Here is a 56,724-nt window from a genome sequence, read left to right on the forward strand (position 1 = left end):
CGCCCGGAACGCGAGCATGGTCTCGGTGTCCGTGATCCCCTCGACCTTGGAGAGCTGATCGGCGATGACGTCCGCGAGGTCCTCGTAGCGCTTGAGCTTGACCATGGCGACGAGGTCCCACGCGCCGGTCACGGAGTAGACGGAGCTCACGCCGTCCAGGGCGGCGATCGCCTGGGCGGTCTCGGGGATGCGGGACTTGTCGGTGGTGATCATGACGATGGCGGTGACCATGGGGGCGTCCTTCCTTGGGGCGGACCGACGGGGCCGAGAGCGCGGGGTCGTGCCCCGATCCTACGGCTGAGCTGTGCCCGGGGGCCGTTTGGGCGCCCGGCTGCGGTTCAGGGGCGGCGGCGGGTGAGGACCCGCGCGAGCGCGCGGCGGCCGAGCAGGAACACCCCGAGGACGAGCAGGGTGACAATCACGAAGGACAGCGGGGCGCCACCGAGGCCCCACAGCACCCGCAGCGCCATGCCGATGCCGACCGTTCCCAGCCACACCAGCACGCCGTGCGGCCAGGTGCGGGCCCACGTGCGGTGGCCGCCGGTGAGGATCGTCATCACGATCAGGCCGACCAGGAACGGGCCGGCTGTCTGCAGGAGGCGGGGGAGTCCAGCCGCCGTGTCGTGCTGACCCTGACCCAGCGCGGCGAACACGCTCACCAGCAGGACATCCGCGGCCAGGGCGAGCACGGCGGGAAGCGGTCGGGCGGGGGCGGGGGCATGCCGGTCGGATCTCATGGACCCATTCTCGCGCGCGACGCTCGGCTCTGATGCCGTGCAACAAGGAGTCAGGATTGTCATAGGGATACTGTGGGGTCGTGATCCACGTTCTGCTCCGCACCGCAGACCCCGCGCGCGACCGCGGAGACGTGTCGCGCCTGTGTGCCGTCCTGGCCGCTGCCGACGATCTCGATCACGCGGGGGAGCGCGGCCCGGCGCGGTTCACCGTCCGGGACGACGTGCTGCCCTGCGTCGTCGAGGGCCTCCTTGAGGATCCCGTGGAGGCCGTCGGGCTCGTTCTCGCCGTGATCCGGACGGGCGCGTGGGTCGCCGGGCTCGTCGCCTCCACGGGAGTTCCCGACCCGGATCGCGGCGTGGGCGACGGGGAGGTGGAGGCGGCTGTCCTCGAGCGGGTCCTGCACCGCGCGGCGGCCTCGACGGGCCGGTGCGCGCTGGAGCTGGACGGGGCTGCCGGCGACGCCTCGGCGCGGCGCCGGCAGGACGCCGCCGAGGCCGCGCTCCAGCTGCTCGGCGTCCTGGAGCAGCGGCGATCCGAGCCCCAGCAGGAGGCCGGGCGTCTGGTCGAGTCCGGCGCGAGCCAGCGGGAGGCGGCCGCCGCACTGGAGGTCACCCAGCAGGCGGTGCACGCCCGGCTCAGGAACGGGCTCTGGCACGAGACGCGGACACTGGCCGCCGCCGTCGCCGCTCTCGTGGCCCCCTCCTCGAGGACCCCCGCCCCGTGATCCGGGGCGGACAACTCACACCGCGTCGGGACCCTGCCAGCGAGACGCCACAGGATCAGGGGCGGCGCCGAGCGGTGTCAGGAGGATGGCCGCCCTGCGTTCACTGGCTGACCGTGTCGTCCTCGTCCGTGGCGGGCAGGGGTGCGTGCTGCACCACGTCGTCGTCCGAGCCGCGCTCATCCTTGCGGTCGACCATGATGCGCGCGATCTCGTCGCGGATCTGCTCGCCGGGCACGCCCCAGCCGGGCTCGTAGGCGTAGACCTCCCGCAGGGACGCGTGGCGACGGGTCTGCTCCAGGAAGTCGACGTCGTCGGGGGAGAGGAGGCCCGGGTGGGGGACGCCGGCGGCCTCGGAGACCTTGAGCAGGTCGCGGCGCAGGGTCTGCACGTAGCGAGCCGGACGCTCGGACTTCTCCTCGGGCACCACGCCGCGGACGAGCCACGGGTTCTGCGTCGCGACGCCGGTGGGGCACGTGTCCGTGTGGCACTTCTGCGCCTGGATGCAGCCGACGGCGAGCATCGCCTGGTCACGCGGTCGGTCAGGCCGCGCTCGGCGAAGGTGCGGTAGACCTCCGTGAACCCGACACGCAACGGGAACGCCACGCTGTCGGAGAAGACCAGGGGAGCGGCACCGGTGCCGCCCTCGCCGCCGTCGATCGTGATGAAGTCGACGCCTCGCTGGCCGTCCTGCATGAGCGCGGCGAGCTCATGCCAGAACTCGAGCTCGCCCACGGCCGACTTGACGCCCACCGACAGACCGGTGCGCTCGGCGACCCGCTCGACGAAGTCCAGCAGCTCGTCGACGGAGGAGAACGCCGAGTGGCGGGAGGGGCTGATGACGTCCTTGCCCTCCTCGACACCGCGGATGCGGGCGATCTCCGCGCTGACCTTGGCGCCGGGCAGGTGCCCGCCCAGGCCGGGCTTGGCGCCCTGGCTCAGCTTGATCTCGATCGCCCGCACGGGTGCCGACTCGACGACGGCGGCCAGCCTCTCGAGGTCGAAGTCGCCGTTCTCGTCGCGGCATCCGAAGTAGCCGGTGCCGATCTGGAAGACGAGGTCCCCGCCCTGGCGGTGGTGGTCCGAGAGGCCGCCCTCGCCGGTGTTGTGCAGGAACCCGGCGGCCGCGGGGCCCGCCCGGCACCTTGGCGCCCGGCAGCGTCTCGCCGGGATCCAGGGCCAGAGCGGACACCGGGGCGACGGCGGAGAAGGTCCGGTGCCGGACGATCGGGTACGTGGTGCCCTCGACGTCGTTGTCCGTGCCGAAGCCGAAGTAGTTGTTCGCACCCTTGGAGGACGCGTAGACCCAGCGACGCTGGTCGCGGCTGAACGGACGCTCCTCGTTGTTGCCCGCCACGATGTACTGGCGCAGCTCCGGTCCGATGGTCTCCAGGGCGTAGCGGGCCCGTGCGAGCACGGGCAACGTGCGGAGCAGGGCGTGCTTCTTCTGGAAGACGTCGTTCAGGGCGACGCCGGCGAGTCCCGCGGCGGCGTCGGAGGCGACGGCGGTGAGGGGCTTCGGAGTCTTGCGACCACTCTGCGACACTCGGGCGGCCCCGGGCCAGGGATGGCGGGCAGGTGACAGGCGGCGATGGACGCCGGGGACCCCGCCAGGAGCGTTACATGACATAATGTCCATTATCGGCTCTTCGCGGCTCCGCCCGCGTGTGCCGTTCGTGGCGTCCGCCCGGCGTCGCCGCTCGCCAGGACGTGGAGCGTCCGTAGACTGCCCGCATGACTCTCGTGACCGATCAGCGTGACCGCCCGTTCGTCGCCACCGTGGCCATCGTGCTGGCCATCCTCACCGCCGGCTACCTGGCCCCGTGGGCCGTGGCCGCTGCTCGCGGACGTGCCAACCACTGGCTCGTGTTCTGGGTGAACCTGCTGCTGGGCTGGACCGTCATCGGCTGGGCCTGGGCCCTCTACCTCTCGCTCACGAGCCACCGGGTGAGCGTGTACCCAGGCATGCGCTGACGCCCGGGATCACCTCGCCTCGGCCCTGCGTCGGACTCCCGACCCGTGTGGTTGACATAACGCGCACGCCCATCATGCGGAGTCCGCCACGTATGCGGCCAAGTGCTCGCCCGTCGTCGTGCCCTCGCCGCTGTGCGCGGCCGCCACGAGGTCGTGCGGGCGCCCCTCGAACACCACCGTGCCGCCCTCGGCGCCGGCGCCCGGGCCGACGTCCAGGATCCAGTCGGCGTGTGCCATGACGGCCTGATGATGCTCGACGGCGATCACCGAGACCCCGGCGTCCACCAGCCCGTCCAGCATGGCCAGCATCCGCCCGACGTCCTGCAGGTGCAGGCCCGTGGTCGGCTCGTCCAGGACGACGACGGTCCGCGCGCCGTCCTTGGCCTTCGCCCGCTCTCCCAGGTGGGTGGCCAGCTTGAGACGCTGACGCTCGCCCCCGGACAGGGTGGTCAGCGGCTGGCCGAGGCGGACGTAGCCCAGGCCGACGTCCACGAGCCGCTCGAGGGCGGCGGCCGCCGCCGGCACGCGCGACTCGCCCGCGGAGAAGAACTCCCGCGCCTCGTCCACCGGCATCTGCAGCACCTCGGCGATGTCCCTGCCGCCGAGCGTGTACTCCAGCACCTCGTCCATGAATCGCCGCCCCTCGCACACGTCGCAGGTGGCCGCCGTGTCCGTCGCCGCCGCGGCGTCCGCGTAGATCACCCCGGCGCCCTTGCACTCGGGGCACGCGCCCGCGGAGTTCGGGCTGAACAGGGCCGGCTTGACGCCGCTGGCCTTGGCGAACGCCTTGCGCACCGGCTCGAGCAGGCCCGTGTAGGTCGCGGGGTTGGAGCGCCGCGACCCCTTGATCGGCGCCTGGTCGACGACCACGAGGTGGACGTCCTCGGCGGCGCTCCCCCGGCGCGTCTGGAGCATCGCCTCGCGCATCAGCGAGGACTTGCCGGAGCCGGCCACGCCGGTGACGGCCACGAGCATGCTCAGGGGCACGTCGACGTCGACGTCCCTCAGGTTGTTCTCCGCGGCCCCGCGCACCCGCAGCGCGCCGTTGCCCGCGCGCAGCTCGGCCTCCTCCTTGAGGCGGGCGCGGTCGTGGAGGTGGCGGCCCGTCGGGGTGTCGGACGCGGTCAGCTCGGCCACGGTCCCGGTGAACGTGACCTCGCCCCCGGCGGTGCCCGGGCCGGGTCCGAGGTCGACGACGTGGTCCGCGATCGCGATGGTCTCCGGCTTGTGCTCCACCACGAGCACGGTGTTGCCCTTGTCGCGCAGGCGCAGCAGCAGGGTGTTCATGTTGGCGATGTCGTGCGGGTGCAGGCCCGTGGTGGGCTCGTCGAACACGTAGGTGACGTCCGTGAGCGAGGACCCCAGATGGCGGATCATCTTGGTCCGCTGCGCCTCTCCCCCGGACAGCGAGCCGGCGGCGCGGTCGAGGGAGAGGTAGCCGAGCCCGATCATCACGAAGCCGTCCAGCAGCTGGCGGATCGACCCGACCAGGCCGCCCACCCGCGCGTCGTCGAGCTCGGCACACCACGCGGCGAGGTCGGTGATCTGCATCGCGCAGAGGTCGGCGATGGACGTGCCGCGGATCCGGGACGAGCGCGCCTGCTCGTTCAGGCGCGTGCCCGCACAGGCCGGGCAGGGAATGGTGGTCACCGCGCGGTCCACGAACGCGCGGACGTGCGGCTGCATGGCCTCGCGGTCCTTCTGCAGGAACGCGCTCTCGACGCTCGCGTAGAGGCCCGTGTAGGTCATGGAGATGCCGGACATGTCGATCTTCACCGGCTCCTTGTGCAGGAGGTCGTGCATCTCCCGCTCGGAGTAGTCCCTGATCGGCTTGTCCGGGTCGAAGAAGCCGGACTCGAGGAACTTCCTCACGGCCCAGCCGTCCGCCGTGTAGCCCGGGATGGTGAAGGGCCCCTCGTTCAGGGACTTGGCCTCGTCGAACAGCTCGGCCGGGTCCAGGTCCTGCTTCGCCCCGGTGCCCTCGCACTCGGGACACATGCCGCCCTGGACGTGGAACGAGCGCCGCTCCTTCTTCCCCTTGTCCTTGCCCGTGGTGAGGGTGACGGCGCCGGAGCCGCTGATCGAGGCCACGTTGAAGGAGTAGGCCTTGGGCGAGTCGAGCGCGGGCTCGGCGATCTTGGAGAACAGGATGCGCAGCAGGGCGTTCGCGTCCGTCACGGTGCCGACGGTCGAGCGCACGTTCCCGCCCAGGCGCTCCTGGTCCACGATGATCGCCGGGGTGAGGCCCTCCATGTGGTCCACGTCCGGGCGCGGCAGTGCAGGCATGAAGCCCTGCACGAACGCCGGGTAGGTCTCGTTGATCATGCGCTGGGACTCGGCCGCGATGGTCGCGAACACCAGGGAGGACTTCCCCGAGCCCGAGACGCCCGTGAACACGGTCAGGCGCCGCTTCGGGATCTCGACGTCGACGTCCTTCAGGTTGTTCTGCCGCGCGCCGACCACGCGGATCGTGCTGTGGACGTCGGCGGGATGGGTCTCGGCGGCGGGTGCGGGCGCGGTGGTCACAGGGGCATCGTAGGCGAGAGCCCCCGCCGCGGGCCCGTCACCTCAGTGCCGCGCGGCAGGCCAGGCCGGAGGGTCGAGGCGCGGGAGGCGCCGGCATCAGCCCTGCACGGCGCGCGTGGCGTGGTCCATCGCGCGGTAGGCGTCGATCTCCCGCGCGTCGTGGGCGCCGCCCACCACGCGCACCGCGGCCTCCGGGTAGCCGGCGGCGACGAGCTCGGCGGCCAGCTCGGCCACGGGCTCCTGCCCCGCGCACACCACGACGTCGGTCACGTCCAGGACGCGGGCCACGCGTCCCCCGACGCCCTCGGCCCCCGGGCCCGGCTCGGACGCCGGCAGCGTGACGTGCAGCCCCTCCGCGTCCACACGCTCGTAGGTCGCCCCGCTGACCGCCTCGACGCCGAGGCGGCGCAGCTCCGCGCGATGCACCCAGCCGGTGGTCGGCCGCAGCCGTGCACCCACGGGACCGGGGCTGCGCTGGAGCAGCACGACCTCCCGGGCGGGCGCCTCCGGCCGCGGGCGCACCAGCCCTCCGCGGACTCCCGGCGCGTCGGCCACGCCCCAGCGCGCGCGCCAGTGGTCCACGGACTCGGGCTCGCCGTCGGCCCGTTCTCCCCCGGCGGCGAGGAACTCGGCCACGTCCACGCCGACACCTCCCGCGCCGATCACCGCGACGCGCGGCCCGCAGACCACGCGCCCCGCGATGACCTCCTCGTAGCGGTGGACGAACGGGGCACCGGGCTGCCCCGCTCCCGGGAGACCGATCTCCCGGGGCCGCACGCCGGTGGTCACGAGGACCTCGTCGAAGGCCGGCGCCCCCTCCGGTGTCAGGAGCGTTGTCCCACTCACCCGTGTGCCGAGACGCATCTCGACTCCCGCCTGCTGCGCCCGTGCCGCGAGGTGCTCGAGCGCCGGGGCGAACTCCTCCTTGCCGGGGATCCGCCGCGCCAGGCGGAACTGGCCGCCCACGCCGTCATGGGCGTCGTAGAGGACGACCTCATGGCCGAACTGCGCCGCGCGGTGCGCGGCCGTCAGCCCCGCCGGCCCCGCGCCGACCACGGCGACGCGGCGGCGCCGCCCGATCTCCACCGGCACCGGCACGGCGTAGCGCGGGTCGGTCTCCCTGCCGGCCCGGGGGTTCATGAGGCAGCTGACGGGCTCCCCCGTGAACACGTGGTCCAGGCACGCCTGGTTGCACGCGATGCAGGGGGTGAGGTCGGCGGGGTCGTCCGAGCCGATGCTCCTCACCCATGCCGGGTCGGCCAGCAGCGGGCGGGCGAGGGCGACGAGGTCTGCGGCGCCGGAGGCGAGGATCTGCTCGGCATCGGCCGGCGTCGTGATCCGGTTCGCCGCGATCACCGGGATGGAGACGGCGTCCCTGACGGCCGCCGTCGTCGGGACGAACGCGGCGCGCGGCACGGAGGTGACGATCGTGGGCACGCGCGACTCGTGCCAGCCGATGCCCGTCATGAGCAGGTCCGCCCCGGCCGCCTCGAATGCGCGAGCGGTGTCCCGGACCTCCTCGAGGTCCTGGCCCTGTGCCACGAGGTCGATGAGCGAGGTCCGCACGGACAGCAGCCCGCGCTCCCCCAGACCGGCCCGCACCGCGGCGACGACCGCGGCCGGGAAGCGGCGCCGGTTGAGGGCGGATCCCCCGTACTCGTCCTCGCGCCGGTTCGTGGCGGGGGCGAGGAACTGGTTGAGGAGGTAGCCCTCGGAGGCCATGACCTCCACGCCGTCGTAGCCGGCCTCCAGCGCCAGGCGGGCGGAGCGCTCGAACGCGGCGACCGTCTCCGCGATGTCCTCCGCGGTCATCTCCCGCGCGGTCAGCCGGGAGATCGGGGCGCGCGTGGCGGAGGCCGAGACGAGCTCCGGGGTCGGGGCGTAGCGGCCCGCGTGCAGGAGCTGGACGAGGATCCGCCCGCCCGCGGCGTGCACGGCGTCCGTGACGACGCGGTGGGCGGCCGCGTCCGCGTCGGAGGCGAGGGCCCCGCCTCCGGACGTGACGGCGCCCTCCGGCACCGGCGCCACTCCTCCGGTGACGATGAGCCCGACGCCGCCGCGTGCCCGCTCCGCGTAGAACGCCGCGAGCCGCGGCAGGTCCTCGTGGCGGTCCTCGAGTCCCAGGTGCATCGAGCCCATCACCACGCGGTTCGGCAGCGCCGTTCCGCGGACCGTGAGCGGCTCGAGCAGGAGGGAGGGAGGGGGCGCGGGGGCGGCGACTGTCATGCGGGTCACAGTACCGGCCGGTCGGCCCGGGCTCCTCTCCCGCGCCCGGCCGTGCGACTCTCCCCCGGCCTCCGGCGGCGTCGGTGGGAATTCGGACCTCCATCGGGCAGGATGGAGCGCAGGGGACGCTGTGGCGCAGGCCACGCGCGACGGAGAGCGTCGGGCCGGCACGGCCCGATCACCCCCAGAGCACGGAGGTGTCGGATGGAGTGGATCGAGGCCAACGCCGGATGGCTGTGGCTCGTGCTCGCCCTCGTCCTGGCGGGCGTCGAGGTGCTCACCCTGGACCTGCTGTTCCTCATGCTGGCCGCCGGCGCCGCCGCGGGGGGCGTGGCCGCCCTCGCCGGCGCCGATCTCTGGGTCCAGATCGTGCTGTTCGCCGTCGTCTCCCTCCTGATGCTGACCGCCGTCCGCCCCGCGGCGCTGCGCCGCCTGCACGGCGACGACGCCGCCTCCGCCTCCTACCTCGACACGCTCCCCGGCCGGCGCCTCACCGCTGACGCCGCCATCACGCGCGAGTCCGGGCTGATCGGCGTGGACGGCGACACCTGGTCCGCGCGCGTGGACGCCGGCGCCCCGGACGCCGAGCCCGGCACGGACGTGCGGATCCTCCGCGTGGACGGAGCGACGCTCATCGTCGCCCCCGTCCCGCGCATCGACTGGGACGCCGCCCGAGACTGACCGCCACGGCTCCGCCCGGCCGGCCCTCCCGAACCACCCCCGACCACCCACCGCAGAGGAAGACCCCATGGAACTCCTGATCGTCCTGGTCGTGCTCGCGGCCGTCGTGGTGGTGATCCTGGCCAGCTCGGTCAAGATCATCCCCCAGGCCCGCACGGCCAACATCGAGCGGCTCGGCAAGTACCAACGCACCGCAGGCGCCGGGCTGACGCTCATCATCCCGTTCATCGACCGCATGCTCCCCCAGGTGGACATGCGCGAGCAGGTGGTCTCCTTCCCGCCGCAGCCCGTGATCACCGAGGACAACCTCGTGGTCTCGATCGACACGGTGGTCTACTTCCAGGTCACCGACGCGAAGGCCGCCACCTACGAGATCGCCAACTACATCCAGGCCGTCGAGCAGCTGACCACCACGACGCTGCGCAACGTGGTGGGCGGCATGAACCTCGAGGAGGCGCTCACCTCGCGCGACTCGATCAACTCGCAGCTGCGCCTCGTCCTCGACGACGCCACGACCCGCTGGGGCCTGCGTGTCTCCCGCGTGGAGCTCAAGGCGATCGATCCGCCCCTGTCCATCCAGGACTCCATGGAGAAGCAGATGCGCGCCGAACGGGATCGCCGCGCGGCCATCCTCACGGCCGAGGGCACCAAGCAGGCCCAGATCCTCACGGCCGAGGGCGAGCGCCAGGCGCAGATCCTCGCCGCCGAGGGCGACGCCCAGGCCCGCGTGCTCCGGGCCAACGCGGAGGCCGAGGCCATCGAGGTGGTCTTCGACGCCATCCACGGCGGTCAGGCGGACTCGGAGGTGCTCGCCTACCAGTACCTCCAGCAGCTGCCGAAGATCGCCGAGGGCCAGTCCAACACCATGTTCGTCGTCCCCGCCGAGCTGACCCGCGCCCTCGAGGGCCTCGGGGAGGCGTTCGGCCCCGGCGCGCGGCGCTCCGGCGGGCAGGACGGGGCCGGTGCAGACGAGGGCGGCTCTCCCGCGTCGGACTCCGCGGCGGGGCGCGACGACGCGGCGCCCGGCACCCGCCGCGCCCTGCGCGGCTCCCGCCCCACCACGGTGGAGGCACTGCGCTCGAGCGGCGTGCTCGAGGCCATGACCGGCGGCGCGGTCACGGCCGACGACATGCCCCAGACCTCCCTCGACGAGGCGCTGGCGACGCCGCAGGGACTCGACGAGCCGACCGAGCCCGGCCCCGTGCCCGGCACCGCCCCCGCCGGGACGACCCAGCCGCCGCGCTGAGCACCCACGGCATTCCCGGGCGGGCGGACCCCGTCCGCCCGCCCGGGAATGCCGTGGGAGACTGGGTGGTTGCACCATCGGAGAGACGACCGCCGCGCGCAGCCGCCTCCGCCCGCGAGACGGGCGGAGTCCGCGCGGCCTGACGAGGAGGAAACGTGAGCGATCGCAGCCTGCGCGGCATGCGCCTGGGGGCCCAGTCCCTGGAGTCGGAGGCCGGCGTCGAGCCCGCCGCCCGCCAGCGTGTGGAGTACCGCACCGAGGACGGCGAGCAGGTGTTCGTCACCTTCGCGGTGGAGGCCGACGTGCCTGCCACCTGGACGTCCAAGACGGGCAAGGAGGCCTTCCTGGTCAGCGGCGAGAAGCCGACGGAGCCCGAGGGCAAGCCGGTCCGCAGCCACTGGGACATGCTGCTCGAGCGCCGCTCCATCCCTGAGCTCGAGGAGACCCTCGAGATCCAGCTGAAGAAGCTGCGCGCCAGCCGCGGCGAGGCCGTCGACGCCTGAGCCGCTCCCCCGCACGCCATGAGGGCCCGACCACGTGGTCGGGCCCTCGTCGTCTGCGGGCGGTGCGCCGGTCAGCGGCCGAACAGCTTGCCCAGCTGCTCGGCGCGGGCGGCCAGGCCCCAGCGGGTCACGTTGACCACGGCCTCGCCGATGATGCCGCCGCTCATCTTGGACTCGCCGAGCTCGCGCTCGACGAAGGTGATGGGGACCTCCACGATCCGCTTGCCCAGGCGGGCGGTGCGGAACGTCATGTCCACCTGGAAGCCGTAGCCCTTGGACTGCACGTCGTCGAGGTCGATCTCGCGCAGCACGTCCGCGCGGTAGGCGCGGTAGCCGGCGGTGATGTCCGTGAGGTTGAGGCCGAGCATGATGCGGGGGTAGAGCGAGCCGCCGAAGGAGATGAGCTTGCGGGACATCGGCCAGTTGACCATCTTGCCGCCGGGCACGCGGCGGGAGCCGATCACGAGGTCCGCGGTGCGGACGGCCTCCAGGAGTCGGGGCAGCTGCTCTGGCTGGTGCGAGCCGTCGGCGTCCATCTCCACGAGCACGTCGTAGCCGCGCTCGAGCCCCCAGCGGAAGCCCGCGATGTACGCCCCGCCCAGGCCGTTCTTCTCGGCGCGGTGCAGCACGTGGACGCCCGCGTCCTCGGCGGCGCGGCGGTCGGCCCACTCGCCGGTGCCGTCCGGGGAGGAGTCGTCCACCACGAGCACGTCCACCTCGGGGACGGCCTCGCGGAGTCGACCGAGGGTCAGCGGCAGCGACTCGATCTCGTTGTAGGTGGGGATGATGGTCAGCACGCGCATGCGTCTCTCACGCCTTCCTCGGGCCGTTCGGTTCGGCCGTGCGCCGGTCGGCGGGCCGTGGTCATCCGTTCGAGTATAGGAACCGCTCGGGCGCGCGCCGTCCAGCGGCGCGCGCGGCGGGTCTCACGCCTGGGCGACCACCGCGCCGTCCAGCCACGTGGCGCGCCAGCGCGGCAGCGCGGTCTCGGCGTCCAGGGCGGGCAGCAGGGGCGTGCCGGCGCGGGTGTCGGTGCTCCACGCGGCCACGCGGCCGTCCGGGGACTGCACCGTCACGGCGTCGGCGTCCCACACGGCGAAGGTGGCCGCGGCGGAGACCACGAGGCGCGGGGTGGCCTCCACACGGGCGGCCGGCACGTCCGGCAGGACGCGCAGGCCGGTGCGGGTGGCGGCGGTGAACGCGGAGCGTGCGGAGATCCGCTCGTCCTCCTCCGGGTGCGTCAGCGCGGCGCGGACGGCCGCCCACGGGTCGCCGTCGGGGCCCGCCGCGAGGGCGAGCGGCACGGCGTCCGCCAGGAGGGAGGCCACGGGGGCGCGCAGGACGCCCTCGGCGTCCGGGGCGACCGTCACGGACACGCCGATTCCGGCCAGGAAACCGCGGTCCGCGGCGTCCAGGGGCCCGGTCACCGCCAGCCGGTGGCGGACGCGCCCCAGCGCCGGGGCGCCGAGCTCCCCCGCGACGGAGCGCAGGGCGGCGACGGCGGCGGACTGGGCGCGGGCGGCGGCGTCGGGATCCCCGGTGTGGTCCCGGTGGGCCGGCACGAGGTAGGCCTGCTCCCCCGCCTGCGTCGACGCGGCCACCAGCCCCGCGAGGGAGGACGCGTCGAGCCCGTCGTCCGTGGGCAGCCACACGCCCGCGGCCGCGGCGTCCACGGTCTCGGGGGCCCGGTAGACCACGGTCCGGGCGGCCGGTCGGGAGGACGGCGCGGGCGGAGCGGCGTCGGCCTGGCCCTGCGACCGCGCGTCCCAGCCCTCGAGCACGGTGACCACGGCGGTGCCGCGGCGCAGGGCGTCCCGCGCGTCGGCGGCCGTGCCCCACGGGGCCACGAAGGCGGGGGCCACGACCGCCCCGTCCAGGTCCTGGCGCGGCACCTCCGGGCCGGCCACGAGCGCGGCGGAGTCGTCGGACCCCAGCCACGCCACCACGCCGTCGGCCACGAGGGCCGCGGTGGCGTAGGGATCCGAGGCGGAGTGGATGATGCCGTTCGTCAACAGGTGCGCTCTCACGCGGCTCACCCTAGCGCCCCGGGCTGGGCGGCGCCGGGAAGGGAGGTGGCCACCACTCCGCGGGCCACCAGGCCCGCCGCGCGTCGGCACGCCCGGGAGCGGTGCGCGTCGCCGGGCACCTGGGCCAGCTGGTCGAGCACGTCGATCACCTGGCGGGCCCAGCGCACGAAGTCGCCCGCCGCGAGGTCCGCGCCCTGCAGGGTGTCCCGCAGGGACTTGCCGCGCACCCAGCGGTGCACCGGCCCCACGAGCCCGGGATCGGTGGGCGGGGTCGGGTCCAGGCGGGCGGCCTGTTCGGCGGCGGCGAGGTCCGCCTCGATCGCCTCCGCGGCCTCCGCCACGCGGGCCAGCCGCGCCGTGGGCATCGGCACCACGCCGCGGGTCTCGCCCTTGCCCTGGTACACGAGCAGCGCCGCCACGCATGCCCACTCCTCGGGCGTCAGCGAGGCCGTCGCCGGGTCGTGCAGCACGAGCGAGGCGAAGAGGTCGCGCTCGCCGTAGATGCGCCGCAGGGTCTGGCCCTTGTCCGTGAGGGCGTCGGCCGGGTCGGCGACGTCGTCGCGGACGTAGCCGTAGGAGTTCAGCAGGCCCACCACGCGATCGAACGTGCGGGCGATCGTGTTGGTGCGACCCGCGATCCGCTCGCGCAGCACCGAGAGCTCACGCTTCATCCCCCACCAGCGCTCGCCCCAGCGCAGGTGCTCCTCCCGGTCCTGGCACCCGTGGCACGGGTGGCGCTCGAGGGCGCGGCGCAGCTCCTCGGCGCGGGGGGACACGGTGTCCTCCTGCAGGCGGAAGCCCGTGGAGCGGCGTCGTCCCCCCGTGGGCGGGCGGTGGGTCCGCACGGCCTCCCGCATCGCGGCCGCGATGTCCTTGCGCTGCGCGGGGGTCTTCACCTGCAGCAGCTGCGGCAGGACGGCTCCCGCGATCGGGTCCACGGGGCCCGTGACGTCGTCGACCGTGATGCGGCGCAGCTGCGCCTTGTCCGTCACGACGCCCACGCGCGGGTTCTGCGGGTTGCCCGCGGGGAGGACCACGACGGCGCGGCCGAGCTGGCGCCCGTCGTCGAGCTGGATGACGTCGCCCGGCGCGAGGTCCGACAGCGACTCCTTCACGGCCGCGATCTGGGCGCGCCGGCGCCCCTGCGAGCCGGACTTCTGCACGGAGGCGAGCTCCTTGCGCAGCCCGAGGTACTCGCCGACGTCCCCCAGGTGGCACTCCATGGCCGCGGCGTACTTCTCGAGGCTGCTCTCCTTGGACCGGACCTCGCGCGCGAGGCCCACCACGGAGCGGTCCGCCTGGAACTGTGCGAACGAGGACTCGAGGATGCCGCGGGCACGGTCCGCGCCCACCTGGGACAGCAGGTTCACCGACATGTTGTAGGTGGGGCGGAACGAGGAGCGCAGCGGATAGGTGCGGCGCGAGGCCAGGCCGGCGACGGCGGCCGGGTCCAGGCCGGGACGCCACATCACCACGGCGTGGCCCTCCACGTCGATCCCGCGGCGGCCGGCGCGGCCCGTGAGCTGGGTATACTCCCCCGCCGTGATGTCCACGTGGGACTCGCCGTTGAACTTCACGAGCTTCTCGATGACCACGGAACGGGCGGGCATGTTGATGCCGAGTGCCAGGGTCTCCGTGGCGAAGACGGCCTTCAGGGCGCCGCCGGCGAACAGGTCCTCCACGGCCTCCTTGAACGGGGGCAGCATGCCGGCGTGGTGGGCGGCGAAGCCCCGGGAGAGGCTGTCGCGCCACGCCCAGAAGCCGAGCACCTCGAGGTCCTCGGGCGGCAGGAGGCGCGCGACCTCCTCGACGCGCTCGGCGACGAGGGCCTTCTCGCGCGGCGTGGTGAGGTCCAGCCCTGCGCGCAGGCACTGCTCCACGGCGCCGTCGCACCCGGCTCGCGAGAAGATGAAGGTGATGCAGGGCAGCAGGCCCTCGCGGTCCAGCACGCGGATCATCTCCGGGCGGGAGGTAGTCATGCTGCGGCGGCGCGGGCCGTCCTCGCCGTGGTCGGTGCGCGCGGTGGCGCCCCGGTCCCGGTCCCAGCCCGACGCCGCCGGACGGCCGGAACGGTCAGGACGATCGTCCCGCCCGCCGCGGCCGCCCCTGGTGCGGCCCTTGGGCCCGCCGCCGCGGCCGCCCTTGTCCTGGCGGCGGCCGGGCCGGCCCCAGTCGGGGCGCTGCGTTCCGCGCTCGGCCTCGACGGCCAGGCGCTTGAGCTCGGGGTTGAGCAGGGCGGCGCCGTCCCGGTCCGCGGTGTCCTCGAACGCGACGTCCTCCGCGAAGAGGTCGTAGAGGTGGCTGCCCGCCATGACGTACTGCCACAGGGGCACGGGGCGGTGCTCGGAGACGACGACGGTGGTGGCGCCGCGCACGGTGTCCAGCCACGCGCCGAACTCCTCCGCGTTGGACACGGTGGCGGAGAGGGAGATCAGCTGCACGTGCTCGGGCAGGTGGATGATCACCTCCTCCCACACGGGGCCGCGGAAGCGGTCCGCGAGGTAGTGCACCTCGTCCATCACCACGAACCCGAGGTCGGTGAGGGCGTCGGAGTCCGCGTAGAGCATGTTGCGCAGCACCTCCGTGGTCATCACCACGACCTGCGCGTCCGGGTTGATGGAGGTGTCACCGGTGAGCAGGCCCACTCGCTCGGCGCCGTGGGCGCGCACCAGGTCCGTGTACTTCTGGTTGCTCAGCGCCTTGATGGGCGTGGTGTAGAACGCCTTGGTCCCCCGGGCCAGGGCGAGGTGGACGGCGAACTCCCCGACCACCGTCTTGCCCGCTCCGGTGGGCGCCGCCACGAGCACGCCGTGGCCGTCCTCCACCTCGCCGCACGCACGCACCTGGAAGTCGTCCAGGGGGAAGCCCAGGCCCGCGGCGAACAGGCCGAGCTGGGATCCGGCGTGGGTGCGGGACGCCCGGGCGCGGGCGTAGCGCTCGGCCGGGCTGAGCTGCGGCTCGTCGTGGGGCAGGGCGTCATCGCCCCTCGGCTCGTTCGGGATGACGGGGACCATGACCGCCACCCTAGCGGCCGGTTCTGGCGGCAGAGGAAGTGCGGCGCCCGTCTCCGCCGTGGGCGGAGACGGGCGCCGGTCGACCCTGCGGGGCCGGGGTCAGATCTCGTCGAGCGGGCGGGGGCCGGCGGCGATCTCCGCCTCGACGTCCTGCTCGCGGTGGCCGGCGCGACGCGCGCGACGCCGGTCGTTCAGAAGGCAGAGCACGATGGAGGCGCCGAAGAGCAGCACCAGCGGGACCGCGAGGTAGAACATCGAGACGGCGTCGCTGCCGGGGGCGGCCAGCGCGGCGATCAGGGCCACGCCGAACACGGTGATGCGCCAGTGCTGGACGATGGTGCGCCCGGGGAGCACGCCGATCATGTTCAGCCCGACCAGGAACACCGGCAGCACCAGGGAGGCCCCGAAGGCCAGGAACAGGCGCAGCACGAACGGGATGTACGACTGGGCGGGGATCAGGTTGGGCATGTTGGCCGGCGAGAACTGGATGAAGAACTGCACGGCCTGGGGCATCACGAGCCAGCCCAGGCCGACGCCGGCGAGGAACAGCGGGATGGCGACGCCGAGGAACCCGAGCGCGTAGCGCTTCTCGTTCTTCTTCAGGCCCGGCATCACGAACGCCCAGATCTGGTAGAGCCACACCGGGCTCGAGACGAGCAGCCCGATGAACATCGACACCTGGAGCATGATGTCGAACGGCGCACCCACGGAGTCGAAGGTCACGGCGGAGAGCCGGCCCTTGCCGGCCTCGACCACGGGGGCCACCAGCGCGGTGAAGATCGGCTCGTAGAGGAGGAATCCCACGATGGAGCCGAGCGCGATGGCCACGGCCGAGATCAGGATGCGGTTGCGCAGCTCCGTGAGGTGCTCGCGCAGGGGCATCTCCCCGTGGGGGTTCTTCTGCTTCCGGGCCTTCGTGCGGCGCCGCCCGGCGGCGCGCTCCTCACCCTCGACGGAGGTCATGGATGCGGTGCCTCTCGCGGATCAGCGGTCGTCGCGCGGGCGGGGGTCCGGGTCCACGACGCGGCCCTCGACCGGCTCCGTGGCGTCCGCGGCGGTGGAGCCGTTGCTCGGCTTCTCCTCCTTGCCCTCGGTGCGCATCTGCTTCACCTCGGAGGAGAAGATGCGCATGGACTGGCCCAGGTTGCGGGCCATCGTGGGGAGCTTGGGCGCGGCGAACAGCAGCAGCGCGATCAGGATGATGATGACGAGCTGCCATCCCTGGAGTCCGGCCATGGTGGAGGGTCCTTTCGATCGGTTCCTGCGCCTAGGCTACCCCGGTGCGGGCCCGTCGAGCGGCCCTCCCGGCCCGCTCCGCGACCTCAGCGCGCAGCGCCGCCGGGGCGAGCACCTCGACGTCGCCGGCGTGCCGGGCCACGAGCGCCGCGGCGACGTCCGCGCCGGTCAGCGCGAGCCGGGTGACACGGTCCCCTCCGGGCAGGTGGGCCTGCGCGAGGGGGTGGTAGCCGTCCGCGGCGTCGCGCACGCGGTGGGACCACCGCACCACCGCGACGAGCCCCTCGTCGCCGGCGTCGGAGGGAGCGTGGGAGGCAGCGGGGCGCGGGCGGGGCCGGAACCTCTCGCCGGTCTCCCGGATCTCGCTCACGCGGTCCACGCGGAAGACCCGGTGGTCGCCGGCCTCGCGGCACCACGCGTGCAGGTAGAGCCGGGTGCGGTCCTGGACCACGGCGAGCGGCTCCACGTCCCGCTCGGACTGGGTGTCCGAGCGCACCGCGTGGTAGCGCAGCCGCAGCACGCGGTGCTCCGCGATCGCGTCCAGGAGCGTGCGCACCGTCTCCGGGTCCACCGCCACGTCCCAGTGCGCGACGACGGCGGCCGGGCCCGCCGCGCCCGGCGCGGGGGCGTCGAGGAGGGCGGCGCTCTCCGAGTCCTCGGCCAGCGGCTCCCCCGCGGCGATCAGCCGCTCGCGGATCCGGCGCTGCGCCGAGCGGGCGGCCTCCCGGTCCGCGGCGGGCAGCACGGTCATGTCCGCCACGGTCTGGAGGGTGGCCACGAGGGTGTGCGCCTCCGGCAGGGTGAGCCGCACCGGGGCGGCGAGCTCGGCCGCCTGGTGGACGCGGATCCGGCCGCCCTCCTCCTCCACGTCGAACTGGAAGCCGGGGAACTCGCGCTCGGGCATGCCGCAGTACGCGAGGAGCTCGAGGTCGCGGTCCAGCTCCCGGGACGTGACGCCGAGGCGGTCCAGCAGCTCGGCACGCTCCACGCCTCCGGCGCGGTTGGCCAGCCCCACGATGTCCAGGAGCCGGCCCACGAGGTCCTCGCTCGAGTGTCGGGCGCGGCGGCGCACGGGCGGGGCCAGCGACAGGGACTCCCACGCGGGATCCGGCTCTGGGGCGTGCACGGCGGCGGCGGCCTCGAGGCCCTCGGCGAGACGGTGGACGAGGCCCGCATGGGCCGGGGAGAAGAGGGCCTCCCCCAGGAGGGCGGCCACCTCGGCGCCGAGCCCGTCCTCACGAGCTCCGCCGGCGGCCTCCCACAGCTCCCACCCCTCCGCCGGCGGGGGGCCGTCGTCCGCCCGCGGGTCCACGGCGCGCCCGGCCACCCGCACCGCCTGGCCGCGTCCCGGCGCGAGCCACACCCGCACGCGCTCGGCGTCGGCCTGCCCGGCCAGGCGCACGCGCAGGCCGGCGGCGTCATAGCCCTCGGGACGCGCGGGGGCCTCGGGGGCGTGCTCGGCGAGCACCGGATCGGTCTCCATGCGGGTGAGGCGGAAGCTGCGCTCGGCGCCGCGGTCCAGGTCCCATCCGGTGGCGTACCAGCGCCCCCGCACGAGGGTGAGGAACCAGACGCGCACGGTCCGCTCGCGCAGCGCCCCCGCGGCGTCGCGGTACGCGAAGCGCACCGTGCTCTGCTCGGCCGCGGCCTCGGTGAGCACCTCGAGCCGCGGATCCGACCGCGGCATCACGGTGTGGTAGCCGGCGAGGGCGTCGTCGTCGGCCAGGTCGGCCGGATGGAAGAGCAGCCCGACGGCGCGCACCACGTCCGCGCGCAGCGGGGAGTCCGCCCACAGCCGGCGGGCCCGCACGAGCGCCCGGCGCTCGTCCACCGTCAGGTCGAGGTCGCGCAGCAGGAGCGCCTCGCGGTCCACGCGGTACCGCGATCCCTCCTCCGCGTCCTCGCCGCCGTCGTCGGTCCGGGCCGCACGCAGCAGGGGGACCCCCACGGCGCGCAGCACGCGGCGGTCCCGCTGGAACAGCTTGGCGAACGCCCCCTCGCCCAGGTCCTCGTAGCCGACCACGAGGCGACGGATCTGCTCCCGCGTGTAGCCGCGGGGCTCGTGGAGGAGCAGCCACAGCAGGGAGATGATCCGCTCGGCGGGCTCGGCGGTGGAGCGGCGGGCGAGGGAGGCGGCCACGGCGTCAGGGTCGGGTCAGTCGATCGAGACCAGGTCGCACACGAAGATGAGGGTCTCGTCCGGGCCGATGGCGCCCCCGGCCCCCTGGGACCCGTAGGCCAGGTGCGGCGGGATCTCGAGGCGACGGCGACCGCCCACCTGCATGCCCAGCAGGCCCTGGTCCCACCCGGCGATGACCTGGCCGACGCCCACGGTCAGCGGCAGCGGAGTGCCGCGGTTCCATGAGGCGTCGAACTCCTCGCCCGTGGACCACGAGACGCCCACGTAGTGCACCTGGGCGCGGGATCCGCGCTCCACCGCGGGGCCGGAGCCGGGGATGAGGTCCTCCACCACGAGCTCGGTGGGCGGGGTGTCGCCGGGGAACTCGATCTCGGGGCGGTCGCGGTCGTAGTCACGCTGGCCGAAGGACACGGCGTTCTCCTTGGGGTCGGGGATGGGGGGGTCAGTTCTGCGGGGCGGCCGGAGCCTGGGCGTCGAGGATGTCCACCACGAAGAGCAGCGGCTCGTTCGGACCGATCTTCGGCGGGCTGCCCTGCTCACCGTAGGCCTTGTCCGCAGGGATGGACAGCAGGACGCGCGAGCCGACCTTCTGCCCGGCCAGGCCCTCCTTCCAGCCCGGGATCACGCCGTTGAGGCTGAACGTGGCCGACGCGCCCCTCTCCCACGAGGAGTCGAAGGTCTCCCCGTCGGACCACGTCACGCCGCTGTACTGCACGGTGACCGTGTCGTCCTCCCCGACCTCGGCGCCCTCGCCCTGGATGAGGGGCTGGACCACCATCTCCGCCGGAGGGCTGCCCTCGGGCTTGGCGATCGTGGGCGTGCCGTCCTCGCCCACGCTGACCTCGGGCAGGCGATCGTCGCGCTCCGTGACCTCGGCCCCCTGGGCCGTGCGCGGCACGATCGCGTCGATGCGGTAGACGAACAGCTGCGCCGGCACCGTGGTCGTGGAGGGCGAGGCGGACGGGGAGGAGGACGCGGACGGGGCCGGGCCGGTGGGCTCCTGACGCTCGGGCGAGTAGGCCGCGACGACGCTGCCCACGCCGTTGGTGGCGAACAGCTCGAACATCTCGGGGAACATCTGCTGGACCCGGTCGTCCAGCGGCGTGGTCTGTGGCTCCGAGGAGAAGTTCTCGGCCTTCACCTCGCCCGTGTCCGGGTCCACGATCACCGTGGAGAACTTCACGACGTCGCCCGACCGGGCCATCTCGCCCTCGCCGGCCGTGAGGACCCGCGTGCTCGGCTGGTCGGTCTCGATCGGCGTCTCGACCCTCACCTCGGGCTCGCCGTTCTCCGCCTCGGTGACGTGCACGCCCTCGAGCGCGCCGGGCTCGCCCTGGCCCTCGCCGACGGCCTTGCGCGGCGCCTCGGACTCGCCTGCCTGCTGCGTGGTGCTCTGCGAGGACTGCGCCGAGGGCTCGGGCTCCTCGCCGGCGTCCTGCCCGCCGGCACACCCTGTGGCGAGCAGGAGGGAGGCGAGGCCGAGGGACAGCAGGGTCAGCGGACGCCGACGACGGGACGCGCCCGGGATGGGGTTCTCGTGGGTGGTCATGCGGGCCACCCTAGCGGCGGTGGCTGGGGAATCCGGTCAGCCCGCCGCCCCCACCCGCTCGAAGAGCCGGTCGACCGCGGCCGAGGAGGTCTCGAACGGGTCCTTCGCCGAGATGGCGTGCAGCGGGTGGTCGGTGAGCTTCAGCGTGGTCCAGTCCACGGCGTAGTCCATGCCGCGCTCGCGGGCACGGGCGATGAAGTCCGCGCGCACGCGGGCACGCGTGGTCGGCGGGGCGGCGCCGACGGCGTCGCGCGCGGCGTCCTCGGGCAGCAGGCGACGCACCGTGCCGCGCTCGCGCAGGATGCGGAACAGGCCGCGGCCCTCCGTGATGTCATGGAAGGCCAGGTCCAGCTGGGCCACGCGCGGGGAGTCCCACGCGAGGTCGTGCCGGGCGCGGTAGTCCTCGAGCACGCGCCGCTTGATCGCCCAGTCGATGCGGTCCTCGATGGGGGTGAAGTCCTGGCTGCGCACGGCCTCGAGCACCGCGCCCCACAGCTCGAGGATCTCCTCCACCCGCTCGTGGTGGGCGCCCTCGCGGTCCACGAACGCACGGGCGCGCCCGAGGTAGTGCTCCTGCAGCTCGAGGGCCGAGGCGTCGCCCTCGCGCAGAGCGATGCGCGCGGTGCCCGTGAGGTCGTGTGAGATCTGGCGGACCGCCCTCGTGGGCTGGGCCACCACCCTGTCCCCCAGCGGGAAGCCGGCCTCGATCATCCGCAGCAGGAGGTCCGTGGCGCCGAAGCGCAGCAGGTGGGTGTGCTCGGAGAGGCTGGTGTCCCCCACGATCACGTGGAGGCGGCGGTACTCGGAGGCGTCGGCGTGCGGCTCGTCCCGGGTGTTGATGATGGGACGGGAGCGGGTGGTGGAGGAGGAGACCCCGTCCTGCACGAAGTCGGCGCGCTGGGAGAAGGCGAAGTGCGCCGTGCCCGAGCCATCCGGCCACGTGCCGGCGGGGACCACACGGCCGGCGCCCACCAGGATCTGGCGGGAGACGAGGAAGGGCACCAGCGCCTCGGTGAGGCGGCGGTACTCGGTGCGCCGTCGGAGCAGGTAGTTCTCGTGGCTGCCGTAGGAGCTGCCCGAGGAGTCGGCGTTGTTGCGGTACAGGTAGATGCGCCCGCCGATGCCGTCCGCGGCCATGTGGTCTTCAGCCTTGGCGATGAGGTCCTGGAGGATCAGGTCGCCCGCGGCGTCGGAGGCGATCAGCTCCTCGAGCGTGGAGCACTCCGCGGTGGCGTACTCGGGGTGCGAGCCGACGTCGAGGTAGAGGCGGGAGCCGTTGCGGACGAAGACGTTCGAGGACCGGCCCCACTCCACCACGGGGCGGAAGAGGTAGCGGACCACCTCCTCCGCGCTCAGGGGCCGGGCGCCGGGGTTCCAGTGCTGCACGCCGTACTCGGTCTCGAGGCCGAAGATGCGGCGGGAGCGCTCCGCGTCCACGGGAGCGACGCCGATCACTGGCCGCCCTTCTGGACGAAGCCCTTGACGAACTCCTCGGCGTTGGACTCGAGGACGGCGTCGATCTCGTCGAGGAGGCTGTCCAGGCCGGCGTCCTGGGACGCGGGGCGGGCCTGCGCCTGGCCGGCCGCGGCCGCGTCGTCGCCCCCGCCGGCGGGGCGGGGGCGGATCTGGTGCTGGGCCTTGTCCTGGGCCATGGGGTGCTCCTCGATGCGGGGACGGGATTCGCCCTCGACCCTACGCCGGACGGCGCGGGGTGTCAGGATGGTCGCCATGCGCCTCTGGACCCTGCACCCCCGCTACCTCGACCGTCAGGGCCTGACCGGCGGGTGGCGCGAGGCGCTGCTCGCCCAGGCCGTGATGGCCGGGCGGACGAGGGGGTACCAGCACCATCCCCAGCTCGAGCGGTTCCGCGCGCATCCCGACCCGCACCGCGCCGTCGGGGCGTATCTCACCGGCCTCGCGGACGAGGCCACCGCGCGCGGCTACCGCTTCGACCGCTCCCGGATCGACCATCCGGGGACGGACGCCGTGGAGCCCGTCCCCGTCACCGCCGGCCAGCGGGACTACGAGTGGGAGCACCTGCGGGCCAAGCTCGCCGCCCGCAGCCCCGAGTGGCTCGCCCGCTGGGAGGACGTGGCGGTCCCCGACGTCCACCCGCTCTTCACGGTCCGCCCGGGCCCCCTCGAGGGGTGGGAGCGACCCCTGGGCTGAACGCCCTCGGGCTGGGAGGATGTCCGCATGATCCGCCACGAGAGCATCGAGGACTACCTGACCCGCCTGGCCTCCGGGGAGCCAACCCCCGGCGGCGGCGCCACCGGGGCGCTCGCCGTCGCCGAGGGCGTCGGACTGATCTGCATGGCCGCCCGCTTCTCCGAGCGGGAGGATCTCGTGGCGGAGGGCGAGAAGGTCATCGGCGCCTGCCTGCGCCTCTCGGACGCGGACGAGCGCGGCTTCGCGGCCGTCGCCGACGCCTACGGGCTCCCCCAGGACACGCCCGAGCAGAAGGAGCACCGCTCGGCCGCCGTCCAGGACGCGCTCGCCGAGGCCGTCCGTCCCCCGCGGGACATCGTCGACGCCGTCGCGGCCGCGCTCGACCTCGCCGAGCGCGTCCTCGCGGACGCGAACCCCCACGTCCTCTCCGACGTCGGCACCGCGCTGGGGTGCGCCCGCGCCGGGCTCACCGCCGCGGTGGTCACCCTGCTGACGGACCTGTCCCCGTTGAAGGACGAGACGCTCGCGGACGAGCTGCGCGCCGAGATCGACCGGGCGGACCGGCTCACCGAGCGCGCCGACGCGATGCTGGCGCGGGTCCGGGAGTCGATCGCGGGCTGAGCCGGGTGCGGCTCAGTGCTCGCCGACCCGGCGGGCGTGGGCGACGGCCGCCTCCGCCCCGCCCTGCCACGGGCCGCCGTGGCCGGGCAGTACCGTGCGCGCCCCCGTGGAGGCGATCGCGTCGAGGGAGGCCATCGCCTGGGCGGTGTCCTTCGTGGCCGCCGAGGCGACGATCTGCGGTCCGGTGCGCCCGGTGTACGGGTCCAGTGTCACGAGGGCGTCGGCACTGATGACGGCGTCCCGGTCGGGCAGGTGCAGGATCACGTGGCCGTCCGTGTGGCCGGGGGTGTGGATCACGTGCGGCCGCCCGGGCACGGGGGCCGGGGCGCCGGCCGCGAGGGTCCGGGTCTCCTTCACCCCCCGGACCTGGAGGGCCCCGGCCAGCGCCATGCCGCCGATCAGCGGCAGGGACCGGGGATGCAGGAGCGGGTAGAGGACGCGGCTGCTCTGGGGCTTGTAGCGGTACGGGTGGGCGGCCAGGCGCCGGTCCCCCTCGTGCACCAGCACGGGCAGCCCCCAGGCGCGCTGCGCGCGGCGGGCGAAGCCGACGTGGTCGAAGTGCCCGTGGGTGAGCACGAGCGCCCGGACCTCGTCCGGTCGGCGCCCGAGCTGTTCGAGCGCGTCCTGGAGCATGGGCCACATGCTGGGCAGCCCGGCGTCGACCACGGTGACCCCGTCCTCGTCCTCGAGGAGGTAGAGGTTGACGTTCGCGTGGGTGAGCAGGTGCACGCCGTCGGCGACGCGGGGGATGAACATGGGGGCCTCCTGAGGCGCGGGTGGTCCGGGGCGGTGCGGCGGCGGGCGGCGAACCTCCGTCGCCCGTCCGCCCGGGACGGGACGGGACGCACTCCAGCGTGTTCGCGGCGCCCCGTCGGGTCAATCGGTGACGGGCGGCCGCGCGTCCTTCACTCCCCGAAGAGCGGCACCAGCGTCGTGACCAGCTCGTCCGGGGTGGGCAGGCGCGCCGCGCCCGATCCCGCGTCCTCCCACCATCCCGGGAGATCGTCCGCGGCGCCCACGAGCGGCTCCGCGAGGCGCAGGCGGTGGAGCCGGCCCTCCTCCGCGGGCCGCAGCAGCACGGAGTCCCATGCCGCCCCGACCACCTGCGCGCTGTGGTGGCGCACCAGGCGGCCGCGGGTCCACGCCCGGGTGCTGCGCGGAGGCCCCGCGACGGCGGCCGTCACCTCGGCCTCGTCGGCGAGCACCCGCATGGCGCCGGCCGCGACGAGGCGGCGGTGCAGCGACCTGTCCGGGCGCAGGTCGGCGTACTGGAGGTCGAGCATCGCCAGGCGGGGGTCGGACCAGTCGGCGCCGGAGCGGGCGCGCATGCCCTCCAGGAGGCGCAGCTTGGCCGCCCAGTCGGCACGGTCGGCCAGGGAGAGCGGGTCGGCCGCGGCGTCGCTCAGGTCCTCGCCCCACGCGGTGAGCACCGCGGCGGTCTCGGCGTCGTCCACCCCGAAGCGGGCGCAGTGCGCCTCCGCGGCGCGGTGATAGGCCCCGAGGATCTGCAGGCCGGTCCACTCGTGTCGGACCCACGCGCCGCCGTCGACGGCCCCGTCCCCCGCCCACTCCCGCAGCGGCACGGTGGCCGTCAGCGTGGGGTCGTGGCTGATGGTCTGCAGCGCGGCCACGGGGTCGTCGAGGACGAGCCGCGGCGCGGTCCCGGCCTCGGCCGTCGCGAGCACGAGGGCGGTCATGCCCATCCGCAGCCACGTGGCGTGCTGGCTCAGGGTCGCGTCGCCGATGATCACGTGCAGGCGCCGGTACGCGTCGCGGACGGCGTGCGGCTCGTCGCGCGTGTTGACGACGGGCCGGCGGATGGTGGTCTCCAGCCCGACCTGCTCCTCGAAGTAGTCCGCGCGCTGGGAGAGCTGGAACCCGGGCTGCTCCCCCGCCTCCCCCAGGCCCACGCGGCCGGCGCCCACGAGCACCTGGCGCGCGGCGAAGAACGGGAGGAGCACGGCGGCGAGCTCGTCGAAGTCCAGGGCCCGGGCCACGAGGTAGTTCTCGTGGGCGCCGTAGGAGCGGCCCTTGCCGTCCACGTTGTTCTTGTACACGAGCACCTCGGGGTGGCCCTCCCCGGCACCGATGTGCTCGGCGGCGGCCTGGGCGATCCGGTCGCCCGCGGCGTCCCAGACCATGGCCGCGCGCGGCGAGGTGGTCTCGGGCGAGGAGTACTCGGGGTGCGCGTGGTCCACGTACCACCGCGCGCCGTTGGTGAGCACGGTGGAGAGCAGCAGGTGCACGGGCTCGCCGTCCGGGCCCACGAGCGCCTGGTCGGTGAGCTGGGAGGGGTGGGCGGCGGAGCGGGGCATGCGCCAGCCGCGCGCGTCCACCAGGGGCGATTCGCCCGTGTAGTCCCACTCCGTGCCGGCCACGGCCGAGCCCGTCCGCGTCGCCAGGTCCGCGTACGCGTTGACCAGCTCGGTGGAGAGCACGCTGTGGTGCGCACCGGGGTTGGCCGGCGCGTGGATGCCGAACTCGGTCTCCGTGCCCATCACGCGGTGCACGCCCCACCCGGCGGCGTCGCGGCCGTGCGGGGGCGCCGCCAGGTCCGCCGGGAACAGCCGCCGCTGACCCGCGAACGCGGGCGCGGCCGACGTCGAGGGGCCCGCCGGTCCCTGCCGCCCGCTCACGCCCCGGCCTCCCCCGCCGGGCCGGCCCCGCGCCCGGGCCCCCGCAGCATCCTCAGGCGGGTCAGCGCCGGGCCCCGCCAGCCAGAGGTGCGCGCCCACTCGGCGGGCGCGGCCGTGGAGAGCAGGTCGGTCTGGTCCTCGAGCACGCCGTCGACGGCCTCGAGCAGGTGTGCGGCGCGCAGGCCGCGCGCGGAGGGGTCCTGGTCCGCGGCGAGCAGGTCCCGAACCGCGTGGCGCTTGGCGCGGTCCACCACGTCCGCGACCACGGCGCCCGAGACCAGGTCCGCCAGGTGCAGCACGGTGACCGCGCCAGAGGCGTCCGTGAGCTCGGCCAGCGCGGTGCGGGGGCCGCGCTCGTAGAGGGCCGTGACGGCGGTGGAGATGAGCTCCTCGCGGGCGGACTCCGCGTCCCCGGCGGCGGCCGTCTCCTCCGGGTGCAGCGGCACGTCGTCCGTGAGGTGGCGCGCCATGATGTCGACGGCGCCGCGCGCGTCCGGGCGGTCGACGCGGATCTTCACGTCGAGGCGTCCGGGACGCAGGACGGCGGGGTCGATCATGTCCTCGCGGTTGGACGCGCCGATCACGATCACGTTGTCCAGGGACTCCACGCCGTCGATCTCGGCGAGCAGCTGGGGGACGATCGTGGTCTCCACGTCCGAGGAGACGCCCGCGCCGCGCGTGCGGAACAGGGACTCCATCTCGTCGAAGAACACGACCACGGGGAAGCCCGCCGCCGCCTTCTGGCGGGCGCGGTCGAAGATCACGCGGATCTGCCGCTCGGTCTCGCCCACGTACTTGTTCAGCAGCTCGGGGCCCTTGATGTTGAGGAAGTAGGAGCGCTCCCCGTCCGCCGAGCGTGCCGAGAGGGCGCGCGCGACCGCCTTGGCCAGCATGGTCTTGCCCGTGCCGGGCGGGCCGTAGAGCAGGATGCCCTTGGGCGCGCGCAGGCCGTGCTCGCGGTAGAGGTCGGGGTGCAGGAACGGGATCTCCACGGCCTCGCGGATCCGCTCGATCTGCGGGCCCAGGCCGCCGATGTCCTCGAACGAGGTGTCCGGCACCTCCTCGAGCAGGACCTCGTCCACGTCGGAGAGCGTCACCGCGCGCAGGGCCCACTCGAGGCGGGCGTCCACGGCGACGGCGTCGCCGTGGCGCAGCTCGACGCCCTCGAGCGCGGGGGCGCGCCGGACGACGCGCTCCTCGTCGGCCGCGCCGGCGAGCACGAGCCCGCCGTCCGGCAGCGCCTCCTTCACGCGCAGCAGCTGGCCCGCGTGCGTGGTCGGCCCGATGCCCACCACGGTGCTGGAGTCGTCGAGCAGCACGGTGGAGCCGGGCGTCAGGCTCTCCGGGTCCAGGAGCGGGGAGACGGCGACGCGCAGGCGGCGGCCGTTCTGCACCACGTCGGCGCCGCCGCGCACGATCGCGCCGGTCTCCACGCCGGCGTGGGGCGGGCGCGGGGCGTGCACGGCCTCGAGGGTCGCGAACGTGAAGGGCGCGTGCGTCGTGGCGTCCAGGGTCTCCTTGAGCGTGGTGATCTCCGCACGCGTGGCCTCGAGCAGCTCGACCATGCGGCGGTTGTTGCGCGCCGCGGCGTCGGTCTGCGCCTGGGCGGCGCGGCGGCGCTCGCTCAGCTGCGCGGCGTGGCGCTGCGCCGAGTCCAGCTGGTGCCGCAGGCGCTCCGCCTCGGCCTGGGACTGGCGCAGCAGCTCCTGGGCCTCCGCGAGGCGGCGGCCGTCGTCGGCCGCGGAGAGCGCGCTCACGCCTCCGGCCCTCCCGCGTCCGTCGCCGGCGTGGACGCGGGCGGCGCCATCTGCCCCGTGGACAGGTCCGGGAACGCGTCGGGGTCGCTGCCCGGGGTCTGGGCCTCCTTGGCGCGGCGGGCCATGAGCCGCGCCTCCTTCGCGGCCTTGCGGGCCTTCTTGTCCGACACGGGCCGCTCGCCGAGGGCCTGCGGGGTCCAGCGCGACTCGTCCGAGGGCTGCCACGCCTCGACGTCCACCGCCTTGAACTCGGACACCTTGGAGCGCTTCTTCAGCAGCAGCGCCTCCTCCCCGGTCGCGAGGCGACGGGCGGTGAGGAGGAAGCCCGTGTGGGCCACCATGCGGTGGTCCGGGCGCACGGCGAGCCCGTCCAGGTGCCAGCCGCGCACGAGGGTCTCGTTGGCCTGCACCTCGGTGAACTTCCCGGAGTCGCGGATGGCCTCGGCCACGCGGGAGAGCTGGGTGGCGGTGGCCACGTAGTTCAGCCACACGCCGCCGGGGGCGAGCACGGTGGCCACGGCGTCGAGGCACTCCCACGGGGCGAGCATGTCCAGGACCACGCGGTCCACCGAGCCGGGCTCGTGGACGTGCAGCATCTCCTCCTGGGCGTCGCCGAGGTGGATCGACCACGCGGGGTGCTCGGCGCCGAAGAAGGACTCCACGTTGGCGCGCGCGATGTCCGCGAACTCCTCGCGCCGCTCATAGGAGTGGAGCCGGCCGCCGTCGCCGACGGCGCGCAGCAGCGAGCACGAGAGGGCGCCCGAGCCGACGCCGGCCTCCACCACCACCGCGCCCGGGAAGATGTCCGCCTGCTGCACGATCTGGCCGGCGTCCTTGGGGTAGACCACGGTGGCCCCGCGCGGCATGGAGAGCACGAAGTCGTTGAGGAGGGGGCGCAGCACCTGGTACTCCTGCCCCGCGGAGTTGGGCACCACCACGCCCTCGGAGCCGCCGATCAGCTCGTCGTGCCGCAGCACGCCCTGGTAGCTGTGGAACTCCCCGCCCGGAAGCAGGGTGATGGTGTTCAGGCGGCCCTTGGCGTCCTTGATCTGCACGCGCTCTCCGGCCCGCAGGGGGCCTCGTCGACTGCTCACGCCGGTGGGTTCGGTCATGCTCGGTTCTCCTTCGCAGAGGGGTCGTCCGTGGAGTGCCGCGTCGCGTGGACGGCGGCCAGGAGGGTGTCGCGCGGGAGCACGGAGGCCACGCCGTCGCGGGCGTCCGTGAGCACGCGCACGGGGAGGTCGGGCTCGCCGAGGCGGGCCACGAGGTCGGCGCCGGAGGCGGGGAGATCGGCGCGGCGCACCACGGCGCCGGGCGCGAGCGCGGTGCATGCCGCGCTCACGGGGGTGCGCTCGAGCTCGTCGGCCGGGCGGTGCACCACGGCCGTCAGGTCGAGCACGCCGCGGGGCGTGCCGGTGGCGTCCACGGCGACGGCGGCGCGGCGGCCGCCGTCGGCCATCCGGAGCGCGTGCGCCACCGAGCCCTCGGCGGGGACGGCCACCGCGGGGATCTCGAGGGAGGCCAGCGTGAGCGCGGCGAGGCGGCCGCCCCACCGCCCGCGCTCGACGGACGCGCCGGCCCCCCGCCACAGGATCACGCCCACCCACGCGAGCAGGAGGGACATCAGCAGGTCGGACCGCTGCCCGCGCAGCAGCGGGCCCGCGACCGCGGCGCCCACCAGCAGGACGGCGATCGCGCGCCCGGACCAGCCCGCCGCCACGAGGCCGCGGTCCCGGGAGCCGGTGGAGGCCCACACGGCGGACTCGACGAGCCGGCCGCCGTCCAGGGGCATGCCCGGCAGCGCGTTGAACGCGGCCAGCAGGAGGTTGGCCCACACGGTGATGTCCAGGAGGAGCCCGGCCACGGAGGCCGTGGGCAGCGTCAGCGCGGCGAGCCACGCGAGGCCGGCCACCGCCAGGTTGGCCAGGGGCCCGGCCATCGCGGTGGCCACCGTCCCCCACGGCCCGGCCTGCGGGCCGCGGAACTGGGTGTGCCCGCCCCACAGCGTGAGCACGATCTCCTCCGCGCGGTCCCCGAAGGCCCGCCCGACGACGGCGTGGGCGATCTCGTGCGCCAGCACGGAGAGCGCGAGCAGCACGGCGTAGCCGAGGGCCACCGCGTAGGCGCCCGCCCCGAGGTGGGGCAGGGCGCGCTGGATCTGCGGCCCGAAGGTGAGGACCACGAACGCGGCCACGAGGGCCCACGTCCAGGAGAGGTAGACCGGGGCGCCCGCCGCGCGGCCGATGGGCAGGCCGGGCCGGCGGGTCATCCGGCTCCGCCCGGACGCGCGGATCGGACGGCCGCGAGGTCGGCGAGCGTCCGCCCGGCCAGGGTGTCCCACTGCACGGTCGCGGCGCCGGGGGGCAGCGGGAGCACGCTGGGCACGCCCACCGTGGGCAGGCCGGCGGCCATGGCCGCTCCCACGCCCACGGGCGAGTCCTCCACCGCCACGCAGTCGGCGGCCGCGAGGCCGGGCCGCAGCTCGCCGAGGCGGGCGAGGGCCAGGGCGTAGGCCTCGGGATCGGGCTTGCCCCGCGTCACCTGGTCGCCGGTGACCACCACGGCCAGTGCCCCGCCCGGAGCGCGCTCGGCCAGCACGCGGGCCAGCGGCGCGTGGGACATGGTCACGAGCGCACCGGGCACGCCGGCGGCCGCCTGCTCGCGCAGCAGCTCGAGGGCGCCGGGCCGCCACGGCACCCGCTCGACGACGCCGCGCGCCACCTCCGCCATGGTCCGCTCGATGATCTCGGGGACCCCGAGGCGGATCCCGGCCTCCTGCAGGTGGCGGGCGCCCACGTCCAGGGGCCGGCCCACGAGGGAGGCGGCGAGCTCGTTCGACCACGTGCCGCCGTGCTCCGCCATGAGGCGGCGCTGGGCGGCGTTCCACAGGTGCTCGGTGTCCACGAGGGTGCCGTCCATGTCCCACAGCACGGCGGCGGGCGTCTCGCGGGGAGGCAGGGGGGCGGCGTCGGGCATGCGTCCATCCTATTGGAGGGCGTCGACGGGCCGCGGGCACGGGCCGTGCGCCGCCCCTCGGGCCGCTGCGCGGCGAACCGTGACCCCCCTCGGCTCCCGTGCGTAGGGTGACGGTCATGACCGAATCCCCCGCCGCCCCCGCCGAGGACCAGCCGGACGACGCGCTCGGCGCCCTGCGCACGCACCTGACCGCCACGGTGGAGGAGCTCGAGGCCGGGCGCCGCGCCCCCACCGTCCTGCTCCTGGCGTTCCAGGGGTGGAACGACGCCGGGGAGGCGGCGACGGGCACGCTGGAGGCGCTGCGGGAGCAGTGGGACGCCGCTGAGCTGGGACGCGTGTGCGAGGGCGAGTACTACGACTACCAGGTGACCCGTCCCCACGTGCGGCGCGACGCCGACGGGCTCGGCACCCTGGAGTGGCCCGCGATCCGGCTGCACGTCGCGGCTCTCGACGCCGCGGGGCGCCCCGTGGCCGAGGAGGAGGCCCCCGCGGACGGGGTGCGCGTCCTGCTGGCCAGCGGCGTCGAGCCGAACGTGGGCTGGCGGGCCTTCACGGCCGAGCTGTTCGCGTGGGCGGCGCGGGAGCGCGTGGACGCCGTGGTGACCCTGGGCGCCCTGCTGGCGGACGTGCCCCACACGCGCCCGCTCCGGGCGCTCCCGACCTCTCCGCTCGTGGACGTGCGCGTGGCCGTCGGCGCGGAGCGGCCCACCTATGAGGGGCCCACGGGGATCGTCGGCGTGATCGGCGACGAGGCGGCCCGCCGCGGGCTGCCGAGCCTCGCGCTGTGGGGCGCCGTGCCGCACTACGTGGCCCAGGCGCCCTCCCCCAAGACGCTGCTGGGCCTCGTGGAGGCCGTCGAGGACCTGCTCCACGTCACCGTGTCCACCCACGAGCTGGAGGACGACGCCCACGCGTGGCAGCGCGGCGTGGACGAGCTCGCCGCCGAGGACCCCGACGTCGCCGCCTACGTGCGCCAGCTCGAGCAGGCGCAGGACGCCCAGGAGCTGCCGGAGGCCTCCGGCGAGGCGATCGCCCGGGAGTTCGAGCGCTACCTGCGCGGCCGGCACGGCCGCTGAGCGCGGCGGCTCAACGCAGGCGCAGGCCCAGGAGCGCGTCGGCCACCGTGGCGACGTCGAGGGGTGCGGGGGCGTCCTCTGCGGCGCCGGCGTCGCGGAGCCCGGGCAGGGAGCCGTCCGCCCACGCGTCGAGCACGCGGAGCGCGGCGGGCGCGTCGAGGTCCTCGGACAGCGCGGCGTGGGCGGCCTGCAGCACCGCCGCCCCGGCCGCGGCGTGGGGGCCGTCGAGGGCGGCGCGCCACGCGGCCACGCGCTCCTGAGCGGCGGAGAGCAGGTCCTCGGACCACTCCCAGTCGCTGCGGTAGTGCTGCGAGAGGATCGCCGCGCGGATCGCGACCGGCTCCACCCCCCGGGCGCGCAGTCGAGAGACGAGCTCGAGGTTGCCGAGGGACTTGGACATCTTCTGCCCGTCGAGGGCCACCATGCCCGAGTGCACGTAGGTGTGCGCCAGGGGCTGGCCGTCCGCCGCCGTCGCGTGGGCCGCGGAGAACTCGTGGTGCGGGAAGCGCAGGTCGGAGCCGCCGCCCTGGACCGTGAACGGGGCGGGCAGGTGGGCGCGCGCGATGACGGAGCACTCGATGTGCCAGCCGGGCCGGCCGGCCCCGAGCGCGCCGGCCTCCCACGAGGGCTCGCCCGCGCGGTGCACACGCCACAGCAGGGGGTCGAGGGGATGGCGCTTGCCGGGACGGGCCGGGTCGCCGCCGCGCTCGGGGAAGACCGCGTCCATCTGCGCCCGCGTCATCGCGCTCACGGAGCCCAGCGTCCAGCCCCCCGCGGCCTGCGCCGCCTCGACGTCGAAGTACACGTCCCCGTCCGGGCCGCCGTCGACCCCGGGCACGCGGTAGGCGACGCCGGCGTCGAGCAGGGCCGTCACGCCGTCGACCACGAGGTCGATCGCCTCGGTGGCGCCCACGTAGTGGTCCGGCGCGAGGACGTTGAGCGCGGCCATGTCCGCGCGGAACAGGTCCGTCTGCTCGCGGGCGAGGTCCCGCCAGTCGACGCCCGTGGCGTCGGCGCGCTCGAGGAGCGGATCGTCCACGTCGGTCACGTTCTGCGTGTAGGCCACCTCGATCCCGCACGCGCGCCAGTACCGCTGCAGCAGGTCGAAGGCGACGTAGGTGGTGGCGTGGCCCAGGTGCGTGGCGTCGTAGGGGGTGATGCCGCACACGTACAGGGAGGCGTGCCCGGCGTCGTTGCCGGGGTGGCGCAGGCCCTGCGTGGCCGTGTCGAGGACCCGCAGTCGGTCCGGCTGGGCGGGCAGGGCGGGCGGGGCGGGGGTGCTCCAGGACTTCACGGTGCTCCTCGGGGACGGCGACGACGGGCGGGTGCGCGGGGCGGGCGCGCGGCTCAGGCGGAGATCAGCCCGGTGCCGAGCATCGCGTAGAGGGCAAGGCCGAGGGCCACGCGGTACCACACGAACGGCATGTACGAGTTGGTGGAGATGAACTTCATGAGCCAGGCGATCACCGAGTAGCCCACCACGAACGCGATCACGGTGGCCACCAGCGTCTCCCCGCCGCCGTAGGGACCGGACTGGCCGGGCTCCGTGAGCGCGGAGAACAGCTTGTAGAGGCCGGAGGCGAACACGGCCGGGACGGCCAGCAGGAACGCGTAGCGGGTGGCGGCCTCGCGGGTGTAGCCCATGGCCAGGCCCGCGGTGATGGTGCCGCCCGAGCGCGAGACGCCGGGGATGAGGGCGAGCGCCTGGGCGAAGCCGAAGAGGATGCCGTCCTTGACGGTGAGCCGCTCGATGGGCGTGGTCTGACGGCCGAGGCGGTCGGCCAGCGCCAGCAGCACGCCGAACACGATCAGCATGGTGGCGGTGATCCACAGCGAGCGGAACTCCGTGTCGATCCAGCTCTCCAGGAGCAGCCCGAGGATCGCGATGGGCAGCGAGCCGAGGATGATGAGCCAGCCCATGCGGGCATCCGGGTCGCTGCGGGGCACGCGGCCGGTCAGCGAGCCGGACCATCGTCCGATGATCCGGACGATGTCCTTCCAGAAGTAGATCAGCACGGCCAGCTCGGTGCCCAGTTGGGTGATGGCGGTGAAGGCCGCGCCGGGGTCCGACGCCGAGGGCAGGAACTCCCCCACGATGCGGATGTGCGCCGAGGAGGAGATGGGCAGGAACTCCGTCAGGCCCTGCACCAGGCCCAGAATGATTGCTTCGATCCACGTCACGGTGGGTCACTGTACTGCACCGCCCAGGGAGGTCTCCCGGGGCGGTGCAGGGGTTCGCGGCGGTGAGGGGCCGCCAGGACTCAGTCCTGGTCGTCGTCCTCGTCGTCGTCGAAGAGGTCCAGCGGGGTGACCTCTTCGGTGTCCGCGTAGAGGGCGTCCTCGTAGTTCTCGAAGGCGTCCGCCACGGCGAAGAAGGCCGCCTCCACGGTGGGGTCGTCCTCGCCGCGCTTGTTCTGGGCGGCCACGAGGTGTTCGTTCAGGGCGGTGGTCAGGGCCTCCAGGGCCAGGCGGGCGTCAGAGCTCATGGCTGAACGGTAACCCGAGGACGGGCGGTGCGACCAGAGGTGCGCGCACCCGCGCGGCGGGGCCGCGGCGGTCTGCGAGGATGACCGGGTGCGTGAGCAGCTGATGTCCTCGACCCTGGACTCCGTCGCCGAGGGCCAGAAGTGGGAGTACCTCGTCCTCACCGTGGCCCCCGAGGAGTCCCTCGGCGACGCGCGGCGCCGCCTCGTGGAGCACGCCGAGTACGGCCGCTGGGAGCTGCAGCGAGCGGTGCACTACCGCGGCGGGGCCCGGCGCTACTGGCTGCGCCGGCGCGTCATCCGGGTGGCCTCCACGCTCGACCTCGCCTGAGCGGCCCGGTCCGCGGGGCGGCGCGCCGTCAGGGGCGCGGCTCCAGCATGCGCGCGAGGACGCGGCAGCCGAACTCGAGCGCGTCCACCGGCACGCGCTCGTCGATGCCGTGGAAGAGCGAGGTGAACGCGAGGTCCGGGGGCAGGCGCAGCGGGGAGAACCCGTAGCCGGTGATGCCCAGGCGGGAGAGCGACTTGTTGTCCGTGCCGCCGCCCAGCATGAAGGGCAGCACCTCGGCCTCGGGGTCCTCGTGCCGCAGCGCCTCGACCATGAGCTCCACGAGGTCGCCCGAGAACGGGACCTCGAGGCCGATGTCCCGGTGCTCCGGCTCGAACTCCACGTGGGGTCCGGCGAGCTCGGCGAGGGTCGTGAGCGTCTGCTCCTCCTCCCCCGGCAGGGGGCGCACGTCCACCGTGCCCGTCGCCGTGGACGGGATCACGTTGTGCTTGTACCCGGCGGTCATGCCGGTGGGGTTGGACGAGGTGCGCAGCGTGCCGGTGACCCACGTGCGGGCCTGGCCGAGGGCCTCGAGCTGCGGGGCGGGGTCCGTCTCGTCGAACGGGACGCCCATGATCTCGGCCACCTGCTCCAGCAGCTGACGGGTGGTCTTCGTGTAGGTCAGCGGCCACTCGTGGCGGCCGATCCGATCGAGCGCGCCGGCCAGGTGGGTGACCGCGTTGTCCTCGTGCGGGGCGGAGCCGTGGCCCGGAGCGCCGGCCGACCGCAGGTTGAGCCACATCAGGCCCTTCTCCGCGGTCTGCACGAGGTAGGCGCGGGTGCCGGCCACCTCGGTGGAGAAGCCCCCCACCTCGCTGATCGCGTCCGTGCACCCCGCGAAGACCTCCGGGTGGTGCTCCACCATCCACGTCGCGCCGTACACGCCGCCGGCCTCCTCGTCCGCGAAGAACGCGACGGTGAGCGGGCGGCGCGGGCGGCGGCCGGTGCGGGCGAGGTGCAGGAGGACGGAGAGGATCATCGCGTCCATCCCCTTCATGTCCACCGCGCCTCGGCCCCAGACCATCCCGTCCTTCAGCTCCGCGCCGAAGGGGTCCACGCTCCACTCGGCGGCCTCGGCCGGCACCACGTCGGTGTGGCCGTGGAGCACGAGGCCGGGGGCATCCGCGTCCCAGCCCGGCAGGTGCCCGACGACGGAGACGCGCCCGGGTGCGGACTCGAAGAACCGCGGGGTCATCCCCGCCTGCTCCATGAGCCTCCCGCAGAAGGCGGCGGCCTCCGGCTCGCCCACGGACACGTTGCCGCCGCGGTTGGTGGTGTCGATGCGGATCAGGCCGCGGCAGATCTCGACGACGTCGGCCGCGGGGGACTCGGTGCGGGGGGCGGTGGGCTTCTCGGCGGGGGAATCGATCATGGAGTTGAGCCTACCTCCGGGGGTGTGGTACGCTTCTCGGGTTGCTCCGGCGAGGAACGGTGAAAACCGGGACTGGCCGAACGCGAAGGAAACGGTCCGCTCCGGCGGATCGGGATGAGCGCGAGTGGCGGAATTGGTAGACGCGCAGCGTTGAGGTCGCTGTGTTCGAAAGGACGTGGGGGTTCAAGTCCCCCCTCGCGCACAGCTCATCGGACGAAGGGCCCCGGTCACAGACCGGGGCCCTTCGCGCCATCCCGTCCCTCCTTCCCCCTACAGTGAAGGTGCGCGACGGCCCGCCGCCGTCGTCGCTCACCTGACAGGGACGACACGGAGGTTCCGATGGCCGACGATGCCCGCACGCTGCTGCGCCGACTCGCCCGCGCCCACGGGGTGCAGTGGCGATACACGGGACAGGACGGCTCGGACCAGACCGTGCCGGACGACGCCCTCGTGAAGGTGCTCGCGGCCCTCGGGGTGGCGGTCCGCCCGGACGCCGTCGCCGCCCTCACCGAGGCGCTCGACGACGCCGAGCTCGCACCGTGGCGGGACGTCCTGCCTCCCACCGTGGTCACGCGGGCGGGGCACCGGCTCTCCGTGCCCGCCCACGTCTCGGTGGTCGAGGGGCTGAGCGCCCGAGTCGTCACGGAGGCGGGCGCGCCCGTGCCCGTCGCCGTCACCCGGCCGCTGGGCGAGCCCCGCCGCGTGGACGGCGTGGACCTCGTGCGGTGCCACGTGGAGGTCCCCGCAGACCTGCCCCTCGGCTGGCATCGCCTCGAGCTCGACAGCGCCACCGGCCACCACGCCGAGGCCACCCTCGTCTGCGCGCCGGACCGCCTCACCACGGCCGCACCCTTCCTGGCCCGGCGCGGCTGGGGCGTGGCCGCCCAGGGCTACTCCGTGACCTCGGAGCACTCGTGGGGCATCGGGGACATCGAGGACGCCGCGTCCGTGGCGGAGACGGCCGCCGAGCACGGCGCCGACTTCCTGCTCCTGCATCCGCTGCACGCGGTCGACCCCGGCACCACCCCCGCGGACTCCCCCTACTCCCCCGTCTCCCGCCGCTTCCTCACCGCGCTGCTGATCCGCGTGGTGGACATCCCGGAGTTCGCCGGGCTGCCCGCCGCGGAGCAGGAGGAGCTGCGCGCCGCCGGCCGTCGGGTCCAGGAGCGACTGGAGGAGACGGGGCGCATCGATCGTTCCGCCGTCGCCGAGGTCCTGTGGCCCGCCCTGCGCCGCGTGCACTCCGTGCCCCGCACCGCAGAGCGGGAGGCGGCGTTCGCCGCGTTCCGCGCGCGGATGGGGGCGGGGCTGGACGACTTCGCCCTCTGGTCCGCCCTGCGCCTCTCGGACGTGACCGGCCCGGACCCGCAGGACGCCGACTGGACTCCGGAGGGCGAGCGCGCCGCCGCGTTCCGCAGCACGCACGCGGACGAGCTGGACCTGCACCGCTGGGTCCAGTGGATCGCGGACGAGCAGCTGGCCGCCGTCCAGCGCCGCGCGCTCGGCGCGGGCATGCGCATGGGCGTGATGGTGGACCTGGCCGTGGGCGCCACGCGCGGCTCGGCGGACGCGTGGATGCTCGGGGACGTGCTCGTGCCCGGGATGTCCGTGGGCGCCCCGCCGGAGGTCTTCAACCAGCTGGGCCAGGACTGGTCCCAGCACCCGTGGCACCCCCGGCGGCTCGCCGAGACCGGCTACGCCGCGTTCCGGGACATGCTCCGCACCGTGATGGCCCACGCCGGCGGCGTGCGGATCGACCACGTGCTCGGCCTCTTCCGCCTGTGGTGGGTGCCGGAGGGCGCCGGCCCCACGCAGGGCGCGTACGTGGAGTACGACCACGAGGCCATGCTCGCCGTCCTCACCCTCGAGGCGCAGCGGGCCGGCGCCGTGGTGATCGGCGAGGACCTCGGCACGTTCGAGCCGTGGGTGCAGAAGCGCCTCGCGGAGGCGGGCGTGCTCGGCACGAACATCCTCTGGTTCGAGCAGGAGGACGGCGTGCCGGTCCCCCCGGAGCGCTACCGGCGCCTGTGCCTGGCCGCCGTGAACACCCACGACCTCCCCCCGACCGCCGGCTACCTCGAGGGCGTCCACCTGGACCTGCGCGAGGAGCTCGGCCTGTTCACGGGGGACGTGGCCGCGGAGCGGGAGCGCTCGGCCGCCGAGGTGGAGGCGTTCCTCCGGGCCGCACGAGACCGCGGCCTCCTCGAGGAGGTCCCGGGCGTGGGCGAGCGGCAGGCCCAGGTCATCGCCCTGCACCGGCTGCTCGCCCAGGCGCCGTCGGCGCTGCAGAGCGTGGCCCTCGTGGACGCCGTCGGGGAGCGCCGCATCCAGAACCAGCCGGGGACCATGCAGGACCAGTACCCGAACTGGACCGTGCCGCTCGGGGACGCCGAGGGCGCGATGCTCCACGCGGAGGACCTGCCCGGCCTGCCGTCGGTGGCCCGCCTCTTCGACGCGGTGGACCGTGAGCTCACGGCCTCTGTGCCCGTGGGGATCGGCGTGGCCTACCACACCTCGCCGCTGGCCCAGCCGGGCCGCGGGGACGCCGGCGGCATGAACGTGTACGTGCGGCAGGCCGCCCTCGCGCTCGCGCGGCAGGGGATGCGGATGCTCCTGTTCACCCGCGCGGAGGAGCCGGTGGACGGCGGCGCACGGATCACGCGTCTGCCCGCGGGCGGACCGACACCGGACGTCCTCGTGGTCGAGCTGGCCGCCGGCCCCGCCCGACCCCTGGACAAGGCCGAGCTCGCCGCGCACACGGACGCGTTCACCGCGGCCGCGCTGGCCTGGCTGCGGGGAGCACGCGAGGCCGAGGGGCTCGCGGAGGCCGAGCGCGTGCGGTTCGTCCACGGGCACTACTGGCTCTCCGCGCCCACGGCCCACGCCCTGGCGCAGGAGATGGACGCCCCTCACCTGCAGACCATGCACACCACCGCGGCCGTGAAGATGCTGCAGGACGAGGGCCACGAGGAGCCCGCCGAACGGATCGCCGCCGAGGCGCGCGTGGTGGAGGAGGCCGACCTCCTCGTGGTGAACTCCCCCGCCGAGGCCGCCGACCTGCGCGAGGTCCTCGGCGTGGACCGCCGGCGCACGCGCGTCCTCTCCCCCGCCGTGGACACCGCGACGTTCACGCCCGAGGGAGCGTCCTGCTGGCCCGGGTCGTCCGGGGCCACGGCCGGCGCCGACGCGGCCGCTCCCCTGCGCGTGCTCTTCGCGGGGCGCGTGCAGGCGCACAAGGGCCCGCAGATCCTCGTCGAGGCCCTCGCCATCCTGCGGGGCCGGCGCGGCGGCGCCGGTGCGGATCCCGGGATCCGGCTGCACCTCAACGGGGCCGCCTCCGGCGGAGAGGGCCTGGACCTCGCCGCCCTGGCCCGCCGGCACGACGTCGCGGACCTCGTCACCCTGTCCGATCCGGTGCCCGCGCCCGCGCTGGCCGAGCAGCTCCGCGCGGCGGACGTCGTCGCGATGCCGAGCCGTTCGGAGACCTACGGCCTCGTGGCCCTCGAGGCGCAGGCGTGCGGCACCCCGGTGCTGGCCCACCGCGTGGGCGGGCTCGTCCACGCGGTGCAGGACGGGCGGACCGGCCGGCTCGTGGCCCCGAACACCGCGGAGGCGTGGGCGGACGCGCTCGAGGGGATCCTCGGGGACCGCGGCGCGTGGGCCGCGATGTCCACCGCGGCCGTGCGCCACGCGCAGAGCCACTCCTGGGACGCGTACGCGGACGGCCTCCTGGACGCCGCGGCGGCCGCGGAGGGCTGATCCCGCTGCCTTGACGACGACGGCGGCCCGGGAGCATCACGCCCCCGGGCCGCCGTCGTCGGTCCTCCCCTCAGGTGAGGGGCCGGATCCCGCCCCGGAAGTGGCGGCGTCCACGCGTGGCGTCCCAGCCCGTCACCTGCGTGACCGCGGGGTCGCGCTCGTACCGGACGGCCACGCGGGCGGGCAGCACCACGGGCGCCTCGAACTCGATGTCCCAGCCGACGCCGGCCTCGGCGGGCTCCCGGCCGTCCAGCATGCGCGCGGCGAGGAGCATGCCGTGGGCGATCGCACCCTTCATGCCGAACAGCGTCGCGCTCGGCCCGGAGAGGTGGATGGGGTTCCAGTCCCCCGAGACGCCCGCGTAGGCGCGGCCGGCCCCCGCCCCGAACGTCCACTGCGCGGTGGGGGCCGCGGGGACGAACTCGTCGCGCTCGGGCCGCTCGGGGCGTTCGCCCGTCAGCCACACGCCCTTGGCCAGGTACCGGGAGGAGCCCTCCCACAGCAGCGCCGCCTCCGCGCCGGCGCCCGCCGCGCGCTCCACGCGCACCGCGACGTCCACGGCGGTGCCCGCGTGGTGGGGCACGAGGCCCAGGGCCTCGGCCGCGACCGTCAGCGGCTCGCCCGCGGGGACGGGCCGGTGGTGCTGGACCGAGTTGGAGAGGTGGACCATGCCCGGCAGGGGCAGCGGGAAGTCAGGGGCGGCCATGAGCGCCATCGCCGTCCCGAACACCTGGGTGTGCACGAGTACGGAGGGCAGGTGCGTCGGGTCCGCGGGGCCCACCACCTCGCGCCAGCGGCCGACGACGGCGGGGTCGATCGTCAGGCCCTCCACCTCGATGCGGCGCTCGGGCAGGGTCGTCGGCCGGCGTCGGCGGGTGAGGGCGTCCTGCGCGGCCTGCGCCGCGGCGCGGGCGTACAGGGAGCCGAGGGCGGGGGCCTGCGTGAGCGTCCGGGTCTCCATGCTCAGGCCCCCATGATCGCCTGGCCGCACACCCGCAGGGTGGCGCCGTTGGTGCCGCCGGCCCCGTCCGAGACGAGGTAGGCGATGGCCTCGGCGACGTCCTGGGGACGGCCGCCCTGCTGCAGCGAGTTGAGGCGGCGGCCCAGCTCGCGGGTCGCGAGCGGGATCTTGGCGGTCATCTCGGTCTCGATGAAGCCCGGGGCGACGGCGTTGATCGTGCCCCCGCGCTCGGCCAGCATCGGCGCGGTGGCCGACGTGAGGCCCATGACGCCCGCCTTGGACGCCGCGTAGTTGGTCTGGCCGCGGTTGCCGGCGATGCCGGAGGTGGAAGCCAGGCCGACGATGCGCAGGCCCTCGCCCACGACGTCGCGGGCGTCCTCGGCGAGGAAGGCCGCGTTCATGGCCAGCTGCGAGGACGTGTTCACGGCGAGGACCGAGTCCCAGCGCGCCGCGTCCATGTTGGCGAGCAGCTTGTCCCGCGTGATGCCCGCGTTGTGCACCACGATGTCCATGCGCCCGTGGCGGGTGCGGCAGTGCTCGAGGATCCGGGCGCCGGCGTCGGGGGCGGTGATGTCCAGCGCGAGGGCGGTGCCCCCGAGCTTGTTGACTACACCGGCCAGGGCGTCCCCGGCGGCGGGCACGTCCACGCCCACCACGCGGGCGCCGTCGCGGGCCAGGGTGGCGATGATCGCCGCGCCGATGCCGCGGGCGGCACCGGTGACGACTGCGACCTTGCCCTCGAGCGGGCGGGCCAGGTCCGCGGGGGTCGAGCCGTCCGCGGTGGTGACGGGCAGGAACTGGCCGGAGACGAACGCGGAGCGGCCCGAGAGCAGGAAGCGCAGGGCGCCGGCCGCGCCGGGGGCGGTGAGCGGGACGCCGGAGCCCAGGATGAGGCCGTTGGCGGTGCCGCCGCGGCGCATCTCCTTGCCGAGCGAGCGGGTCAGGCCCACCACGCCCTGGCGGGCGGCGCGCGCCGCGGGGTCGGCGGCCACGGAGGGGTCCTCCGGATCCTCGAACACGGTGACCACGCGGGCGCTGGAGCCGAGCTGGCGCAGGGCGGGGCCGAGCTCGAGGGCCACGGCGGAGAGCTCGGACGGGGCACGCACCCCGTCGAAGCACGCGACGACACCGGCCAGGCGGGCGCCCTCGGCGCGCTCGGAGACGACCTGGACGCCGGCGGCGGTGAGCAGCCCGCGGGCCGCGTCGGCGGCGGGGGTGGCGCCGAGCACCAGGACGGTGCCGGTGATCAGCGGCTGGCCGGGCTCGTACCGGCGCAGCTCGACGGGCTGGGGCAGGCCCAGGGCGCCGGTGACGCGCTTGCCCAGGGCGGAGGAGACGAAGGAGCCGTACGGGTCGTTCACGGGGGGACCTCTCAGGTCAGGGGTGTGCTGGAGTGCGGCGGGGTCGGTGCGGCGGGGACCGGCGCCCCGCCGTCGGACGGGCCGACGGCGGGGCGGGTGCTGCGGGTGGTGCCGGGCGGCTCAGCGGCCGCGCAGGAGGGCGACGATGCCCTGGCCGCCGGCGGCGCACACGGAGATGAGGCCGAGGGAGCCCTCGCCCTTCTGGTGCAGCGCCTTGGCCAGCAGGGCCACGATGCGGCCGCCGGTGGCGGCGAACGGGTGGCCGGCGGCCAGCGAGGAGCCGTGCACGTTGAGCTTGGAGCGGTCCACGGTGCCGAAGGCGCCGTCGAGGCCGAGGCGCTCGCGCCCGAACTCCTCGCTCTCCCAGGCCTTCATCGTGGCGAGCACGGTGCCGGCGAAGGCCTCGTGGATCTCGATGAAGTCCAGGTCGTCCAGGGTCAGGCCGTGGCGGGCCAGGAGGCGGGGCACGGCGTACGCGGGGGCCATGAGCAGGCCCTCCTTGCCGTCCACGAAGTCCACGGCGCCGTTCTCGGCGTCCACGAACTCGGCGAGCATGGGCAGGCCGCGCTCGGCCGCCCAGTCCTCGGAGGCGAGCAGCACGGCGGAGGCGCCGTCGGTGAGGGGCGTGGAGTTGGCGGCGGTCATGGTCGCCTCGTCCCCGAGCTGGCGGCCGAAGGCGGGCTTGAGCTTGGCCAGCTTCTCCATGGAGGAGTCCGCGCGCAGGTTGTTGTCGCGGGTCAGGCCGCGGAACGGGGTCACGAGGTCGTCCATGAAGCCGGAGTCGTACGCGGCGGCGAGGTTGCGGTGGCTGGCCACGGCCAGCTCGTCCTGCGCCTCGCGGGTGATGCCCCACTGGTGGGTGGTGAGCGCCTGGTGCTCGCCCATGGACATGCCGGTGCGGGGCTCGCTGGCGCCGGCCGGCTCGGGGACGAGCTGGTTGGGGCGCAGCTGGGAGACGGCCTTGAGGCGGTCCTTCAGGGTCTTCGCGGCGTTGAGCTGCATCAACACGCGGCGGGCGCCGTCGGAGACGCTCACGGGCGAGTCGGAGATGGAGTCCACACCGCCGCCGATCGCGGAATCGATCTGGCCCAGGCGGATCTTGGAGGCGAGGGTGCCCAGGGCCTCCATGCCGGTGGCGCAGGCGACCTGCATGTCCGCGGCCGGGGTGTCGGGCGCGAGGGCCGAGCCGAGGACCGACTCGCGGGTGAGGTTGAAGTTCTTGGGGTGCTTGAGCACGGCGCCGGCGGAGACCTGGCCGATGCGCTCACCCTGCAGGCCGAAGCGGGCGACCAGGCCGTCGAGGGCGGCGGTCAGCATGTCCTGGTTGGAGGCCGTCGCGTAGGCCGTGTTGGCGCGGGCGAAGGGGATGCGGTTGCCGCCCACGACGACGGCCGGGCGCAGCGGGCCGCCGGCGACGGCGGGACGGGCGGTGGTGGTGTTCTCCGGGGTGTTCACGGCGGGGTCCTCCTGGACGGTGTGGCCTCACCCGCGGGGTGCGCGGCGAGAGGTCGGGGGTGATCCGGGCGCTGGTGGTGTCGATGGAACTGGGGTGATGGTGGAGCGGCGCGGCCGGGATCGGGGTGACTGAGACGAACGGTACCTGATACAGTCCGTCCTGTGAAATCACTCACGCCTCCCCCCGTCCTCCGCGACGGTCGCAGCTCCCGGTGGGACCAGCACCGGCTGGACCGCCGCCGCGAGCTGCTCCGCGCCGCGCGGGCCGCGGTCCACGAGCTGGGGCCCGAGGCCTCCATGGAGGACATCGCCACGCACGCCGGCACCTCCAAGTCGGTCTACTACCGGTACTTCGGCGACCGCGCCGGCCTGCGCGTCGCCGTCGCCGAGCGGGTGACCGCCCACATGGAGCGGCGACTGCTCGAGGCGGCGGTCGACCACTCCGACGCCGCCGCCACCCTGCATCGGATGGTCGAGGTCTACCTCAGTGTGGCCGCCACGTCCCCGAACGTCTACGCCTTCGCCGTGTCCGCCCCGGACTCCTCCGGCGCCGCGGCGGGCGTCCTGGACGCCTTCTTCGACCGCGTCCACGCCCTCCTCGCGGAGGGGCTCGCCCAGCACCTCGGGGCGGACGGCGTCCCGCCCGTCGGCTCCCCCCTCGGCCTGTGGCCGCGCGCCGCCGTCGGACTGGTGCGGGCCACGGCCGAGACCTGGCTGCGCTCCCCCGAGGACGCGCGCCCCGACGCCGCCGAGCTGGCGGCCTCCATCACCGGCTGGCTGCTCCACGGCCTGCTCGGCGCCCCGACATCCCCCGTCCCGATCCACGCCCACGAAGGAGCGGTCCGATGACCACCACCCGCGACCACAGCCTCGACGCCGTCACCGACGTCCCCCCGTCCCCCACCGACCTGCCCCACGACGTCGCCGAGATCGCCCCCGAGCACCCGCGCCCGGGGTCCCTCGACTCGGCCGTGATCCAGGAGGCGCTCCTGGGCCGCTGGGCCGCGGAGCGCCGTGAGTCCCGCGAACTCGCCAAGGACCCGGCCCTGCACCGCGACCCGCTGCTGGGCATGGACGAGCACCGCCAGCGCGTGTTCGGCCAGCTCGGCATCCTCGTGGACAGCCGCGCCGTCCACCGCGCCTTCCCGGCCGAGTTCGGCGGCGACGACAACCACGGCGGCAACATCTCCGCGTTCGGCGACCTCGTGGTGGCCGACCCCTCGCTCCAGATCAAGGCCGGCGTGCAGTGGGGCCTCTTCAGCTCCGCGATCCTCCACCTCGGCACCGCCGATCACCACCGCCGGTGGCTGCCGGGCGCGATGGACCTGTCCATCCCCGGCGCCTTCGCCATGACGGAGATCGGCCACGGCTCCGACGTCGCCTCGATCGCCACCACGGCCACCTACGACGAGGCCACCCAGGAGTTCGTCATCCACACGCCGTTCAAGGGCGCGTGGAAGGACTACCTCGGCAACGCCGCCCTGCACGGCAAGGCCGCCACGGTCTTCGCCCAGCTCATCACCCAGGGCGTCAACCACGGCGTGCACTGCTTCTACGTGCCGATCCGCGACGAGTCCGGGGCGTTCCTGCCCGGCGTCGGCGGCGAGGACGACGGCCTCAAGGGCGGCCTCAACGGCATCGACAACGGCCGCCTGCACTTCACCCACGTCCGGGTGCCCCGCACGAACCTGCTGAACCGCTACGGCGACGTCGCCGAGGACGGCACCTACACCTCGCCGATCGACTCCCCCGGGCGCCGCTTCTTCACCATGCTCGGCACCCTCGTGCAGGGCCGCGTGTCCCTGTCCATCGCCGCGACGACGGCCTCCTTCCTCGGCCTGCACGGCGCCATCGCCTACGGCGAACAGCGCCGCCAGTTCAACGCCTCCAGCCCGGAGCGCGAGGAGGTGCTGCTGGACTACCAGAACCATCAGCGCCGCCTCATCGACCGCCTGGCCCGCGCCTACGCGGACGCGTTCTCCTCCAACGAGCTCGCCGTCAAGTTCGACGACGTGTTCTCGGGCCGCGCGGACACCGACGTGGACCGCCAGGAGCTGGAGACCCTCGCGGCCGCCGTCAAGCCCCTGACCACCTGGAACGCCCTGGACACCCTCCAGGAGGCCCGCGAGGCCTGCGGCGGCACCGGGTTCATGGCCAAGAACCGCGTCACCCAGCTGCGCGCCGACCTGGACGTCTACGTCACCTTCGAGGGCGACAACACCGTCCTGCTCCAGCTCGTCGGCAAGCGGCTCCTGACCGACTACTCCAAGGAGTTCGGCCGCCTCGAGGTCGGCGCCGTGTCCCGCTACGTGGTCCTCCAGGCCTCCGACGCCCTGCACCGCGCCGGCCTGCCCAAGGTGGTCCAGACCGTGGCGGACGCGGGCTCCGAGCGCCGCTCCGCGAACTGGTTCAAGGATCCCGCGGTCCAGCGGGAGCTGCTCGAGGACCGCGTGCGCGCCAAGACGGCGGACATCGCGGGCACCCTCTCGGGCGCCCGAGGCAAGGGCCAGCAGGCCCAGGCCGAGGCGTTCAACACGCGCCAGCACGAGCTGGTCGAGGCGGCGCGCAACCACGCCGAGCTCCTCCAGTGGGAGGCGTTCACCCGGGCCGTGGACGCGATCGAGGACGAGGCCACCGCCACCGTGCTCACCTGGCTGCGCGACCTCTTCGCGCTGCGCCTCATCGAGGACGACCTGGGCTGGTTCGTGGCCCATGGCCGCGTCTCCAGCCAGCGCGCCCGCGCCCTGCGCGGCTACGTCAACCGCCTGGCCGAGCGCCTGCGCCCCTTCGCGCTGGAGCTCGTGGAGGCCTACGGCCTCGAGCAGAAGCACCTGCGCATGGAGGTCGCCACCGACGTCGAAGCCGAGCGCCAGGAGGAGGCCCACCGCTACTTCGAGCAGCTGCGCGCCTCCGGCACCGCCCCCGAGGACGAGAAGGTCCTCCGGGAGCGCCAGCGCAAGGAGGCCAAGTCCAAGGCCTCCCGGCTGCGCCGGTCCTGACCCGCACCCGTCCGCGCCGGTCGCCCGGCGCGGACGGACCGAGGGCCCGGAGATCCCCCAGGGGGGTCTCCGGGCCCTCGGGCGTTCGGGGACGGCTGCGCGCTCCGCCTCGGCCGGGCGGCACAGCCCTGTCCGCGCCGTCGCGGAGCTGGCCGGCCTCAGTCGAGGACGGAGCGGTACACCTCGAGCGTGCGCTCGGCGATGGTCTCCCACGAGAACTGCCCGATGGCGCGCTCCCGTCCGGCCTCGCCCATCCGGCGGGCCTGCTCGGGATCCTCGAGGACCCGGGTGAGGGCGGCGGCGAAGTCGCGTGCGAAGCCGTCCTCGTCCACGGGGGCGCCGGTGGCATCGTCCGCCTGCTCGAAGGACACGAGCGAGCCGGTGACGCCCTCCTCCACGACCTCCGGGATGCCACCGACGGCCGAGGCCACCACCGCGGTGCCGCACGCCATGGCCTCGAGGTTGACGATGCCCAGGGGCTCGTAGACGGAGGGGCAGGCGAACACGGTGGCGGAGGTGAGGATCTCCATGACCTCGTGGCGCGGGATCATGCCCTCGATCACGACGACGCCCTCGCGCTGCCCGCGCAGCTGCGCGATGAGGCCGTTGACCTCCGACGCGAGCTCCGGGGTGTCCGGGGCGCCGACGCACAGCACGAGCTGGACCTCCGGGGGCAGCTGCAGAGCGGCGCGCAGCAGGTGCGGGACGCCCTTCTGGCGGGTGATGCGCCCGACGAACGCGACCGAGGGCTTGCCCGGGTCGATCCCGTACTTCTCGAGGGCGCCGGTGCCGGTCTGCGGGGTCCACACCTGGGTGTCGATCCCGTTGTGCACGGTGTGCACCTTGGCGGGGTCGACGTCCGGGTAGCAGGCCAGGATGTCCCGGCGCATGCCGTCCGAGACCGCGATGACGGCGTCGGCGCCGTGGTACGCGGTGGACTCGGCCCAGCTGGAGATCGCGTAGCCGCCGCCGAGCTGCTCGGCCTTCCACGGGCGCAGGGGCTCGAGGGAGTGGGCGGAGAGCACGTGCGGGACGCCGTGCATGAGCTTGCCGAGGTGGCCGGCCATGTTGGCGTACCACGTGTGGGAGTGGATCACGTCCGCGCCCTCGAAGGCGCCGACCATGGTGAGGTCGGTGGCCAGGGTCTGGACGGCGCCGTTCTCCGCCTCGAACCCCTGGGGATTCGGGTAGGAGTGCACGGCGGCGCCGTGGTAGTCCCGCTCGCGGGGCTCGCCGAAGGCGTGGACGACGAGGTCGGCGCGGGACGCGAGCACACGCGTCAGCTCCGCGACGTGGACTCCGGCGCCGCCGTAGATGGACGGGGGGAACTCTTTGCTCACGATGTCGATGCGCACGCCTCCAACCTAGTCGAGCGCCCCTCGGGCCGGATAGCCTGACGGGACCGACAGAGGCCGGGCCCGAGCGGGCTCGGCGACGAGGCGCGTCCCCGGAATGAGGAGTGGTCCCCGATGGTGCAGAAGAAGGTCCTGTCCGTGGTGCTGGCGGGCGGCGAGGGCAAGCGTCTCATGCCCCTCACCGCCGACCGGGCCAAGCCGGCCGTCCCCTTCGGCGGCACGTACCGGCTGATCGACTTCGCGCTCTCCAACCTGGTGAACTCGCGCTACCGCGAGATCGTGGTGCTGACGCAGTACAAGTCGCACTCGCTGGACCGGCACATCTCCGAGACGTGGCGCATGTCCACCATGCTCAACAACTACGTGGCCACCGTCCCGGCGCAGCAGCGCCGCGGCAAGGACTGGTTCACGGGCTCGGCGAACGCCATCTACCAGTCCATGAACCTCATCGCGGACGCGCGCCCGGACATCGTCGTGGTGATCGGCGCGGACCACGTCTACCACATGGACTTCCAGCAGATGGTGGACCAGCACATCGCCTCCGGCGCGAAGGCCACCGTGGCGGCCGTGCGCCAGCCGCTGGACCTCGCGGACCAGTTCGGCGTCATCGAGACGGACCCGTCCTCCCCCGAGCGCATCAAGGCGTTCGTGGAGAAGCCCGCCACCACCCCGGGCCTGCCGGACGACCCGTCCCAGTTCCTGGCCTCCATGGGCAACTACGTGTTCGACACGGACGCCCTCGTGGAGGCGCTCAACGCGGACGACGCCAACCCGCACTCCAACAACGACATGGGCGGGGACATCGTCCCCTACTTCGTGGACCGCGGCGAGGCTGGCGTCTATGACTTCACCGCCAACGAGGTCCCCGGCGGCACCCCCGGCAAGCACTACTGGCGGGACGTGGGCACGCTGGACTCCTACTACGACGCGCACATGGACCTCGTGCAGCCGTGGCCGGAGTTCAACCTCTACAACCGCGAGTGGCCGCTGTACACGCGGCAGTCCGTCTCCCCGCCGGCGAAGCTGGTGCGCTCGGCCTCGCGCCGCCCCGGCAGCGCGAACGACTCGATCCTCTCGCAGGGCGTCGTCGTCTCGGGCGGCACGGTGGCCCAGTCCGTGCTGTCCACGGACGTCCGCGTCGCGAACGAGGCGTGGGTCGAGCAGTCCGTGCTCCTAGACTCCGTCGTCGTCGGGGAGGGCGCCCACGTCCGCAACGCCATCCTCGACAAGAACGTGGTGGTCCCGCCCGGCGCGCGCATCGGCTTCGACCGCGCGGAGGACGAGGCCAACGGCTACACCGTGACGGACTCGGGCCTGACCGTGCTCTCGAAGGGCCAGTCCGTGCCGGCGCCGCGCTGACCCGCACCGGTCCCCCGTCTCGCTCCCCCGCCCGCACCCACCCCACAGACCGGAGAACACCCGTGCCCGCGCCCGACCTCGACCAGACCAACGTGACCCGTGCCGAGGCCTTCGAGCGCTCCCGGCTGCTCACCGTGAGCGCGTACGACGTCCACGTGGACCTCTCGGCCGCCCGCGACCTCGAGCAGGACACCTACCCGGTGGAGGCGCGGATCCGCTTCGCGTGCGCGGAGCCCGGCGCGAGCACGCACCTGGACTGGATCCACGCCGGGGTGGATGCGGTGGAGCTCAACGGCGCGGCCCTGGACCTCGCCGAGGTGGTCGGCGAGGCCCGCGTCCTGCTGCCCGGCCTGGCGGCCGAGAACGACGTGGTCCTGAAGGGCGCCTCGCGCTACTCGCGCTCGGGCGAGGGGCTGCACCGCTTCGCGGACCCGGCCGACGGCCAGGTGTACCTCTACACGCAGTACGAGCCCGCGGACGCGCGCCGCGTCTTCCCGGACTTCGAGCAGCCGGACCTCAAGGGCGCCTTCACCTTCGCCCTCACCGGCCCGGCCGACTGGGTGCTGGCCTCCAACCGGCCCGAGGCGTCGCGCACGGAGGCGGGCGACGGCGTCGTGCGCGTGGACTTCGAGCCCACGCTCGCCCAGTCCACCTACATCACGACGCTGCTGGCCGGCCCCTACGCGAGCTGGGAGGACCGCTGGGACGGTGATGCGGCCACCGGTGCCGCGCCCGTGCCGCTGCGCCTGTTCACGCGGCAGACGATGGCCGACGCGTTCGACCCGGAGGCCGTGTTCGCGGTGACGAAGCGCGGGCTGGACTTCTTCCACGGGCTCTTCGGCGTGCCCTACGAGTGGGGCAAGTACGACCAGGCGTTCGTGCCCGAGTACAACCTCGGAGCCATGGAGAATCCGGGGCTGGTGACCTTCACGGAGGACTTCGTGTTCACCTCGCGGGCCACCGCCGTGCAGTACGAGGGCAGGGCCACCGTGATCCTCCACGAGATGGCGCACATGTGGTTCGGCGACCTCGTGACGATGCGCTGGTGGGACGACCTGTGGCTCAAGGAGTCGTTCGCGGACTTCATGGGCTCGCTCGGCGCCGCGGAGGCCACGGAGTTCTCCGACGCGTGGGTCACCTTCGCCTCGCGCCGCAAGGCGTGGGCCTACGTGCAGGACCAGCTGCCCACCACGCACCCGATCGTCGCGGACATCGTGGACCTCGAGGCCGCGCGGCAGAACTTCGACGGCATCACGTACGCCAAGGGCGCCTCGGTGCTCAAGCAGCTCGTGGCGTTCGTCGGCCGGGACGCGTTCCTCGACGCCGCACGCCGCTACTTCCGCGCCCACGCGTGGGGCAACGCGGAGCTCGCCGACTTCATGGCGGCCCTCGAGGCCGCCTCGGGGCGGGACATGGGCGCGTGGGCGGACGCGTGGCTGCACACCTCGGGCGTGCCGCGCCTGCGGGTGGAGGCGGGGGACGACGGCGCCGTCCTCCTGCACCAGGAGGGCCGGGATCCCGTCACGGGCCGCCAGGTGCTGCGCCCACACGTGGTGAAGGTGGGCGTGTTCACGCCCGACGAGGACGGTGTGCTCGTGCGCACCGGCCAGGCCACCGTCGACGTGCCAGGCGGTGCCGAGGGCGCCGCGGTGCCGCTGGCCGGGCTCGAGGTGCCGGAGGGCGTCCGGCTCGTGCTGCCCAACGACGAGGACCTCACGTACGCGGCCGTGGAGGTGGACGACGCCTCGCTCGAGGCGGTGCTCGCTCACCTGATCGCGGATCCGCTGGCCGAGGCCACCGTGTGGGCGGCCCTGTGGTCGATGACGCGCGACGGCGCGCTGCCCGTGGAGCGCTTCGTGACCGCGGTGGGGCAGCTCTCCGCCGGGATCGAGACCGTCGGCGTCCACACCCAGGTGCTCGCCCAGGCCGCCGCCGCGGTGTCCCAGTACGCCCGGGCCGAGGACCGCGCCGCCCTGCGCTCGCGGCTCGGCACCGAGCTGGCCGAGCAGACCCGCACGCTCGAGGCCGGCTCCGACCGCCAGCGCACGGCGGCCCGCACGTGGGCGCTCGTGGCGCGCGCCGACGCGGCGCTGGCGAGCTCTCTGGCCGAGGCCCTGCTGGTCTCGCCCGGCACGGCGGCCCCCGGGCTCGCCGTGGACGCCGAGGTGCGCTGGCTCGTGCTCCAGGCCCTCGCCGCGACCGGCCAGGCCGATGCGGCCCGCCTGGACGCCGAGCTCGAGGCGAAGCGCACCGCGCAGACGGTCACGTGGCACCGCCTCGCCCTCGCCGCGCGCCCCGAGCCCGGCGTGAAGGCCGCAGCGTGGGAGGCCGTCATGGCCGGGCGCACCGCCGACGGCGTCGAGCTGTCCAACGACCTGCTCTCCGCCACGGCCGCCGGCTTCGCCGCGGGCTCCGTGGAGCTGCTCGCCGCCCACGAGGACGGGTTCTGGCCGCGGCTGGAGCAGGTGTGGGCGAGCCGGTCGAACGGGCTGGCCAGCCGCGCGATCGGCGGGCTGTTCCCGGGGCACCAGCACGCGGTGCCGGGCGGTGCCGAGGACCAGGAGCGCCACCCCACGCTCGCCGCCGCCCAGCGCTGGATCGACGGCCACCCGGACGCCCCGGGCGCCCTGCGCCGCCTCGTCGTGGAGCACACGGACGCGCTGCGCCGGTCCCTGCGGGTGCAGGCGGCCCAGCACGACCTCGAGGGGTAGGCGGGCTGCGCAGGGGTGGGCCGCCCGGTCACGGGACGCGGGCGGTCCACTCCGGCGTTGCGAACTTCGTGCGGGCCAGCTCCTCGGCCTCGGCGCGGGTCTCGGCGTCGAGGTCGACGCGCCGCGCCCCGTACCGCTCCTCGAAGGTGGCCATCATGGTCTCCCAGATCTCAACGCGGGGGACGCCGGTCTGGCGGCGCAGCGGGTCCACCCGCTTCTTCGCCGAGGCGACGCCCTTGCCGCGCAGCTTCTCGCGGCCGATCCGCAGGACCTCGAGCATCTTGTCCGCGTCGATGTCGTAGCTCATGGTGACGTGGTGCAGGAGGCCGGACTCCCCCACGCGCTTCTGGGCGGCCCCGCCGATCTTTCCCTGGGGCGTGGCGATGTCGTTGAGCGGCTGGTAGAACGCCTCCACGCCGAGGCGCCCGAGCGCGTCCATGGTCCACTCGTCGAGGAACGGGTAGGTCTCGGCGGTCTCGAGGCCGTCCACGAGGGACTGCGGCACGTGCAGCGAGTACGTGACGCAGTTGTCCGCCTCCATGAACATCGCGCCGCCGCCGGAGATCCGCCGCACCACGTTGATCGCGTGCCGCTCCACGCCCTCCGGGTCGACCTCGTTGGCGAGCGACTGGAAGGCCCCGATCACGACGGCGGGCTCATTCCACTGCCACAGCCGCATGGTCGGGTTCCGCCGTCCCTCGGCCACCTGGCGGGTGAGGACCTCGTCGAGGGCGACCGTCAGCGCGATCGGCAGCGGCTCCGGCGGGATGATCTCCCACTGGTGGTCCTCCCACGTGGTCGACTTCCCGAGGGCGCGGCGCACCGCGGAGGCGATCGCGAAGGCGTCGACGCCGAACAGCTCGGCCTCGGGCCGCAGGCCCTGCTCCACCGCCGCCCGGATGGCGCGGTGCTCCACGTCGGCCGAGAGCCCGGCCACGGCCGCGTTGAGGTCCTTGAGCGCCTCGTCGGGCTCGAGGAAGAAGTCGCCGTTGATGCTGGCCGTGGCGATGCGGCCGTCGTGGAGGGTGAGGTCCGCGGCCACCAGCTTGCCGCCGATCACCTTGTACTCCCCGTGGTGGGCGCTGTCCTGGTTCGTGGTCATGCCGCCAGCCTAGGATCTCGCCGGGGCACGGGCCAGGGGCGTTCGCGCCGGGCGGGAGCCGGGGACGCGAGGGGCCCCGCTCCTCCGGCGTGGTGCCGGAGGCGCGGGGCCCGTCGTCGTGGTGCGAGGTGAGAGCGGCTCAGGCCGCTGCGATCACTTCTTGCCGCCGAAGCCCTTGAAGCGGGCGTTGAAGCGCTCCACGCGGCCGGCGGTGTCCATGATGCGCTGCTTGCCCGTGTAGAACGGGTGCGAGGCGGCCGAGATCTCGACGTCGATCACCGGGTAGGTGTTGCCGTCCTCCCACTCCGCGGTCTTCTCGGAGTTCGCGGTGGTGCGGGTGAGGATCTTCTCACCGGAGGCGAGGTCGTTGAAGATGACGTAGCGGTACTCGGGGTGGATCGCGGTCTTCATGGGGAGCATCCTTCGTTTCTGCCGCCTGATTGGGACCAGGGGCGCGAGAGGTGTGGTCGGTGGGGTCCGCCGGTCGGCGGGCCAGCGGCCCACTCTACCGCATGCCCCGTCGCGTCTCACCGTGGATCGCGCGGCCCGCGCGTCGCGCCCGGCCCTCGCCGCGCGCGCAGCTCCCACAGTGCGACGGCGGCCGCCGCGGCCACGTTCAGCGAGTCCACGCCCGCCGGCATGGGGATCACGACGTCGGCGTCGGTCTGGGCGAGCGTCTCCTCGCGGACGCCGGGGCCCTCCTGGCCCAGCACGAGGGCCAGCCGCTCGGCGCCCCGGATCCCCTCGAGCTCCGGGCTGTCCAGGCCCACGGCCCGCTCGGTCACCTCGAGTGCGGCGACCGCGAACCCCGCCTCCTTCAGCACGGGCACCGCGGACGCCACGGGGCCGTCCAGCCGCGCCCAGGGCAGCTGGAACACCGTCCCCATGCTCACGCGGATCGCCCGCCGGTAGAGCGGGTCGGCGGCCTGCGGGGTCAGCAGCAGCGCGTCCCACCCCAGGGCCACCGCCGAGCGCACCACCGCGCCCAGGTTCGTGTGGTCCACGAGGTCCTCGGCGATGAGGACGCGCCGCGCGCCCGCGAGCACCTCGCCCACGGAGCGCGGGGCCGGCCGGTCCATCGCCGCCAGCGCGCCGCGGTGCAGGTGGAAGCCGGTGAGCTCCGTGAGGACCTCGTCCGGGCCGGTGAAGACCGGCACGTCCGGGTGGGCGGCGAGGGCGTCCGCGAACGTCTCGCGGTACCGGTCCCCCAGCAGGAACGAGCGCGGCGTGTGCCCGGCGGCCAGCGCCCGCCGCACCACGGAGGAGGACTCCGCCAGGAACACCCCGTGCTCGGCGTCCACGCGGCGGCGCAGGGCGGCGTCGGTCATGGTCGTGTACGCGGCCAGGCGGGGGTCGGCGAGGTCGGCCGGGGTCAGCCGCACCTCCCGGCCGGCCGCGCCCGGAAGCCGGGTGTGCTCAGCCACCGTTCACCAGGCGCAGGATCATGCTCGTCAGTCCGGCCAGGCCCACCACCACGATCACCCCGCGCAGCAGCGTCGGGGAGATGCGCCGCCCGATCCTGGCCCCCACGGACCCGCCCACCAGGGAGGACGCCGCGATGAGCAGCACGGCCGTCCAGTCGATGCGGTCGAAGGCGAACAGCAGGTAGGAGACGGCGGCGATGAGGTTCACCGAGAGGGAGAGCCACGTCTTGATGCCGTTCGCGTGCACGAGCGTGCCGCCGCAGAGGAACACGCCGAGGATGCCCATGAGCAGCACGCCCTGCGCGGCCACGAAGTACCCGCCGTACACACCGGCCAGGAAGACGAGGATCCACAGCGCGGGGCCGACGGGCCGGCTCGGCACGGCGGGGGCCTCGGCGACCTCGCCGCCCGCCCGCGCGGCGGCCCGCCGGCGCACCCACGCCTGCAGGCGGGGCTGGAGGATCACGAAGGCGAGGGCCACCACGATGAGGATCGGCGCCGCGTACCCGAACACCTCGGGCGGCAGGTGGATCAGCAGGGATGCCCCGAGGATGCCGCCCAGCAGGGAGGCCACGGTCAGCACGGGCAGCACGGCCCGCGACTCCGCGAGCTCGCGGCGGTACCCGAACACGCCCGAGAACCCGGCCGCCACGAGGCCCATGGCGTTGGAGATCTGCGCCGTGACGGGCGGGTACCCCACGGCCACGAGCACGGGGAAGGTCACCAGGGTGCCCGAGCCGATCACGGAGTTGATGGTGCCGGCCCAGAACCCGGCCAGCAGCACGAGCAGCACCTGCCACAGGTCCATCCCGAGGACCTGGGCGGCGAGCAACTCGCTCACGCGCCGACGGCCGAGTAGCGCCCGTCCGTCGAGGTGACGGTGAGCGCGAGGCCGAACGCGGTGGAGAGGTGCTCGTCCGTGAGGACCTCCGCGACGGGGCCGGCGGCCACCACGCCGCCCTCGCGCAGCAGCAGGGCGTGGGTGAAGCCCGGAGGGACCTCCTCCACATGGTGTGTCACGAGAACGGTGGCCGGCGCCGCCTCGTCCTCCGCGAGCTCGGTGAGCTGGCGGACGAGCTCCTCGCGCCCGGCCAGGTCCAGCCCCGCGGCGGGCTCGTCCAGGAGCAGCAGCTCGGGGTCGGTCATGAGCGCGCGGGCGATCAGCACCCGCTTGCGCTCGCCGTCCGAGAGGGAGCCGAAGGGCCGGTGCGCCAGGCGGGAGAGCCCCCACGCGGACACGAGCCCGAGGGCCCGCATGCGGTCCTGCGTCTCGTAGCTCTCGCGCCACGTGCCGGTCACGCCGTACGCGGCGGTCACCACGGCGTCCTGCACGAGCTCCGCGCGCGGCACCTGGGCCGCCAGCTGGGCGGAGGAGAGCCCGATGCGCGGGCGCAGCTCGAACACGTCGACGGCGCCCAGCACCTCGTCGAGGATCGCGACGTCGCCGGCGGTGGGGTGCAGGCGGGCCGCGGCGATCTGCAGCAGGGTCGACTTGCCCGCGCCGTTGGGGCCCATCACGACCCAGCGCTCGCCCGCCCGGACGGTCCAGTCCACGTCGGCGACGATGTCCCGGCCGCCACGGTGCACGCGCACGCCGCGCAGCTGGAGCACGGCGTCCTCGTCCGGGGTGAAGATGTCCTCGAGGTGTTGGGGCGTGGTCATGGCCTCCACCATAGTGGGGCCGGGCGTTCACACGCGGGGCGCGCTGCGTCCGCGCCCCTAGATTGAGGCCCATGAGCTCCGTGCGCCGCCTCGTCCTGACCGCCTCGCCCGCCGACGCCCCTGGTCCCGCGGGCACGCCGGAGGGCGTGCCGGAGGGCGCCGAGCGCGTCGCCGCGGACGGCCTCGTGGGCTGGCGGTTCCTGAGCGACGCGTGGGCCGCGGCTCCCGATCCGGGTCCCGGATGGGCCGCGCTGACGCTGCCCGAGGACGCGACGGCGAACCCGCACCCGCTCGTGGTGACCGACGTCGACTCCACGCTGATCCAGCAGGAGGTCATCGAGCTGCTCGCGGCGCACGCCGGGCGCGAGGCGGAGGTCGCCGAGGTCACGGAGCGGGCCATGCGCGGCGAGCTCGACTTCGCCCAGTCCCTCCACGCGCGCGTCGAGGCGCTCGCGGGCCTGCCCGTGGGCGTGGTCGAGGAGGTCGTGGACGCCGTGCGCCCCACGGACGGCGCGCTCGAGCTGATCGCCGCCGTGCACGCGGCCGGGGGTCGGGTCTGCGCCGTCTCGGGCGGGTT

At 74.5% G+C, this 56,724-nt stretch carries 48 protein-coding genes, 1 tRNA gene and 1 pseudogene (2 of these 50 running past the window's edge); 16 read left to right on the forward strand and 34 right to left on the reverse strand.

Features of this window, described 5'->3' with window-relative positions:
* A protein-coding gene (locus NJC10_RS02005; RefSeq protein ID WP_248115556.1) for an Lrp/AsnC family transcriptional regulator crosses the window boundary here: on the reverse strand, nt 1-231 show its 5' portion. Its footprint begins 51 nt before the window's first position; the window shows 231 of its 282 coding nt (coding positions 1-231); the start codon lies at nt 229-231; its stop codon lies off the left edge, out of view.
* 107 nt (nt 232-338) lie between these two features.
* Complete coding sequence (locus NJC10_RS02010) at nt 339-737, reverse strand: DUF3054 domain-containing protein (protein WP_248115555.1); 399 nt, start codon at nt 735-737, stop codon at nt 339-341.
* An 80-nt stretch (nt 738-817) separates the two neighbouring features.
* Between NJC10_RS02010 and NJC10_RS02015 the strand changes: the two genes are divergently transcribed.
* Nucleotides 818-1,462, forward strand: a complete 645-nt coding sequence (locus tag NJC10_RS02015; protein ID WP_319074277.1) for a hypothetical protein — start codon at nt 818-820, stop codon at nt 1,460-1,462.
* A 100-nt stretch (nt 1,463-1,562) separates the two neighbouring features.
* On the opposite strand, the pseudogene NJC10_RS02020 reads toward NJC10_RS02015, so the two are convergent.
* Nucleotides 1,563-2,746, reverse strand: a pseudogene (locus NJC10_RS02020) (glutamate synthase-related protein).
* Nucleotides 2,747-3,193: 447 nt separating this feature from the next.
* Between NJC10_RS02020 and NJC10_RS02025 the strand changes: the two are divergent.
* Nucleotides 3,194-3,433, forward strand: coding sequence for a superinfection immunity protein (locus NJC10_RS02025; protein ID WP_248115553.1), 240 nt, complete (start codon nt 3,194-3,196; stop codon nt 3,431-3,433).
* 72 nt (nt 3,434-3,505) lie between these two features.
* Here the strand turns inward: NJC10_RS02025 and NJC10_RS02030 are convergent, their stop codons facing one another.
* Together NJC10_RS02030 and NJC10_RS02035 are read right to left on the reverse strand one after the other, a co-directional pair.
* Entirely contained in the window at nt 3,506-5,959 is a 2,454-nt protein-coding gene (locus tag NJC10_RS02030; protein ID WP_319074278.1) for an excinuclease ABC subunit UvrA, read from the reverse strand.
* Nucleotides 5,960-6,055: 96 nt separating this feature from the next.
* Nucleotides 6,056-8,185 (reverse strand): NADPH-dependent 2,4-dienoyl-CoA reductase, encoded by a 2,130-nt coding sequence (locus NJC10_RS02035; protein ID WP_319074279.1) that lies wholly within the window; start codon nt 8,183-8,185, stop codon nt 6,056-6,058.
* A gap of 204 nt (nt 8,186-8,389) precedes the next feature.
* On the opposite strand from NJC10_RS02035, the gene NJC10_RS02040 reads away from it, so the two are divergent.
* From NJC10_RS02040 to NJC10_RS02050, 3 genes are all read left to right on the forward strand, one after another.
* Nucleotides 8,390-8,866 carry an NfeD family protein gene (locus NJC10_RS02040; protein ID WP_248115550.1) on the forward strand — a complete coding sequence of 159 codons (477 nt, stop codon included), beginning with the start codon at nt 8,390-8,392 and terminating at the stop codon, nt 8,864-8,866.
* A gap of 67 nt (nt 8,867-8,933) precedes the next feature.
* Entirely contained in the window at nt 8,934-10,112 is a 1,179-nt protein-coding gene (locus tag NJC10_RS02045) for an SPFH domain-containing protein (protein WP_319074280.1), read from the forward strand.
* Between the two features lie 155 nt (nt 10,113-10,267).
* Nucleotides 10,268-10,615, forward strand: a complete 348-nt coding sequence (locus tag NJC10_RS02050; protein ID WP_248115548.1) for an RNA polymerase-binding protein RbpA — start codon at nt 10,268-10,270, stop codon at nt 10,613-10,615.
* A gap of 71 nt (nt 10,616-10,686) precedes the next feature.
* On the opposite strand, the gene NJC10_RS02055 is transcribed toward NJC10_RS02050, so the two are convergent.
* From NJC10_RS02055 to NJC10_RS02100, 10 genes are all read right to left on the reverse strand, one after another.
* The gene (locus NJC10_RS02055) at nt 10,687-11,418 is read right to left on the reverse strand and encodes a polyprenol monophosphomannose synthase (RefSeq protein WP_248115547.1); all 732 of its coding nucleotides are present in this window, start codon (nt 11,416-11,418) and stop codon (nt 10,687-10,689) included.
* Nucleotides 11,419-11,541: 123 nt separating this feature from the next.
* A complete protein-coding gene (locus NJC10_RS02060) occupies nt 11,542-12,642 on the reverse strand; it encodes a hypothetical protein (RefSeq protein WP_319074282.1) in 1,101 nt (366 codons plus the stop codon).
* A gap of 5 nt (nt 12,643-12,647) precedes the next feature.
* A complete protein-coding gene (locus tag NJC10_RS02065; RefSeq protein ID WP_319074284.1) occupies nt 12,648-15,656 on the reverse strand; it encodes a DEAD/DEAH box helicase in 3,009 nt (1,002 codons plus the stop codon).
* Nucleotides 15,657-15,755: 99 nt separating this feature from the next.
* Nucleotides 15,756-16,619, reverse strand: coding sequence for a twin-arginine translocase subunit TatC (tatC, locus tag NJC10_RS02070; protein WP_319074286.1), 864 nt, complete (start codon nt 16,617-16,619; stop codon nt 15,756-15,758).
* 21 nt (nt 16,620-16,640) lie between these two features.
* Nucleotides 16,641-16,892, reverse strand: a complete 252-nt coding sequence (locus NJC10_RS02075; RefSeq protein WP_319074288.1) for a twin-arginine translocase TatA/TatE family subunit — start codon at nt 16,890-16,892, stop codon at nt 16,641-16,643.
* A 31-nt stretch (nt 16,893-16,923) separates the two neighbouring features.
* The gene (locus NJC10_RS02080; RefSeq protein WP_319074289.1) at nt 16,924-19,032 is read right to left on the reverse strand and encodes a helix-turn-helix transcriptional regulator; all 2,109 of its coding nucleotides are present in this window, start codon (nt 19,030-19,032) and stop codon (nt 16,924-16,926) included.
* Between the two features lie 15 nt (nt 19,033-19,047).
* Nucleotides 19,048-19,443, reverse strand: a complete 396-nt coding sequence (locus tag NJC10_RS02085; protein ID WP_319074290.1) for an FKBP-type peptidyl-prolyl cis-trans isomerase — start codon at nt 19,441-19,443, stop codon at nt 19,048-19,050.
* A gap of 31 nt (nt 19,444-19,474) precedes the next feature.
* The gene (locus NJC10_RS02090) at nt 19,475-20,581 is read right to left on the reverse strand and encodes an FKBP-type peptidyl-prolyl cis-trans isomerase (RefSeq protein WP_319074291.1); all 1,107 of its coding nucleotides are present in this window, start codon (nt 20,579-20,581) and stop codon (nt 19,475-19,477) included.
* Between the two features lie 36 nt (nt 20,582-20,617).
* Entirely contained in the window at nt 20,618-22,033 is a 1,416-nt protein-coding gene (pafA, locus tag NJC10_RS02095; protein WP_319074363.1) for a Pup--protein ligase, read from the reverse strand.
* Entirely contained in the window at nt 22,033-22,233 is a 201-nt protein-coding gene (locus NJC10_RS02100) for a ubiquitin-like protein Pup (protein WP_319074292.1), read from the reverse strand. The genes pafA and NJC10_RS02100 overlap by 1 nt, the downstream gene beginning before the upstream one ends.
* Before the next feature lie 76 nt (nt 22,234-22,309).
* On the opposite strand from NJC10_RS02100, the gene NJC10_RS02105 reads away from it, so the two are divergent.
* Together NJC10_RS02105 and NJC10_RS02110 are read left to right on the forward strand one after the other, a co-directional pair.
* Nucleotides 22,310-22,750 carry a pyrimidine dimer DNA glycosylase/endonuclease V gene (locus NJC10_RS02105; RefSeq protein ID WP_319074294.1) on the forward strand — a complete coding sequence of 147 codons (441 nt, stop codon included), beginning with the start codon at nt 22,310-22,312 and terminating at the stop codon, nt 22,748-22,750.
* Between the two features lie 27 nt (nt 22,751-22,777).
* Nucleotides 22,778-23,371, forward strand: a complete 594-nt coding sequence (locus tag NJC10_RS02110; RefSeq protein ID WP_319074295.1) for a cyclodeaminase/cyclohydrolase family protein — start codon at nt 22,778-22,780, stop codon at nt 23,369-23,371.
* 12 nt (nt 23,372-23,383) lie between these two features.
* Here NJC10_RS02110 and NJC10_RS02115 read toward each other — a convergent pair whose 3' ends face one another.
* The 6 genes from NJC10_RS02115 to NJC10_RS02140 all read right to left on the reverse strand — a co-directional run bounded on the left by NJC10_RS02115 (nt 23,384) and on the right by NJC10_RS02140 (nt 30,740).
* Nucleotides 23,384-24,127, reverse strand: a complete 744-nt coding sequence (locus NJC10_RS02115) for an MBL fold metallo-hydrolase (RefSeq protein ID WP_248115536.1) — start codon at nt 24,125-24,127, stop codon at nt 23,384-23,386.
* A 149-nt stretch (nt 24,128-24,276) separates the two neighbouring features.
* Nucleotides 24,277-26,007: a depupylase/deamidase Dop gene (dop, locus tag NJC10_RS02120; protein ID WP_319074296.1), complete on the reverse strand. Its 1,731-nt coding sequence runs from the start codon at nt 26,005-26,007 to the stop codon at nt 24,277-24,279.
* Complete coding sequence (gene arc / locus NJC10_RS02125; protein ID WP_319074297.1) at nt 26,004-27,764, reverse strand: proteasome ATPase; 1,761 nt, start codon at nt 27,762-27,764, stop codon at nt 26,004-26,006. The genes dop and arc overlap by 4 nt, the downstream gene beginning before the upstream one ends.
* A complete protein-coding gene (locus tag NJC10_RS02130; RefSeq protein ID WP_319074298.1) occupies nt 27,761-28,876 on the reverse strand; it encodes a tRNA (adenine-N1)-methyltransferase in 1,116 nt (371 codons plus the stop codon). Before NJC10_RS02130 ends, arc begins: the two co-directional genes overlap by 4 nt.
* Complete coding sequence (locus NJC10_RS02135; protein ID WP_319074300.1) at nt 28,873-30,033, reverse strand: site-2 protease family protein; 1,161 nt, start codon at nt 30,031-30,033, stop codon at nt 28,873-28,875. The genes NJC10_RS02130 and NJC10_RS02135 overlap by 4 nt, the downstream gene beginning before the upstream one ends.
* Nucleotides 30,030-30,740, reverse strand: coding sequence for an HAD family phosphatase (locus NJC10_RS02140; RefSeq protein ID WP_319074301.1), 711 nt, complete (start codon nt 30,738-30,740; stop codon nt 30,030-30,032). The genes NJC10_RS02135 and NJC10_RS02140 overlap by 4 nt, the downstream gene beginning before the upstream one ends.
* Nucleotides 30,741-30,856: 116 nt before the next feature.
* On the opposite strand from NJC10_RS02140, the gene NJC10_RS02145 reads away from it, so the two are divergent.
* A complete protein-coding gene (locus NJC10_RS02145) occupies nt 30,857-31,816 on the forward strand; it encodes a PAC2 family protein (protein ID WP_319074302.1) in 960 nt (319 codons plus the stop codon).
* A 10-nt stretch (nt 31,817-31,826) separates the two neighbouring features.
* On the opposite strand, the gene mshC is transcribed toward NJC10_RS02145, so the two are convergent.
* The 3 genes from mshC to NJC10_RS02160 all read right to left on the reverse strand — a co-directional run bounded on the left by mshC (nt 31,827) and on the right by NJC10_RS02160 (nt 34,302).
* A complete protein-coding gene (gene mshC / locus NJC10_RS02150) occupies nt 31,827-33,110 on the reverse strand; it encodes a cysteine--1-D-myo-inosityl 2-amino-2-deoxy-alpha-D-glucopyranoside ligase (protein ID WP_319074304.1) in 1,284 nt (427 codons plus the stop codon).
* A gap of 53 nt (nt 33,111-33,163) precedes the next feature.
* Entirely contained in the window at nt 33,164-33,997 is an 834-nt protein-coding gene (locus NJC10_RS02155) for an undecaprenyl-diphosphate phosphatase (protein WP_298710938.1), read from the reverse strand.
* A gap of 80 nt (nt 33,998-34,077) precedes the next feature.
* On the reverse strand, nt 34,078-34,302 hold the full coding sequence (locus NJC10_RS02160) for a hypothetical protein (protein WP_248115527.1): 225 nt from the start codon (nt 34,300-34,302) through the stop codon (nt 34,078-34,080).
* Between the two features lie 88 nt (nt 34,303-34,390).
* On the opposite strand from NJC10_RS02160, the gene NJC10_RS02165 reads away from it, so the two are divergent.
* Nucleotides 34,391-34,630, forward strand: coding sequence for a DUF5703 family protein (locus NJC10_RS02165; RefSeq protein WP_319074307.1), 240 nt, complete (start codon nt 34,391-34,393; stop codon nt 34,628-34,630).
* 28 nt (nt 34,631-34,658) lie between these two features.
* Here NJC10_RS02165 and NJC10_RS02170 read toward each other — a convergent pair whose 3' ends face one another.
* Nucleotides 34,659-35,999 carry a M20/M25/M40 family metallo-hydrolase gene (locus NJC10_RS02170; RefSeq protein WP_319074308.1) on the reverse strand — a complete coding sequence of 447 codons (1,341 nt, stop codon included), beginning with the start codon at nt 35,997-35,999 and terminating at the stop codon, nt 34,659-34,661.
* Between the two features lie 118 nt (nt 36,000-36,117).
* Here NJC10_RS02170 and NJC10_RS02175 point away from each other — a divergent pair.
* Both NJC10_RS02175 and malQ read left to right on the forward strand, forming a co-directional pair.
* Nucleotides 36,118-36,201, forward strand: a tRNA-Leu gene (locus tag NJC10_RS02175).
* Nucleotides 36,202-36,338: 137 nt separating this feature from the next.
* Nucleotides 36,339-39,758, forward strand: coding sequence for a 4-alpha-glucanotransferase (gene malQ, locus NJC10_RS02180; protein ID WP_319074310.1), 3,420 nt, complete (start codon nt 36,339-36,341; stop codon nt 39,756-39,758).
* Between the two features lie 70 nt (nt 39,759-39,828).
* Here the strand turns inward: malQ and NJC10_RS02185 are convergent, their stop codons facing one another.
* The 3 genes from NJC10_RS02185 to NJC10_RS02195 form a co-directional block, all read right to left on the reverse strand.
* Nucleotides 39,829-40,719, reverse strand: coding sequence for a MaoC/PaaZ C-terminal domain-containing protein (locus NJC10_RS02185; protein WP_319074311.1), 891 nt, complete (start codon nt 40,717-40,719; stop codon nt 39,829-39,831).
* Nucleotides 40,720-40,721: 2 nt separating this feature from the next.
* A complete protein-coding gene (locus tag NJC10_RS02190) occupies nt 40,722-42,080 on the reverse strand; it encodes a 3-oxoacyl-ACP reductase (RefSeq protein WP_298710923.1) in 1,359 nt (452 codons plus the stop codon).
* A gap of 120 nt (nt 42,081-42,200) precedes the next feature.
* Nucleotides 42,201-43,535 carry an acetyl-CoA C-acetyltransferase gene (locus NJC10_RS02195; protein ID WP_319074312.1) on the reverse strand — a complete coding sequence of 445 codons (1,335 nt, stop codon included), beginning with the start codon at nt 43,533-43,535 and terminating at the stop codon, nt 42,201-42,203.
* Nucleotides 43,536-43,697: 162 nt separating this feature from the next.
* On the opposite strand from NJC10_RS02195, the gene NJC10_RS02200 reads away from it, so the two are divergent.
* Both NJC10_RS02200 and NJC10_RS02205 read left to right on the forward strand, forming a co-directional pair.
* Complete coding sequence (locus tag NJC10_RS02200) at nt 43,698-44,384, forward strand: TetR/AcrR family transcriptional regulator (RefSeq protein WP_248115520.1); 687 nt, start codon at nt 43,698-43,700, stop codon at nt 44,382-44,384.
* A complete protein-coding gene (locus NJC10_RS02205; protein WP_298710917.1) occupies nt 44,381-46,534 on the forward strand; it encodes an acyl-CoA dehydrogenase in 2,154 nt (717 codons plus the stop codon). The genes NJC10_RS02200 and NJC10_RS02205 overlap by 4 nt, the downstream gene beginning before the upstream one ends.
* Before the next feature lie 158 nt (nt 46,535-46,692).
* Here the strand turns inward: NJC10_RS02205 and glgA are convergent, their stop codons facing one another.
* Nucleotides 46,693-47,889 (reverse strand): glycogen synthase, encoded by a 1,197-nt coding sequence (glgA, locus tag NJC10_RS02210; RefSeq protein ID WP_319074313.1) that lies wholly within the window; start codon nt 47,887-47,889, stop codon nt 46,693-46,695.
* Nucleotides 47,890-48,003: 114 nt separating this feature from the next.
* Here glgA and glgC point away from each other — a divergent pair, with 114 nt between their 5' ends.
* On the forward strand, nt 48,004-49,248 hold the full coding sequence (gene glgC, locus NJC10_RS02215; RefSeq protein WP_248115517.1) for a glucose-1-phosphate adenylyltransferase: 1,245 nt from the start codon (nt 48,004-48,006) through the stop codon (nt 49,246-49,248).
* A gap of 62 nt (nt 49,249-49,310) precedes the next feature.
* A complete protein-coding gene (pepN, locus tag NJC10_RS02220) occupies nt 49,311-51,959 on the forward strand; it encodes an aminopeptidase N (RefSeq protein ID WP_319074315.1) in 2,649 nt (882 codons plus the stop codon).
* A gap of 28 nt (nt 51,960-51,987) precedes the next feature.
* Here pepN and NJC10_RS02225 read toward each other — a convergent pair whose 3' ends face one another.
* The 5 genes from NJC10_RS02225 to NJC10_RS02245 form a co-directional block, all read right to left on the reverse strand.
* Nucleotides 51,988-53,061 (reverse strand): biotin/lipoate A/B protein ligase family protein, encoded by a 1,074-nt coding sequence (locus NJC10_RS02225; protein ID WP_319074317.1) that lies wholly within the window; start codon nt 53,059-53,061, stop codon nt 51,988-51,990.
* 153 nt (nt 53,062-53,214) lie between these two features.
* The gene (locus NJC10_RS02230; protein WP_248117064.1) at nt 53,215-53,472 is read right to left on the reverse strand and encodes a type B 50S ribosomal protein L31; all 258 of its coding nucleotides are present in this window, start codon (nt 53,470-53,472) and stop codon (nt 53,215-53,217) included.
* A 116-nt stretch (nt 53,473-53,588) separates the two neighbouring features.
* Nucleotides 53,589-54,389, reverse strand: coding sequence for an RNA methyltransferase (locus tag NJC10_RS02235; RefSeq protein WP_319074364.1), 801 nt, complete (start codon nt 54,387-54,389; stop codon nt 53,589-53,591).
* Between the two features lie 88 nt (nt 54,390-54,477).
* Nucleotides 54,478-55,326: a sulfite exporter TauE/SafE family protein gene (locus NJC10_RS02240; RefSeq protein ID WP_248117061.1), complete on the reverse strand. Its 849-nt coding sequence runs from the start codon at nt 55,324-55,326 to the stop codon at nt 54,478-54,480.
* The gene (locus NJC10_RS02245) at nt 55,323-56,147 is read right to left on the reverse strand and encodes an ABC transporter ATP-binding protein (protein WP_298710911.1); all 825 of its coding nucleotides are present in this window, start codon (nt 56,145-56,147) and stop codon (nt 55,323-55,325) included. The genes NJC10_RS02240 and NJC10_RS02245 overlap by 4 nt, the downstream gene beginning before the upstream one ends.
* 71 nt (nt 56,148-56,218) lie before the next feature.
* On the opposite strand from NJC10_RS02245, the gene serB reads away from it, so the two are divergent.
* On the forward strand, nt 56,219-56,724 hold the 5' portion of the coding sequence (gene serB, locus NJC10_RS02250; RefSeq protein WP_319074321.1) for a phosphoserine phosphatase SerB. 334 nt of this gene lie beyond the right edge of the window; only the first 506 of its 840 coding nucleotides appear in the window; its start codon is at nt 56,219-56,221; its stop codon lies off the right edge, out of view.

It is taken from the genome of Micrococcus sp. M4NT (genome assembly GCF_033790745.1).
In the GTDB taxonomy this organism is placed as follows: domain Bacteria; phylum Actinomycetota; class Actinomycetes; order Actinomycetales; family Micrococcaceae; genus Micrococcus.

Bases quoted from the DNA above. Each gene is read 5' to 3' on its own strand.
- NJC10_RS02010 (WP_248115555.1), bottom strand. From the start codon at position 737: ATGAGATCCGACCGGCATGCCCCCGCCCCCGCCCGACCGCTTCCCGCC.
- NJC10_RS02025 (WP_248115553.1), top strand. From the start codon at position 3,194: ATGACTCTCGTGACCGATCAGCGTGACCGCCCGTTCGTCGCCACCGTG.
- NJC10_RS02035 (WP_319074279.1), bottom strand. From the start codon at position 8,185: ATGACAGTCGCCGCCCCCGCGCCCCCTCCCTCCCTCCTGCTCGAGCCG.
- NJC10_RS02040 (WP_248115550.1), top strand. From the start codon at position 8,390: ATGGAGTGGATCGAGGCCAACGCCGGATGGCTGTGGCTCGTGCTCGCC.
- NJC10_RS02045 (WP_319074280.1), top strand. From the start codon at position 8,934: ATGGAACTCCTGATCGTCCTGGTCGTGCTCGCGGCCGTCGTGGTGGTG.
- NJC10_RS02055 (WP_248115547.1), bottom strand. From the start codon at position 11,418: ATGCGCGTGCTGACCATCATCCCCACCTACAACGAGATCGAGTCGCTG.
- NJC10_RS02065 (WP_319074284.1), bottom strand. From the start codon at position 15,656: ATGGTCCCCGTCATCCCGAACGAGCCGAGGGGCGATGACGCCCTGCCC.
- tatC (WP_319074286.1), bottom strand. From the start codon at position 16,619: ATGACCTCCGTCGAGGGTGAGGAGCGCGCCGCCGGGCGGCGCCGCACG.
- NJC10_RS02075 (WP_319074288.1), bottom strand. From the start codon at position 16,892: ATGGCCGGACTCCAGGGATGGCAGCTCGTCATCATCATCCTGATCGCG.
- NJC10_RS02090 (WP_319074291.1), bottom strand. From the start codon at position 20,581: ATGACCACCCACGAGAACCCCATCCCGGGCGCGTCCCGTCGTCGGCGT.
- NJC10_RS02100 (WP_319074292.1), bottom strand. From the start codon at position 22,233: ATGGCCCAGGACAAGGCCCAGCACCAGATCCGCCCCCGCCCCGCCGGC.
- NJC10_RS02105 (WP_319074294.1), top strand. From the start codon at position 22,310: ATGCGCCTCTGGACCCTGCACCCCCGCTACCTCGACCGTCAGGGCCTG.
- NJC10_RS02110 (WP_319074295.1), top strand. From the start codon at position 22,778: ATGATCCGCCACGAGAGCATCGAGGACTACCTGACCCGCCTGGCCTCC.
- NJC10_RS02115 (WP_248115536.1), bottom strand. From the start codon at position 24,127: ATGTTCATCCCCCGCGTCGCCGACGGCGTGCACCTGCTCACCCACGCG.
- NJC10_RS02130 (WP_319074298.1), bottom strand. From the start codon at position 28,876: ATGACCGAACCCACCGGCGTGAGCAGTCGACGAGGCCCCCTGCGGGCC.
- NJC10_RS02135 (WP_319074300.1), bottom strand. From the start codon at position 30,033: ATGACCCGCCGGCCCGGCCTGCCCATCGGCCGCGCGGCGGGCGCCCCG.
- NJC10_RS02140 (WP_319074301.1), bottom strand. From the start codon at position 30,740: ATGCCCGACGCCGCCCCCCTGCCTCCCCGCGAGACGCCCGCCGCCGTG.
- NJC10_RS02145 (WP_319074302.1), top strand. From the start codon at position 30,857: ATGACCGAATCCCCCGCCGCCCCCGCCGAGGACCAGCCGGACGACGCG.
- NJC10_RS02160 (WP_248115527.1), bottom strand. From the start codon at position 34,302: ATGAGCTCTGACGCCCGCCTGGCCCTGGAGGCCCTGACCACCGCCCTG.
- NJC10_RS02170 (WP_319074308.1), bottom strand. From the start codon at position 35,999: ATGATCGATTCCCCCGCCGAGAAGCCCACCGCCCCCCGCACCGAGTCC.
- malQ (WP_319074310.1), top strand. From the start codon at position 36,339: ATGGCCGACGATGCCCGCACGCTGCTGCGCCGACTCGCCCGCGCCCAC.
- NJC10_RS02185 (WP_319074311.1), bottom strand. From the start codon at position 40,719: ATGGAGACCCGGACGCTCACGCAGGCCCCCGCCCTCGGCTCCCTGTAC.
- NJC10_RS02205 (WP_298710917.1), top strand. From the start codon at position 44,381: ATGACCACCACCCGCGACCACAGCCTCGACGCCGTCACCGACGTCCCC.
- glgC (WP_248115517.1), top strand. From the start codon at position 48,004: ATGGTGCAGAAGAAGGTCCTGTCCGTGGTGCTGGCGGGCGGCGAGGGC.
- NJC10_RS02225 (WP_319074317.1), bottom strand. From the start codon at position 53,061: ATGACCACGAACCAGGACAGCGCCCACCACGGGGAGTACAAGGTGATC.
- NJC10_RS02230 (WP_248117064.1), bottom strand. From the start codon at position 53,472: ATGAAGACCGCGATCCACCCCGAGTACCGCTACGTCATCTTCAACGAC.
- NJC10_RS02235 (WP_319074364.1), bottom strand. From the start codon at position 54,389: ATGACCGACGCCGCCCTGCGCCGCCGCGTGGACGCCGAGCACGGGGTG.
- NJC10_RS02245 (WP_298710911.1), bottom strand. From the start codon at position 56,147: ATGACCACGCCCCAACACCTCGAGGACATCTTCACCCCGGACGAGGAC.